Below are 57671 nucleotides of genomic sequence, written 5' to 3' on the forward strand. Positions count from 1 at the left end.
GGGGTACGCCGTCATCCGGGTCGTGGCAACCGAATTTTTCCATTGGTATCAGACATTTGTCGGCGGCTACGAAGAACCGCAGCCCGTCGTGACAGAAACAGGAGAGAAGCCACATGAAGAAGATTGATCAAGCGGCGACATTTTTAGCCGCGCACACCCAGCTCTTTCGCTGCCCGGTGTGTTTAGAACCTTACGCGACCGTTGAAGGCCACAGTCTGATTTGCCCCAACGGCCATAACGTTGACCTGTCCAAGAAGGGGACGCTGTACTTTATGCAGCGCGCCGTGGCCAGTGAATATGACAACGACATGTTAGCCGCTCGGCGGCGCATGCTCCAGGCCGGCCTGTTTGCGGGCATCACGGACGCCTTTGCGGCCAAATTACCCGCCGGTCCCCAGACGATTTTGGATGTCGGTTGTGGTGAGGGAACGCCGCTCGATGACGTGCTGAAACACCGGAACAGCCAGGATGCCGCGGTCGGCTTTGATTTATCCAAGCCCGGCATCAACCTCGCCACGCAACTGGACAATGACGCCTTCTTCTGTGTGGCCGACCTGGCCCAGATGCCGTTCGCAGATCACCAGTTTACGGCGATTTTGGACCTGTTTTCGCCATCGGCCTACAACGAGTTCAACCGGGTACTAGCGCCTGGTGGCAAATTGCTAAAGGTGATTCCTAATCCGGATTACCTGATTGAACTGCGCCAGGCCATCTTCCCAGCCGGCAGTGCGCACGCCAGCTACGACAACAGCAACGTGCTGGATCTGTTCCAGAAACACTATCCTACCGCGACCGTAGAACGGATTCGCTACCAAGTCCCCGTTCCAACCGAACTTTTCGCCGACTTGATGCTGATGACACCGATGCACTGGGGTGCCGATGAGGCCCGCTTGGCTGAGGTCAAGGCCAATCCGTTCCCAGCCATCACCGTCGACGTGACCCTGTTAACCGCTGAGGGCGTGAAGTAAAACGTTTAAAGAAAGCGATAAAAAATGCTTGTGAACCTGACAGGACAGTGTTATATTTATCGATGAGAAATCGTTTGGCAGTTGACATCAGTGAAAGCTGTTGGTGGCTGACAAGTAGCACTTCACTAAAGTAGTCCCTCGCCGTGCCCACACCGAGGAGCTGCTTTTTCTTTTGTCCTAAAATAACTCGCAAATGCCCCGAAGACGGTTGCCTTCGGGGCATTTGTAGTATGACATGGGTTTGGTAAGATTAAGGCTGGTCAGTTGACGTTATCGACGCTTACAATTTCGTAGACTGAGGGCCCCACCGGTCAAACTAGCTAACAAGAGGGTGAGTCCGGCGACGAGGATGCCAGTGGATTTGCGATCACTCGTCTGTGGTAAGGTCGTGGATGGATAGGTCGCTGCGACATGACCGGTAGTGGGGGGCGTGGTTGGCGATTGTCCTGTTGCGTGGTGATCGATGGCTGCGGAATGGTCAGAGCTGGGACTGCCATGGCCAGGGGTGATGGCTACGGTTTGAGTCCCCCCGGTTGGTTTAAAGATTGGCTTGCCAGGCTTGTTAAACGTCGGCTTCGTTGGTTTGCCGGGGACGGTCACACCAGGGTAGCCGGGGTCGTTGGGCGTAATAACGGGCGTTTCGGGCTCTGGAACGATTGGCTCAGGTTTAACGGGTGGGTAGGTGACGCCAGGCGTGGAAGTTCCAGGGATTTCGCCGCCAGGCTTTTCAGTCCCAGGTCCTTCAACGCCGGGTGCTTCAGGCCCGCCAGGTTCTTCAACGCCAGGAACTTCAGGTCCGGGTTCCTCAGGGCCTGGTTCACCGGTTCCGGGTTCTTCGGGGTTGGTCGGTGGGACAACTTCCTCAGGCTGGCCAGCGCCATAGACTTCAACGGAAATGTAACCACTCTTAAGGTAATCGTGCATCGCAAAGAAATTGGTGAAGGTACAGACGCCAACGTGACTGCCAATGGTAACGTCCCATTTGCCAATGATGGCCTTGCCGTCGTAACTGCTCATGTCAAAGGAGCGGGTCCGGGTAATGTTGACGTTCTTAGGAATATAGAAATACATGGTATCACCGGCATTGACCTTCTCGGCCTGGCTGATGGACCAACTGTACTTAACGTTGTAAACATTGTCTACGGGTAAGACCTCGGTGTGTGACATGACTTTTCCACCGGGGACACTGACAATTTTAGCGTCAGGCTCGCTAGTTCCCTTAGCTGGAATGACACGCGCGTAGGCTTGGGTAGGTGAGCCAAATAAAAAGATGAGTGCTAGGCTGGAGGTAACCAGTAGCGCAAGTTTTGTTCTTCGTCGCATGTTTTCTCCTCCTATCAGACTGAAATATTGCTCCTCTCCGATACCCATAAGTTAACACGTTTATACGCTAAACATTAGTATCTTGATTGGTTCGTTAAGTGACTCTTAGTTGTCCAATTGTTGTTTTGACGGGGGTTATGTAGGGCGGTGGAGAAGTGCAATCATGGTTTAGTTGACAAATATATTTCTGTGGTGAAACTATTATGCATCTGGTGAAATGGGTGTAAGTGGCCTGTTTCTAGGCACCAACGACGTGCAAAACAGGTGAAACAGTTTGGCCGATAATATATCGGTTGAGTTAGCTGGCTGAGACTAGCGAATAAGTCTGACAAAAGCCCCGAAGACGGATGCCTTCGGGGCTTTTGTGTTGTGACATGGGTTTGGTAAGGTCAAGGCCAATCAGCTGAGCGAGCTAATGGTCGGCTGATTGACCTTAACGTTAGGGGGGAGTGGGGGTCATTAGTGCTTACGATCTCGTAAGCTGAGGAACCCACCGGTCAAGCTAGTTAATAAGAGGGCGAGCCCAGCGACGATGATGCCAGCAGATTGGTGATCACCAGTCTGTGGTAAGGTCGTGGATGGATAGGTCGCTGCGGCGTGACTAGCAGCGGGGGTCGTCGTGGTTGGCGATTGTCCCGTTGCGTGGTTGTTAATGGCCGCACTGGTTGTAGGATGACTGGCCGTGCCGCTGCCTTGGCCGCTAGGGGTGATGGCCGCGGTTTGACCACCGGATTGCGTCGACGTCGTTGGTTTGTGAACAGGCTTCCCGGGCTTGTTGAACGTTGGCTTCGTTGGCTTGCCGGGAACGGTCACACTAGGATAGCCGGGATCATTGGGTGTAATGACGGGTGTTTCGGGTTCTGGAACCACTGGCCCAGGCGTAACGGGTGGGTAGGTGACACCAGGTGTGGTGGTTCCGGGAATCTCGCCAGCTGGATTTTCACCGCCAGGCTTTTCAGGATTGGGTTCTTCGATACCAGGTCCCTCAATACCGGGTGCTTCAGGACCACCAGGTTCCTCGGGTCCAGGCGTTTCGGTTCCAGGTACTTCAGGCCCAGGTTCCTCGACGCCAGGTGCTTCGGGGCCACCGGGTTCCTCAGGTCCGGGTGTTTCAGTTCCAGGGATTTCTGGTCCGGGTTCCTCAACTCCAGGAACTTCTGGTCCAGGTTCTCCGGGATTGGGTTCCTCGGTGCCAGGCTCTTCTGGGTTGGTCACTGGTGGTGTCACTTCTTCGGGTTCACCCGCGCCACGGACTTCAAAGGAAATATAACCTTCCTTACGGTACTTGTGCGTGGCAAAGAAATTGTTGAAGGTGCAGACGCCAACGTGACTGCCAATGGTGACGGTCGTTTTGCCAACGCTGGCCTTGCCATCGTAACTGGCCATGTTAAAGGACCGGGTCCGGGTAACGTTGACGTTCTTAGGAATATAGAAATTCATGGTGTCGCCGGCGTTGACCTTGACGGTGTTACCGATGGACCAGAAATACTTGACGTCATAGACGCCTTCCTCAGGTAAGACCGCGGTATGCGACATCTCTTCCTGACCAGGGTCGGTGAGAATAGTCGCATCAGGTTCATTGGTTCCACTAGATGGGATAACGCGCGCGTAGGCTTTAGTAGGTGATTCAAATAAAAAGATGAGTGCCAGGCTGGAGGTAACCAGTAGCGCAAATTTTGTTCTTCTTCGCATGTTTTTTCCTCCTATCAGGCTGAAATATTGCCCCCTCCGACACCCATAAGTTAACACGTTTATACGCTCAACATTAGTATTTTAATTTGTTCGTTAAGTGACCCTTGGTTGCGTAATTGTTGATTTGATAGGGATTACGTAGAATGACGGAGAAGGGCCGTGATGTTTTGGTTGACAAACATGTTTCTGGAGTAAAACTATTAGGTACGTGTTTAAATGGCTGTAAGTGGCCTGATTCTAGCTGTAGACGACGTGTGAAACGGGTGGAATAAGTTAGGGGGTAATATGCTGGTTTAGGGCAGTAGCTGGTTAAAATTATCTGGACGTCGATGGTGGTACAGAGAATAAGTCTGATAAGGGGGGGGATGTGGTAATCGTAAAATTCAAGATCGATGTGAGTGACCAGAGGCGGATCAAGGTGACCAGCTGTGTCGATGGTCTTAGCTGAGTGATTTTCTCAGGTTAGACCATGGGACAACCTTTGAGACCGCTCTTTGGCTCAAAGTTGAGGTGGAAGCCAGCTCCTCAGGCTGGAACCGGCCCCATAGCAGGGCCCCTTGAATCCGCCGCCGGGAACGGAAAATCAATCGCGCAATTTTTACGGTTACCAAGCGTTCAGCCCTTGTCAAAGACCCTGGGGAATGGCTATAATAATGGGACAGAACGAATGTTTGACAACAGAACGGAGAAGAGAATTTATGAGTAATCACATCGCGTTATTTGAACCCCTGTTTCCCGCCAACACCGGGAACATCGCCCGGACCTGTGCTGGGACCGACACCGTCTTAGATTTGATCAAGCCCCTCGGTTTTTCCGTTGACGACGCCCACTTAAAACGGGCTGGCCTGGACTACTGGGACAAAGTCGACGTTCGCTACCATGAGAATTTGCCAGCGTTTTTAGAAACGATTCCAGACCCCACCCAACTGTACTTGGTTTCCAAATTTGCGGACCAAGACTACACGGAACCCGATTACAGCGTCAACGAGAATGATCATTACTTCTTATTTGGCAAGGAAACGACGGGCCTGCCTGAACCCTTCATGCGCAAGCACGCTGAAAAATGCATCCGGATTCCCCAAGACGACACCCATATTCGGGCCCTGAACCTCTCAAACAGTGCGGCCATCGTGATCTACGAAGTCCTGCGCCAACAGGCCTTTCCTAACCTGGAACGGGTCCACACGTATCCGCACGACAAATTAAAGTAAGCGAAAGGAGGCAGTCGGTTGGCTACCAAACGAAAAACGACCCGGCGTCGCCCAACCACTAAGCGCAAGCCGGCTCGCCGCAAATCAACAAAGCAACAACCGTTTCCCTATACCGCAAACGTTATTGGCCTGGTCCTGATTGCTTTAGCGGGACTGGGTCTCTTTAACCTCGGGCTCCTCGGCACGCTGGCCGCCAATCTGGTACGGCTGGTGGTGGGGGATACCTACGAATTTGGCCTGATTCTGGTGGCCGCGGTGGGGGTCGCACTGACCATCACCGGCACGCTACCCCGGATTGCCCGCCACTATTTAGTTGGTGGGGGCTTGATCTATAGCGGCTGGCTGCTCTGGATGAGCGCCAACCACTTTATTGCCGTCGACATTCACAGTCAGTTTTTACCCACGATTTGGCACGCCGGCCTGGCGGACCTGGTCACGGGTGGCCTGACGTCTCAGCTTGGCGGTGGCCTGGTCGGTACGCTACTCCTGAGCGTGATTGCGTGGCTGATTGCGTTGGTCGGGTCGCAGATTGCGGCCTGGCTGATCATGCTGGGTGGGGTCATCGTCTTCTTCCAGATTCCCCTGGCCAGCATCGAACACTGGCTCCAGACGGTCTGGTCTACGCTCCGGCATGGGCTACAGGCCAGTGGCACGGCCCTGAAAAATGGGGGCGAACGCGTCAAGGAGCGGCAGGCCAAACGCAGTGAACAAAAGCCGACGGTTACCGTTACAACGCCTATGGATCCGGACAAGAAGGATTTGCCCGAACCGAAGCCACAGCCAACGCCTAAGCCGGAACCAGAACCGAGCTACCACATCACGGTGGCTGCGGATGCGACCAGCAAGAAGCCTGCCAAATCAACGACCGACGCGCCAGAGGATACGGCCGTGGCCGATGCCTTGGCTAGCAGTACGCCGGTCGACCCGAACTATCAGTTACCAACGGCGGACCTGTTGAAGCAGGTGCCACCGGCTGATCAGACCGAAGAAGTTAACGCCATCGATGCCAATACCAAAATTTTAAAGCAAACGCTCGACAGTTTTGGCGTCGATGCCGAAGTGAAAAACGTGAGCCTGGGGCCGTCCGTGACCGAGTATGAATTGCACCCGGCCATCGGGGTCAAGGTTTCACGTATCGTGAATTTAGCCGACGACCTGGCCTTAGCCCTGGCCGCCAAAGGGATTCGGATTCAAGCGCCGATCCCCGGCAAATCCTTGATTGGGATTGAAGTTCCCAACAAGGAAGTCTCCACCGTGGCCTTTCGTGACGTGGTCGAGGCTCAGCCGCCGCACCCCAACAAGCCGTTGGAGGTGCCGCTGGGTCGGAACGTGACCGGGGAAGTCGTGACCATGGACCTCACCAAGATGCCGCACCTGCTGATTGCGGGGGCGACGGGGAGTGGGAAGTCCGTGGCCATCAACGGCATTATTACCAGTATGTTGATGAATGCCCGGCCCGACCAGCTGAAATTGATGCTGATTGACCCGAAGAAAGTGGAACTCAGCGTATACAATGGGATTCCCCATTTGCTAACGCCCGTGGTTTCCGAACCCAAGAAGGCTGCGCGAGCGCTGCACAAGGTCGTGGCTGAAATGGAACGCCGCTACGAACTGTTCTCACAGTTTGGGCAACGAAAAATTTCCGGCTACAACGCCTTCGTGCAAAAGGCCAACGCCGAGGACGACCAAGCGCGGCCAATGTTGCCGTACATCGTGGTCGTCGTCGATGAATTGGCTGACTTGATGATGACGGTCTCCAGCGAAGTTGAAGACGCCATCATCCGGTTAGCACAAATGGGCCGGGCCGCCGGGGTCCACATGATTTTGGCCACGCAACGGCCATCCGTTGACGTCATTACCGGTCTGATCAAGGCCAACGTGCCATCGCGGATTGCCTTTGCCGTGTCCAGTGGGATTGACTCCCGGACGATTTTGGATACAAATGGGGCCGAAAAGCTGTTGGGTCGCGGGGATATGCTGTATCAACCCGTCGACGCCAACTCGCCGGTCCGAGTCCAGGGGGCCTTTATCCCGGATGAAGATGTGTCCAGCGTGGTTGAATTCATCAAGCAACAACAGTCTGCGGACTACGATGAGGACATGATGGTCAGCGATGAGGAAATCCAACAGGAAGAGGCTGGCGACAGCGATGATGAGCTGTTCGATGAAGCATTGAGCTTTGTGGTCGATCAACAAAAGGCCAGCACCTCGCTGCTACAACGACGCTTCCGGATTGGCTATAACCGCGCCGCCCGCATCATGGATGATTTGGAACAACGTGGTTACATTGGACCGCAGGAGGGGAGCAAGCCCCGCCAAGTCTACAAGCAACCAGACAACCCGGACCAACCCAACGACCAGTAGGTTTTACGCCATTGATTCGCCTTGCCGGGCGGTACCAATGAACCGGAACGCTGTGGGCGGACGTCCGAAGCCAAAAAGCGGTCTTCGAACTTACTTTGAACCTCAAAGGTCGAGTTTCAAAGATACCAATTCTCTAAGCGGCAAGAATCGCCACTGAGAGAATTCCCACGGCTGAGTTCATTGGTACCGCCCTATCGGCTGAAATTGGTTTAAACCGATTGGTCGTTGCTGGTCAGGGTGGTTGACGCGGTTATGATAATTTCTAAGTTGTTTAATTAAAATAGGGTTTCAAGTCTGTTTTTTCAGATTTGAAACCCTATTTGTCTACTTTGGCAACCAAACTATTGATATTTTTTGAGTCCTTTTAAGTGGGAAAACAGTGGTTGCAATCAGTTTGTTTTTCCCACGGTTAATGGCAAGTCCATGCTACTTAACGATTTGAATATGAATGTCATCGTTAGATTGGCGTGAATAATATTCGCACCTAATTTTAATACGCCTGGTAAAATATTTAGTATCATATTAAAGGTGTAAGCGCTATACTAAAAGTGGGAGATGGTTTACAATGAAAAACAAATTGATTAAGCACGCTATTATCGGTTTAGGGGTAATGGCCGTAACATTAAGTCTAGGGATGTTTGTAGGAAATACAACCTCAGCATTCGCTGATGATTCGGATACCACTACAACTGCGAATGAAGATAATCAACCTGTTCTCTTTAACTTGCTCTTTCAACCCACCAATGGTGATGCAATAGAAATTACCGGGTCGTCTATGATGTTTGACATTAACCAGTCAGGAATAGTGAAGATGAATGATTTTTTGAAAAAGAGTTTTGATGGTAGATTTATTAAGGGAAAATCAGCTTACGATGAATTGGACATTGTTTTTCGGTATGCAGACAAGCCATCGGAAAAAGAGCAAGGGATTTCTGAGCTAAAGAAGATTTGGGATTCTGAAGGTTTGGATGATACCGCATTTGATGAGTCAGCTTCTGAAGAATTTAATGCAGCATGTTCTATGATTACTAACGATCATCTTCAAGATATGACCGTTGATTTTGCCAAGACACGAGATGAGGCAACAAAAAACAAAGTTGTCTTCTCTAAACTGGATATTCCCGATTCTGATACAGGTGCAACGTATAAAGCTCAAAATTTTTATGTTTATTTGAAGCCCAAAGTGATTAGTAGTCCTGTTGTCGACCGGTCCAGTTTGACTGCTGATTCACAGGCAAGCATAACTGTGGGACAAACGGTTGATGCTGATACGTTTAACGCGAAGGCTACCAACAGTGCAGGTGACAGCATTCCAGTCACGGTTGACACAAGCAAGGCTGACCTCAAGAAGCCAGGCACCTATTCGGTCATCCTTACTGCGGCGAACGGTGAAACTAAAACGGTGACTTTGACCGTTCAGCCTGCCTCAAGTCCTGTAGTTCCTCAGAAAAAGGCAGTTTACGCGTTAAAAAAGATTTACTTGTATCAGAAGCCAACGTTTAACCAACACCAGCGACTAGCAACTTACGTTAAGACGAACCGGACCAAGCGGCCGATGTTTGTGGTTGTGGGCTATGCGCGTTCCAATTCTGGTTTGCTGCGTTACCAGGTGAAGGATGCCGCGGGCAAGACTGGTTATATTACGGCTAAATCTGCTTTTATCGCACCCGTCTATTATCAAAAGTCCGTTAAGCAAATCAAAGTTTTAAACAAGAAAGGTATTAACAGCTATCAAGATTTGAAGTTAACCGAGGCTGGGAAACACGTGAAAATGGGTGCTACACTGAAAGTTATTGGTTTAAAGCATTATCACTTAACAACCCGTTTTGAATTAAGTAACGGGCAATATGTGAGTGCCAATAAAAAGTTAGTTATCGCGGTTAAATAAGTTCTAATACTAATGTGATGGACCATCACCCATCAGTAAATAATTCAAATAACTTAACTGAGTCTCTCCCGAATCACCTAAATCGTTGGTGATACTGGCCACCAGGGGTATCCTGTGGGTCAGACGGGGGAGGCTTTTTCTATGGAATTAGGGACTTGGTCCGACTGGTTTGAAGCGGTCGGCGAACTATTGGCGGTTGTGGTGGCACTGTTTCTGCCAGTCTATCAGGAACGCAAGCAGCAACGGTTGACGCGCCAACGGGTCAGTCGTAACGTGCAACGACTGACGGTGTCGTTACTGGGAACGACCCGGAACAGCGCGACTTGGGAAGCGGATTTTCACACGCTGAAGACCATCCTACAACTATACAGGGCCTTACTGACCGACGACCGGGGCGCCTCCATCGTTGCGTTGGGGGAACAACTCGTGATTGCTGTGGCGGAGCCGGTCCCAGATCAACCGACCATCTCAAAACTGTTAGCGCAATTAGAGGCGTGCAAGTAAAAAGGGAACCGCCAACCGAATTGCGTTGACGCGTCCCATTTTTATTTGTGAACAAACTAATAAGTTAAGTTTCTGACCCAACTGGGGCCGAAAAAATACCGGAGTCAAGGGAAACACAGAACGATTGAAAAATTAATTAATATTCGTTGCGGGTAGCGATACTTGATTCTAAAAGAGGTTACCAGCGCAGAAAAAAAGCCGCCAACATTCGACTGAATGTGACGACGACCCATGCTAGCCCATTAATCCTAATGAAGAAATGGCACCGAAGACCAGAGATCCAATGGTTGCGATGATCATGATCCAAACGAAAACGTTCGTGATTTTTTGAAATGTTGATTTTTTCTTTTTTTCCATGCGGAAGTAGCCACCTCTTTGCGTCTAGATTACTCAATTAGTTTACCGTGGCAACGTCAGAATTGCAACCGCCACGCAAAAGTTGTCGCGAAAACGTAAAACCGGGCCGTCACGACGGGGAGTACGACCTGTTTTCACAGTAACTCGTTGCGAGATGCTGAGATACCTCTGCAGAGAATTAGCGTCGGAAAATAAAACGGTTGCTGGCGAACGGCAGAGGGGTGTCTAGTGAACAAAGTTTAAGAAGCGTTAACGTTCTGTCCAGTGATTGCAACGTTCGCTAGAAATCCTTATAATTAAACGGAAGTATTCAAGAACGGCGCGACCGGTTTCATGTTGGCACGTTCCCGGGATGGTGAAAATGAACCGGTAAGTGATTGCCGTTCCCGGCGGCGGATCCAAGACGCCTCTGGTCGCTCAGACTTGCGAATCATTTTTCATGGTGGTTGTTCCACCAATCTTTTACTGAAACGTGTCATGTCTTCAGGACAATAGTAGTGGCATGTGACCTAGCCGTTACCGGAATAAAACTGTCGTGGACACGGGGGTGTGATGGTTTAACCGTGTGTCAGCCGGAAGGTCGGTGAAAATAGGCTTAGCCGTGGGAATTTTAGCAGCGGCGTCACCGCTGTTAAATTAGGTGACTTTAAGACGCGACCCTTGCGGCTTAAAGCAAGGTGGGAGACCGTTCTTTGGCTCCCGCCGTCCGCCCACCGCGTTCCGGCCTATTTTCACCGACCTGGAGGCGCGAACCACCGCACAAGTTAAAACAAGCAAACAAAAAATAAGGGGGAAGTCGCATGACGTTTTGGACCTCGCCGGCGGGCACGCTGGCCATCCTAGTCATCGGCTGGCTGTTGATTCGGGGCGTTAAGCGCCTGCTGAAGAAACACTGGCCAGCACAATTGAACACGTGGGACCTGATGGCGCCGATCTTTATCGGCACGTCACTCCTTTTGATTCCAGCAGGAGCGGGGCAGATTTTACCGTGGCTGATCATCGGGTGGATGGCCATTGGTATCGTTGTGACACTTTTGCAAGCGATTCACAACAAAGAGTTACTTTACTCGACCTTTTTCCGAACATTCTGGCGGCTGACGGACCTGTATTGGGTCGTTGGATTTGCCGCGTGTTTTTTAGTGGTTATTGGCTAAATTAATGCATAAATATTAATTTTTTTGGTTATCGACTCATTTTTAGTAAGCGTTGTAAAACGCGCTAGGCCACGGTGAACACTTGTTCGCTGTGGCCTTTTTAAGTTTTGTGGGGAAATTTATAAAAATTCGGAAACGTTGTGGTAGAAAGTGGGGGGGTGTGGTAAACTTGGTGATAGTTACAAATGGGAGTGATTGGCTATGTTTATGGGGGAGTTTGAACATTCTATCGACACCAAAGGCCGGCTGATCATTCCCGCCAAGTTTCGGGAACAATTGGGCGACCAATTTGTTGTCACTCGGGGCATGGATGGCTGTTTATTCGGTTATCCCATGCCAGAGTGGGGAGCACTGCAAGAGAAATTGAAAGCCTTGCCAGTCAATCGCAAGGATGCCCGGGCCTTTGTCCGGTTTTTCTACTCAGCAGCAACGGAATGCGAGCTCGATAAACAGGGCCGCATCAACCTCCCCAAATCACTCCGCGACCACGCAGCGTTAACCAAACAGTGTGTGATTGTCGGGGTTGCAAATCGCTTTGAAATTTGGAGTGCCGACCGGTGGCAGGACTTTTCCACCACGGCAGAAGAAGACTTCGACGATATTGCTGAAAATCTCATTGATTTTGGCATGTAACGTTTAAGAAAGGAGAGTGTTTATGGAAGACTTTCATCACGTAACGGTATTACTTAAAGAAGCGGTGGCTGGGTTAGCCATTAAGCCAACTGGCACCTATGTTGACTGCACTCTCGGTGGCGGCGGCCATAGCCAGCGCATCCTTGAGCAGTTGACGACCGGTCATCTGTACGCCTTTGACCAAGATCAAACGGCGATTACCTACAACGAAGAACACTTAAAAAAATACATCGATGAGGGCAAATTAACCTTTATCAAGAGCAATTTCCGGGACATCCAAGCCCAACTCAATCAGCGGGGAATCACCGCGGTTGACGGCATCTTGTATGACCTGGGAGTTTCCTCCCCCCAATTTGACGAGGCGGACCGTGGCTTTAGTTATCAACATGACGCACCGTTAGATATGCGGATGGATCAGAGCCAGAAACTCACGGCCTGGATTGTGGTCAACGAATGGGAATTTAACGATCTCATGCGAATCTTCCACCGGTATGGCGAAGAAAAGTTTGCCAAGCCGATTGCCAGAGCCATTGAACGGCACCGGGCAACCGCGCCGATCGATACAACTGGTCAGCTGGTTGAAATCATCAAGGAAGGGATTCCTGCTGCGGCACGTCGTCACGGCGGCCATCCTGCCAAGAAGGTGTTCCAAGCCATCCGCATCGCCGTTAACGACGAACTGGGGGCCCTGGAAGACTCCTTGGAACAAGCTGTTTCACTCATGGACTTGAACGGCCGTATCAGTGTTATTACCTTCCAGTCCTTGGAAGACCGACTGGTCAAGACCATGTTCCGGGAAAAATCCTCGTTGCCTGATTTACCCCAAGGCTTACCTGTGATTCCGGACAACTTACAACCTGATTTCAAACTAGTCAATCGCAAACCTATTTTGCCGTCTGAGGAAGAATTAGCGGCGAACCACCGCGCACATAGCGCAAAGCTCAGAATTTTAGAAAAAATTAAGTAGTCTTACCAAATCTATTAATTCGACATAGGAAGATGATTATTTATGGCGCAGAATAATTTAGCTGAAGCGGTTCCCCTCGAAGCGGAACCCCAACAACGCCCAAACATAGAACAGCCGCAACGTCAGGCTCAGCCCCGGGTCGCCCCACAAGGCAATCCGAGCAGCCAAAAGTTGCCGATTTCTAAATTCGAAAAATGCCTGTTAACCGCCTGCGGCTTAGTTTTAGCCGTCCTGATGGTTTGTGTTGTGTCATCCAAAATTACTATGACCAACGCGCAGCACAACCTGCAGAGCATCAATAACCGCATCACGACCGTGCAGAACCACAACACGAACGCGCAACAACAGATCAATGAGTTGCAGAGTCGTAGTCGGCTTGATAAAATTGCTAAGAAGCAAGGCTTGATTTTAGAAAATGCCAGAATAAGGAATGTAAACAAATAATGAAAGATTCCCACGAGCGTCAAACGACAAATCAGCAACCCGGCAGAAACCGCAAGCATTTTGGGCAGTTTCTGTTTTACGCTATCTGCGTGTTGTTTATTTTTGTTGTTTGCCGCTTTTCGTATATCGCAATCGGTAAGAATGTCCAGAACGTCAATCTGAGTTCCCAGGCGCAAAAGCTCTACACTGCCAACGAAACACTGAAAGCCAAGCGGGGCACTATTTATGATGCCAACGGCCAGGCTATTGCCGAAGACACCAGTGTCTACTCACTCTATGTGGTGCTGGACAAGCGGCAAAAGGGTGTGGACGGGCAGAAGCTTTACGCCACGAATAAGCCTAAGATTGCGCGCGTTTTGGCAAAGTACTTGCCCATCAGCGAGAAGAAGGCCCTAAAGGCGTTGAACCCCAGCAATCGCAACACGTTCCAAGTTGAATTTGGGACGGCGGGGCAAAACATTTCGTTGACCACTAAGCAGAAAATTCAAAAGGCCCATCTTAACGGGGTCAATTTTATTCAACAGGAAGCCCGGCTGTATCCTAATGGGATTTTCGCTTCCCATCTAGTGGGACTGGCCGAGTCGAAGACCAACAAGGCGGGGGAGACCACGCTGACCGGGACCATGGGGCTCGAGCAGGCGTTTAACAAAGAACTGACCGGGACCAATGGCTCGCAAAAAATCAAGAAGGATATGTACGGTTACCAGTTACCGGGGACCAAGCAGAAATCCAAGAAGGCCAAGAACGGCGATAACGTCTACACGACGCTCGATACGCGACTCCAGACCTTGTTGGAAACGGAAATGAGCAGCGTCCAAGACCAGGTCAAGGCCAACTCGATGAACGCGGTCCTGATGAACGCCAAGACCGGTGCGATTCTCGCCGCCACGCAGCGACCAACCTTTAATGCGTCTACCAAGGCGGGCCTCAGCCAAATTTGGCGGGATACCTTGGTTCAGGATGCCTACGAACCCGGTTCAACCATGAAGGTCTTCACCATGGCGGCCTCCATTGACAGCGGCAATTACAACGGGAACGCGACCTATCAATCCGGGAAATATGCCATCGGTAATCAAATTGTCCCTGACTGGAATACGTCTGGTTGGGGAACCATTACCTACGACAAAGGGTTTGCCCTGTCTAGTAACGTGGCCATGGCGCACCTGGAACAACAGATGGGCGCCAAGACCTGGAAGAAGTACATTGACCGTTTCCGGTTCCTGAAGAGCACCCATTCCGGCTTGCCGGGTGAGTTGTCCGGGAGCATTGCCTTCCAGCGGCCGATTGAACAGGCCGACACGTCCTTTGGCCAAGGGATTCAGGTCACCTTCTTCCAGATGTTACAGGGGCTGACAGCCGTCAGCAACAACGGGAAGATGATGAAACCTTACGTCATCAGTAAGGTCACCGACCCGAACACCAACAAGACCGTCGCCAAGTACTCGCCGAAGACCGTGGGTAACCCCATTTCAGCCAAAACGGCTAAAGCGGTTCGGAAACACATGGAAGATGTCGTCTATAAGAGTTATGGTATTGGGGGCGACTATAAAATGAGTGGCGAACGGGTCGCTGTCAAGACCGGTACCGCTCAGGTCAGTAACGGGAGCGGGTACTTGTCGGGTGACGACAGCTACCTGTACTCCGTCGCCGCCATGGTGCCCGCTAGCAATCCCAAGTACGTGATGTACATCACCATGAAACAGCCGCACTTGGGCAGTAAGACCGCCACGCAGCTGTTGGCTTCGATCATGAAGCCGGTCATGGCGCGGGCCCTCCAAGAGGATGCCCAAACGACCAAATCAGCTAGCGCCAAGATGCCCGCCGTGACAGGGAAGTCGACCACCAGTGCCTCAAGCGCACTGACCAAGGCCGGCGCCACGGTGACCATCCTGGGAACGGGGAGTAAAGTGCTGAGCCAATCGGTCAAGACGGGGACCACGCTCTATAATGGGCAACGGGTCTTCCTGAAGACCGGTGGCGCCGTCGCACTGCCAAGTTTAACCGGCTGGTCCAAGGGTGATGTGGTAAAATTAGCACAGATAGAAGGATTGAAACTGACCGTGTCCGGTGACGGGTACGTGACGAAACAAAGCGTGAAGGCTGGCACCAGTGTCGGCTCCGGCGCGGGGCTCACGGTCACGTTGAAACAAAACAAATAAAAGAGAATGAGGATTGAGTCGAACAATGATGAATGTGATTTTACCCCTGTTGGGTGGATTTGTTATAACGGCGGCGTTTATGCCGTCATTGATCCGGTACTTCCGGGCGCGGCACGAAGGCCAAATGATTCGTGAAGAGGGTCCCACGTGGCACGAAAAGAAATCAGGAACTCCAACCATGGGGGGCCTGTTATTCATTGTTGCCATTGCGGTGATGACACTCGCGACGAGCTGGATCGTTGGCCCACACCATGTGTTGTCGACCACGTGGATCTTACTGTTCATCCTGGTCTTATACGGCGCCTTAGGGGCGTGGGATGACAGCATCAAGCTGTTTCACCGGCAAAATGAAGGCTTAAAGGCCTGGCAAAAACTACTGGGACAAATCGTTGGGGCACTGATCTTATTCTGGGTCTACACCCACGAACAACTCCCAATGGCTCTGCACGTTCCGGGGATGGGCAACTGGCACATGAGTGGCTGGTATGCCGTCTTCGTCATTATTTGGTTAGTTGGCTTCAGTAATGCGGTTAACCTGTCCGATGGCCTCGATGGCCTGGTGAGTGGGTTGGCCAGCATTGCCTTTGCGGCTTACGGAATCGTTGCCTGGGACCAGCACCAACTCAACATCGCTATTTTCTGTTTTGCCGTAGTCGGCAGTCTTCTCGGTTTTCTCATCTTTAATCACAAACCAGCCAAAATCTTCATGGGTGACACTGGGTCATTGGCCTTAGGTGGTGCCTTAGCAGCCGTGTCAATTCTGTTGCATCATGAATTGTCCTTGCTGTGGATTGGCCTGGTCTTTGTGATTGAGACGGCGAGTGTTATTTTGCAAGTTGCCTCATTTAAGCTAACGGGTAAGCGAATTTTCCTGATGAGTCCGATTCACCATCACTTCGAAATGAAGGGGTGGAGTGAATGGAAGATTGATTTGACTTTCTGGGGAATTGGGTTGATTACCGCGGTTACTGGCTTGTGGGTCATCTTACCAAGGTAGAGCTGCGACTGTGGTGGGGCTAACCCGCGCGCCGCAGGTTAGCCCCTTTTTTAGGTTCTCTGGGCGGGCTTGTTACCGCTGCGCTGGCCAGGTGCTCTCACCCTATGGGGACCGGGCCAAGCCGAAAGGCGGTCTTGGCCCTCGCTTTGAGCCATCGAAAACCACAATGTCTCAAAGTCGTCCCAGTCTGTAAGGTCGGCAGAAAACGCCGACCAACAGCCTCGACACAGGGTTTCGCACCTGTCCAGCTCCGCTGAAATAGCGGCGGCCAGAGAACCTAAAAAGAGACTGCCTGCTTGTTTGGTGTTGTGGGTGTTGGTTGGATTGGCTTAGGGCTGGGATTAGGTTGACTGCGCTGGCCAGGTGCTCTCACCCTATGGGGACCGGGCCAAGCCAAAGGGCGGTCTTGGCCCTCGCTTTGAGCCATTGAAAATCACAATGTCTCAAAGTCGTCCCAGTCTGTAAGGCCGGCAGAAAACGCCGACCAACAGCCTCGACACAGGGTTTCGCACCTGTCCAGCTCCGCTGAAATGGCGGCGGCCAGAGGACCTAAAAAATGGGCTGGCTGCTTGTTTGGCGTTGTGGGTGGCTGGTTAGATTGGTTTAGGGCTGGGATTGAGTTGACTGTGCTGGACAGGTGCTCTCACCCTATGGGGACCGGGCCAAGCCGAAGGGCGGTCTTGGCCCTCGCTTTGAGCCATTGGAAACCACAATGTCTCAAAGTCGTCCCAGTCTGTAAGGCCGGCAAGTATCGCCGACCAACAGCCTCGACACAGGTTTTCGCAACTGTCCAGCTCCGCTGAAATGGCGGCGGCCAGAGAACCTAAAACGGACTGTCTGCTTGTTTGGTGTGGTGGGTGTTGGTGAGATTGGCTTAGCCCGTAGAACCAAAAAAATTGGACTGGATAATTTTTTTGCCCCTCTTAGGAGCTGGCTGATCATTTTGGTTTAGTCCGTAAAATCTACCACATACAGATTATTCCGGCTGATTATATGGTTGGACAGTTTGCCATCAGAATTGGTTCGCTGCGCCGTATCATTTGCTGGTTAACCCATTTATAGCGGGTAACCAGTCGGGCGTTCATTAGAGAATTGCTGGCATTGATTGGGCTGAACGATTAATTTGGTCAACGCACAATCAAGAGCCGGAGGAGGACAGGACGGAGACGGCTGTGTCGAGGGTGTTAGGCGGCGTTTCTTGCCGGCTTACAGCCTGGGACAACCTTTGAGACGTGGGTGTTTCACGGCTCAAAGTTGAGGTGGGAGCCCGTTTCTCAGGCGGAAACCGGCCCCACAGCAGGCGTAGTCCTGGCAGCCGCAGGCGGCAAATTCACCGCAATCCGGTCCGAAACAAATCTGGTTTAACACAATTAAACAAATTTAAAAACATAAGCATAAGAATGGAGAGCGAACGGTTATTATGAAACAAATCACGACGTATCAAAATAAAAAAGTGTTGGTCCTGGGACTAGCCAAGAGTGGGGTCAATGCGGCGCGCCTATTGAAGCGGCTAGGTGCGCAGGTCACCGTCAGTGATGTCAAACCGTTGGCTGAGAATCAGGATGCGCAGGATCTCCAAGCGGATGGGTTTACCGTGATCACGGGTGAACAAACCGCTGACCTGTTGGATCCGGGTTACGATTACATTGTTAAGAACCCCGGAATCTTCTACGACGTTCCCGTTGTGCAACGGGCGTTGGCCGAAAAGATTCCCGTAATTGGGGAAATGGAATTGGTTGGCGAAGTTGCCGACGCTGAATTGGTGGCCGTGACCGGGAGCAACGGGAAGACTACGACGACCACGATGATTCAAAAGATGTTGGACCGTGACCGGAAGACGGGCAAGGCCGTTTACGCCGGGAACATTGGGATTCCTGCCAGCAAGGTCGTCCAAGAAGTCACGCCGGACGATACGTTGGTCCTGGAAGTTTCTAGTTTCATGTTAGCCGAAACGACTGAATTTCATCCCCACATCGCCGTGCTGACCAACATCTTCTCCAACCATTTGGACTACCACAAAACGCGGGCCAATTACGTGGCTGCCAAGATGAAGATCACCGCAAACCAAACGGAGAAGGATTACTTCGTCGTGAACTTTGACAACACAGAGTGGCGTGACCTGAGCCGCAACACCAAGGCACAAGTTGTGCCGTTCTCCCGGACCAACCAATCCGAGGATGGCGCTTACGAAAAGGATGGCGTGCTGTACTTTAAGGAAGAAGCCATCATGCCCGCCAGTGAAATCAAGGTTCCTGGGGACCACAACGTGGAAAATGCGTTGGCGGCCATTGCTGTGGCCAAAATCAAGGGCGTCAGCACCAGTGCCATTGTGGCCGTGCTGCGGACCTTTGGGGGCGTGCGTCACCGGACCCAGTACGTGTTAGAAGCCGAGGGTCGTCAATACTACAACGATTCCAAGGCAACCGACATGGAAGCCACTGAGATGGCCTTAAAGGGCTTCAGCGCGCCCGTTGTCTTACTGGCAGGGGGCTTGGACCGCGGCTACACCTTTGAAAAGATGCTGCCAGCCTTCAAGGCCCACGTCAAAGCCATCGTCTTGTTTGGCCAAACGGCTGATTTGTTAGCTGAAACGGCTAAGCAAGCGGGAATTTCCACCATTAAAATGACTGAAAACGTTGAAACGGCGGTTCCCGTGGCGTACGATTTAAGTGAACCCGGCGACATCATCCTCTTGTCGCCCGCCAATGCCAGTTGGGATCAATACCCGAACTTTGAGGTCAGAGGTGACCGGTTTATCAAGGCCGTTGAGCAATTAACGGGCAAACAGGAGGAAAAATAATGCGATTAATGGTATCGGGTGGCGGTACCGGGGGCCACATTTACCCGGCGCTGGCGCTTATCAAAGCGTTAAAGAAACGCGAACCAGATTCAGAGGTCATGTACGTGGGTTCTGAACGGGGCTTGGAAAGCACGATTGTGCCGGCCAAGGGCATCCCGTTTCAGGCCACGCGCATCCAAGGTTTCAAGCGTTCGCTGTCCCTAGAAAATTTCAAAACAATCTACTTATTCTTAAAGAGTGTGCACGCCGCTAAGAAAATGATTCGGCAATTCAAGCCGGACGTGGTGGTCGGCACGGGGGGCTATGTCTCCGGTGCTGTGGTTTACGCCGCCGCGCGGTTGCACGTGCCCACGATGATTCACGAACAAAACAGTGTCGTGGGGATTACCAACCGGTTTTTGAGCCGCTACGTGGACCGTATCGCCTACGTGTTTGACGCCGCCCTCGACCAGTTACCCGCTAGCAAAATGGTGAAGACCGGGAATCCCCGGGCCCAGGAAGCTGCGGAGGTGGTCAGCCACTTTAGTTGGTCCGAGTACAAGTTGCAAGACGACGTGCCGACGCTATTGATCTTCGGGGGTTCCCAAGGGGCCCTCAAGATCAACGCTGCCACGGTCGCTGCGATTCCAACGTTTAACCAACGCAAGTACCAAGTGGTCTTCGTGACCGGGCAAAAGCGTTACGACGGCGTCATGGAACAGCTAAAGAACGTTGACGTGGCCGCTAACGTGGTCGTCAAGCCGTACATCAGCAACATGCCAGAGGTCTTGCCCAAGGTCGCCGCAATCGTCGGCCGAGCCGGCGCAACCAGCCTGGCAGAAATCACGGCTGACGGGATACCGTCAATCCTGATTCCTAGTCCGTACGTCACGGCGAACCACCAAACCAAGAACGCGCAATCACTGGCGTCCGTGGGAGCAGCGGAGATCATCACCGAAGAAAACTTAACCGGCGAGACCTTAATTAAAAAGGCCGACCAGTTAATGACCGATGATGGTCTACGCCAAGACATGGCCGCAGCGTCCAAGCAATTAGGCGTCCCAGACGCCGCCGACCGGGTGTTGGACGTTGTTGAAACCCTAAAGCAGGGCTAAACAGCGTGAAACTAGAAAATGAGTGGTCGCATGTCGTTCCTGGCGGTGGGCGCAAGCAGGCCCGCTATGGGGAACGGCGCCAGCCAAAGGGCGGTCTGCCGCCTCGACTTGAGGCCTGAAAAAACGTCAGTCTTCAAGCACGTCCCGTGTTCTAAACTGGGAAAAGCACTCAGCCAAGAACACCGACACAGCGGGCCAGCTTGGCCCACCTCTGGTCACTAAGACGGACGACAATATTTTCTAGTAATAGCGTGTTAGCCTGAAATAAGTCTTCAGGCTGTCTGCATCGGTGTTCGACTGTCGTCAGTCTGATGACTGTTAGGAAAATAACTAGAAGGACTAACGACACAACGGGCTAGTCCAGCACGACATGGACTAAGCAACTGCGGGTTAACCTCGTGTCAGCTGCAGGGATGGTGCGTGAAAACTGAGTGGCAAGTCTGAGTGACCAGAGGCGGATCAAGACACACAGCTGTGTCGATGGTCTTAGCTGAGTGATTTTCTCAGCTTAGAGCATGGGACGACCTTTGAGACCGGTTTTCAGGCTCAAAGTCGAGGTGGAAGCCCGCTTCTTAGGCTGGAACCGGCCCCACAGCAGGGGGTCTTGAATCCGCCGCCGGGAACGGCAGTCACTTGCCGGCTCAGTTTTCACCATCCCGGAGGCGATGACAAAAACAAGTTTAACCCACAAGTAAGGACGGGAGGTGGACGGCCGTGAAGTTTCGGCTGAACCGCAACGAGTCAAAACAACAGCGGGCCATGACGCCATGGGAAGAGTACCAAGCCCAGGCGGAGGCCAAGCGCAAGCAAGCCAACACCCCCAAGTGGGTGCACAAGGCCAAGCGCATCGGGGACAAGTTGCCCCGGCTCAAGCATCAACGCAACCGAAAACTGATTCGGCGGCTGAGCATTCTACTGACGAGCTTTACCGTGGTGATCCTGGCGATGGTGTATCTGCTCTCGCCACTGAGCCATTTTCAAACGGTGCGGGTCACCGGGGCGTCAGCACTCTCGGCCAAACAGGTTCAGCAAGCGACCCGGGTGCGTCCGGGCGATTCAATCTTTCAGGTTGTCGGGCACGAACACCGCCTGCAGCAAAAAGCAGTGGCGCGTAATTCACGACTTAAGGCCGTTGACATTACCTTCCGTCAGCCCAACCGGGTCACGGTTCACGTCACTGAGTTTGCCACGGCGGGCTACGTCATGAAGCAAAATCGTTACTATGAGGTCTTAGAAAATGGTATTGTTAGTCAACAATCGGTTGATCAACCCAAGAGTGGCACGCCGGTCTACGGCCATTTCAAAAAGGCCAAGGCACTTCACCAAATGATCTTGCAATATGCCAAGCTCGATAGTGAAATCAAACGCAGCATCAGTGAGATTCAAGCATCACCGACCAAGGATAACCCCGACCGTGTTCATTTGTTCATGAATGACGGCAACGAGGTGTATGCTAGCATCCCTAGTTTCGCCAAGAAAATGGCCTATTATCCAGGCATTGCGGCCAAGCTGAAACAAAAGGGTGTGGTCAATTTGGAAGTCGGGGCGTACTCGTACCCGTTCAAAAAATAATTTCATTTTGATTGCATTGTATAAAAAGCGTCAATAAGGCTTTTTCAACCCCTAGTAAATGTGGTAAACTGAAAAATAATTAGGAGAAAAAGCGAATTCATGCAGTGTTGATCGATAATTAACTTAGGAGGTTCCTTTTTCTATGGATAATTCAGGGATGTACGTTGGTCTCGATATAGGAACCACCTCAATAAAAGTCATTGTTGCTGAGAATGTTAAAGGGCAAATGAACGTTATTGGTGTGGGAAACGAACGTTCGAATGGGGTCAGCCGCGGTGTCATCGTGGATATTGACAAAGCAGCTGAAGCCATTCAGCGCGCCGTTCGACAAGCCGAAGAGAAGGCCAGCATCGAGATTCATGATGTGATTGTGGGGATTCCCGCAAACTTATTAAAAATTGAACCATGTAGTGGCATGATCGCCATTGACGACCAGTCACGTGAAATCACGGGTCGTGACGTCCGGAGTGTCTCCGCCGCTGCGCTGATCCAGAGCCTACCGCCAGAACGAGAAGTCGTCGACATTTTAGCCGATGAATTCGTCGTTGACGGGTTTGATGGTATCAAGGATCCCCGCGGAATGGTCGGGGTACGCCTCGAACTTCATGGGACCATCTTTACTGGCCCCAAGACCATTATGCACAATACCCGTAAAGCCGTTGAACAAGCCGGCTTGAACCTGCGGGGAACGGTCATCAATCCGATGGCCCAAGGCATGATGGTCATGAACGATGGTGAACAAGACTTTGGGACCATCTTGATCGATTTGGGGGGTGGCCAAGCCACTGCTGCGGTCATTCATGATCACCAATTGAAGTACATCGACGTGGACCAAGAGGGTGGCCAATTCATTACCAAGGATATTTCCGTGGTTCTGAACACCTCCCTGGACAGTGCGGAGAAGTTGAAGCGCGACTACGGTTACGCTGATTCAACGCAGGCCAGCGACGAAGACGAATTTCCCGTTGACGTGGTCGGCCAAAGCCAACCCACGCCAATTTCAGAAAAATACTTAGCGGAGATCATTGAGGCCCGGTTGGACCAGATCTTCAAGCGCCTCCGCGGTAATTTGGATAAGGTGCAAGCCCTTGAATTACCCGGTGGTATCGTGTTAACCGGTGGGGTTGCGGCCTTACCAGGCATTACGGATCTGGCCACGGACGAATTTAACACTAACGTTCGGGTTTACGTGCCAGATCAAATGGGACTGCGTCATCCTTCCTTTACGTTGGCGCTGGCTCTTGTGAAATACTTTGGGGGGCTGAGTGAGATTGATCTGCTCATCAAGAGTGCTTTGACGGGCTCCACCCAACTAGCCGATGAAACCGACGAGATTCGTCAACGTGAACAGGATGCTGAGAACCAACAACAGCAATCTGCTGCGCCACAATCAACTCAGGGTAAGCAAGCGAAACCGAAAAAGAAGAAAAATCGCTCTGAAGGCATTCGAAAGTTCTTCAGCGACTTCTTCGACTAACGCGAGATGGAGGAATACACAAATGGAATACTCACTAGATTCAGCACAAAATAATGGGGCCATCATTAAGGTGATTGGTGTCGGCGGTGGTGGTAACAACGCCGTTAACCGGATGATTGCCGAAGACGTTAAGGGTGTCGAATTTATCGTGGCCAACACGGATGTGCAGGCCCTCGAAGCCTCAAAGGCCGAAACAAAAATTCAACTCGGGCCGAAACTCACCAAGGGTCTTGGTGCCGGGGCTAACCCAGAAGTTGGGGCCAAAGCTGCCGAAGAAAGCGAAGAACAGATCACCGAAGCCTTACAAGGGGCCGACATGGTCTTCGTCACTGCCGGAATGGGCGGGGGTACCGGTAACGGTGCTGCGCCTATCGTGGCTAAAATCGCCAAAGAGGGCGGTGCACTGACGGTTGGGGTTGTTACCCGGCCATTCAGTTTTGAAGGCCCACGGCGGGGTCGTTTCGCCGCTGAAGGGGTTGCCGCAATGAAGGAGAACGTGGACACGTTGATCGTCATTGCCAACAACCGCTTGTTAGAAATCGTTGACAAGAAGACGCCAATGATGGAAGCCTTCCAAGAAGCCGATAACGTCTTACGTCAAGGGGTTCAAGGCATCTCTGACTTGATCACGAGCCCTGGCTACGTTAACTTGGACTTTGCTGATGTGAAGACGGTTATGAAGGACCAAGGGGCAGCCCTGATGGGTATCGGCTCCGCTAACGGTGAAAACCGCACGGAAGACGCAACCAAGAAGGCTATCTCTTCACCACTGCTGGAAGTTTCTATCGATGGGGCCGAACAAGTTCTGTTGAACATCACTGGTGGTCCGGACCTGTCCTTGTTTGAAGCCCAAGCCGCTTCACAAATCGTGTCCGATGCCGCTACTAGCGACGTCAACATCATCTTCGGGACGTCCATTGACGAAGACCTCGGCGATGAAGTTCGGGTCACGGTTATCGCAACGGGGATCGACAAGAAGAAGGAAGAACGCGAAGCTGCACAACACAGCCGCGTTGCCCGTCGTGCCGAAAACCAACAACCTCGGAACACGGATTCTCGTAACGATGCCCCTAGCCAGGAGACTGAAAAGGATCCATTTGGCAACTGGGACATCCGCGAACCCGCGCACCGTCCAGAACCTAAGAGCAGTAACAACACTAGCAGTTCCAACAGTGAATTTGCTGGGGTTGACAAGCCTGATTTCAACATCTTTAACCCGAGTGAAAATGACACCTCGGCAGCAGATGACAACAAGGGCGAAGACACGCCACCATTCTTCAAGCGGCGGCGGAAGTAACGTCTATCAGATAGAATTCGTGTTGAGAGGAGTGGCGCACCATGGCGGAGAAGTTTAGTCTCAGCAAATTTTTTGGCATGAACGATGAATATGACGAAGACTACGAGGACGACCCAACAACGGCTCCGGTAGCCCAGTCGAAGCCAAAGCCAACTACCCCCAGTCGACCGGCCGACAGTCGAAAGGTGGTTGCCATGCGATCTGCAAATACTAGTCACATCGCGATCTGCGAACCGCGAATCTATTCCGATGCGAAGTCGATTGCGAAACAGATTACTGGTGGGGATGCGGTCATCGTTAATTTTGCCCGGGTGGATGAATCCCAAGCCCAACGCATCGTGGATTTCTTAAATGGAACCGCGTTTGCCGTGGGTGGCGAAATCAAACGGATCGGTGAACAGATTTTTCTGTGCACGCCCCACAACTTCGAGGTCAGCGGCGATGTTGCCGCCAACCTCGGGACTCAAGTCACACAATAAAGGAGCAACGCCGTGATACAATTTGTCCTTTTGCTATTTAAAGTCTTGAACTGGGCCGTTAGCGCGTACATCCTGTTGATTGTGGTGTATGCCTTGCTCAGTTGGCTCCCTGGTGGCTATCAGTCAAAATTTGGTCAAATCATTGGCCGACTCGTCGAACCGTTCCTCCACTACTTTGATTTTGTATCGGTGGGACCACTCGGGTTCGGGCCAGTGGTGGCCATCATCGTCCTCACGTTGGTCCAATACGGACTGTCAGGACTAGAGTCGATGATTCTTAGATTATTATTTACATGAAAATAGGAGGCGAAGAAGTTGGATGAGAATGTGCTACAGCATTTTCGGCCGGACGAAGCCCCGCTGATTGACGCAATTGGCGGCTGGATTCAACAAGTCCAAGACGAATATCGCCCCGTTCTCACGCACTTCTTGAACCCCCGGCAAGTGTACATTGCGTCCACCTTGGCCCGTCGAGCAGACATGCACGTCCGGTTCAGTGGGGGCCACGAACACGCTGAAATGCAGCGGGCGCTGTTTTACCCGGATTACTACGAACCAGAACCGAAGGACTTTGAGCTGACGGTCCTGCGTGTCGACTATCCCGTAAAATTTGCCACGCTTCATCACAGTCAGATTCTAGGCACGTTGCTGGGTTCAGGCATTGAGCGTGAAATCCTCGGGGATATTCTCACCGATGGCCTGAACTGGCAGGTAATCACGGAAAGTAGCATGGCGGATTACCTGTTAGGCCAGGTCGATCACATCGGCCGGGTCAAGGCACGGTTGCAGGAAGAGTCTTGGAACAACTTACTGGTTCCCATGAATGAGTGGGAGACCGAGGGGGCGACGCTGTCGTCACTGCGGTTAGATAACATCGTGGGAACGGGCTTTCATTTGTCCCGGCACCGCGCCAAGGAACTGATCGAAGGGGGCAAGGTCCGGTTGAACTGGGCCGAGACTCTGAAACCAGATTTCGAACTAGACGTGGCGGACATCGTGTCCGTGCGCGGCTTTGGCCGGATTCGGCTGGATGAAGTCGGTGGTCGAACGAAGAAGGAAAAAATTCGGGTCACCCTAGCGGTGCTGCAGAAATAGATGCGGAGGGAACAGTGCAATGGTATTAAGTCCATTAGATATTCACAATAAAGAGTTTGGCACAAAGATGCGCGGTTACAACGTTGATGAGGTCAATGATTTCTTGGATCAAGTCATCAAGGATTACCAAATTACGTTGAACCACAACAAAGAATTAGAGGAACAACTGGATGCTGCGAACGAGAAGCTCAAGTACTTTAACGACTTGAAGGATTCCCTGAACCAATCCATCTTGGTTGCGCAAGAGGCCGCCGATAAGGTCAAGGCCAACTCCCAAAAGGAATCTGAGATTATCATTCGCGAAGCCCAGAAGCAAAGCTCCGACATCGTTTCTGAAGCCACGAACAAGGGTAACCAGATCATGAATGAAGCTTCCAAGCGCGCCAAGAAGCTGGCCGTCGAAACCGACGACTTGAAGAAGAGCACGCGGGTCTTCCGGCAACGGCTGCAAGTCATGCTGGAAAGCCAGTTGGAAGTGGTCAAGTCTAACGACTGGGACAGCCTGTTAAAGGAAGGGTCCATGTCCAGCTACGAAGAAATCAAGAAGGTCGTTGGTGACCGGCTTGACAACGAAGGGCCTCAGGGCGTACACTCAGAAGCATCCCAACCGGTTGAAGAGACGCCGGTAACGGAAGCCCCTGTGACCGATAGTGGGGACGACAATGGTGAAACCGTTGTGATTTTCCCAGACAACGACCAACCACAGTTTGACAAAGATAATAATTAAGCACTGAGAAAAGAACCCCTCAAAAAGAAGGTACTAGCGAGTTAGCGATGGTGGAAGGCTAACGCCCGCTCTTTTTGTCCGGTATCATTCCCAAAGCTCCACGGCTGAACTTGTAGTAAGCGGTGGCGTTCACGACACGTTACGTTGTTTGAGGGTGGGGTGCGTTTGCCGTTTTGGCTGCGCGGCCTGCTAAATTTGGGTGGTACCACGAAAACGACTTCGTCCCTAGCGGCAAGTCGTTTTTTGTTTGCTCTTTTCTGTTGGTCGTTGGTTTGCGCTCCCGGCGGTGGTCCTTTGCTCCCCACGCTGTGGGGCCCGCTTCCAGCCTGAGGGGCGGTCTTCCAGCTCGCTTTGAAGCCACGAAAATCACGTGTCTTCAAAGTCGTCCCATGCTCTAACTCGGGTGGGAAACCCCGAGTAAGACCATCGACACAGCGTGGTCCGCAAAACCACCTCTGGTCGCTCACAACGGCCAACCGAAAGGCAAACAAGCACTTGGTTTTGTATGGTGTTGACTGTCGCTCCCGGCGGTAATCTTTACTCCCCACGCTGTGGGGCCCGCTTCCAGCCTGAGAGGCGGTCTTCCAGCTCGCTTTGGAGCCACGAAAAGCACGTGTCTTCAAAGTCGGCCCATGCTCTAACTCGGGTGAGAGACCCCGAGTAAGACCATCGACACAGCGTGGTCCGCAAAGTTACCTCTGGTCGCTTAGGTTAGTGGTGTCAGTGTTAATTTGTTTTGCTGGCCAATCACTATTTTCTGTAGTGAATGCAGCTTCACTGCTTTACTTGACCGGTAATACTGGGTTTACAGTCACAACTCGTCTTAGCCGAGAGGGGCGTGAAAATGGACTCAGCCGGTGGATTTCCTGAGGTTTCCTCAGGAAATGGCGACTTTGAAACTCGGTTCTCAGAGGTTCAAAGCGAGCTTGAAGACCGTTCTATGGCTTCAAGCGTCCTGCCACCAGCGTTCCGGTCCATTTTCACGCCCCGGCAGGCGGAAGGCAAAGACTAGTCAAAGGTCTGAACGCAGTGAATTCAATGTCATTGGTCAAGCTGACCGGTAACGCTGGGTTAATCGCAATCGTCCATGTAGCCGATAGTGGAGCCGGCATTGGGAGCCTAGCCGTGTCGTTATGCTTGGCGGTTTACCGCTTAGCATAAGGGTGCTTCTGGAGACCGCTTCTCAGGCTTCAGAACGCCCCATGGCTAGAGCTCCCGGGGCTGGCGCAACGGTAGGCGGAAGGCAAAGACCAGTCGAAGGTTTTAACGCAATGATAATTAACGGTCGGGTTGACCGGTGAGCTGAGGTCGGGGGACGGCTTGAGCTCACCGGTTCACCAACCGAGGAACAAATTTTAAGGAGGAAATACGGTATGCGAGTGAAAGACACGCTGAACTTGGGTAAGACCAAGTTTAAGATGCGCGGTAATTTACCAGTCAAAGAAGTTGACCGGCAAAAAGCCTGGGCAGACAACAAGATTTACGAAGCCCGTCAAAAGTTAAACGAAGGGAAGCCATCATTTATTTTACATGATGGACCGCCATACGCGAACGGCCCAATCCACATGGGTCATGCGATGAACAAGATTTCTAAGGATATCATTGTTCGTTACAAGTCCATGAATGGGTTCCGTGCCCCTTACGTTCCCGGCTGGGATACGCATGGTCTGCCAATTGAACAACAGTTGACGAAGGCCGGTTACGATCGCAAGAAGATGTCCACCGCTGAGTTCCGTGACCTCTGTCGCGACTACGCGTTGAAGCAAGTTGACTTACAACGCGATGGTTTCAAACGGCTGGGTGTTGCTGCCGAATGGGACAATCCTTACCTGACCTTGAAACCAGAATTCGAGGCCGCTGAAGTCCGCGTCTTTGGTGAATTTGCCAAGCGTGGGTTGATCTACAAGGGTAAGAAGCCCGTTTACTGGTCATGGTCATCCGAATCTGCTATGGCTGAAGCCGAAGTGGAATACCACGATGTAACGTCACCATCCGCTTTCTACGGCGAAAAGGTCGTTGACGGCAAGGGTGTCTTAGACGATGACACTTACCTGGTTGTCTGGACCACGACGCCTTGGACGATTCCTGGTTCTGAAGGGATCACCATCGATGCCGGTATCGAATACGCCGTTGTTCAACCCGCTGGGGAAGACCGGAAATTCGTTTTGGCTAGCGACTTAGTGGCTGAAAATGCCGAACGTTTCGGTTGGGAAGACGTTAAAGTCTTGAAGACCGTTATGGGTCAAGACATGGACAACATCATTGCCCAACACCCATTCATCGCTGACCGCAAGCTGGTTGTGATGTTAGGTGACTTCGTGACGACTGAAACGGGGACTGGTCTGGTTCATACCGCACCAGGTTTAGGGGAAGACGACTTTAACGTCGGCAAGCTCTACAACCTGCCCGTGTTAGTGCCCGTTAACGACCAAGGATACATGACCGCCGAAGCCGGCGAAGACTTTGAGGGTGTCTTCTACGAGGATGCCAACAAGATTGCCTTGGATAAGTTAAAGGCCAACAACGCCTTACTGAACTACATGCCATATGAACATAGTTACCCATTTGACTGGCGGACCAAGAAGCCCGTTATCTTCCGGGCAACGCCACAATGGTTTGCATCCGTGGACAAGATCCGTGACGAAATCTTGGCTTCCTTACAAGACGTTAAGTTCCAACCGGATTGGGGCAAGCGTCGTTTGGAAAATATGATCAAGGACCGTGGCGACTGGGTCATCTCCCGTCAACGGGTCTGGGGTGTGCCACTGCCAATCTTCTATGGTGAAGACGGCGAGGCTATCATCACGCCAGAAACGGTCGACCACGTGGCTGACTTATTTGGTAAGTACGGGTCCAACATCTGGTTCAAGCGTGAAGCCAAGGACCTCTTGCCCGAAGGCTTTACCAGCGAACACTCACCAAATGGCGAATTCACGAAGGAAAACGACATCATGGATGTTTGGTTTGACTCCGGTTCGTCTCACCAGGGTGTGCTGGCCGAACGCGACTACCTGGATTTCCCAGCTGACCTTTACCTGGAAGGTTCCGACCAATACCGTGGCTGGTTCAACTCTAGTTTGATCACCAGTGTTGCCGCTACTGGTAAGGCGCCTTACAAGCAGGTCGTCTCACAAGGGTTCACGTTGGACAAAGATGGGCACAAGATGTCCAAGTCCATCGGGAACACGATTGCGCCTAGTGAAATCATCCAGAAGATGGGTGCCGACATCGTGCGTCTCTGGGTAACCTCCGTGGATACCTCAGCCGACGTCCGGGTCTCAACGGAATCCTTCGTGAAGATTTCCGACAGCTACAAGAAGCTGCGGAACACGATGCGTTACCTGTTGGCCAACACCAGCGACTTTGATCCTGAAAAGGATGCGGTTGCCTTTGATCAGCTGACTGCCGTTGACCGGCACATGCTGTACCAACTGAATGAATTCACCAAGAGCGTCAAGGCCCACTACAACAACTTTGACTTCCTGAATATCTACAAGGAACTCATCAACTTTGTTGTCAGCGACCTGTCTGCGTTCTACCTCGACTTTGCCAAGGATGTCCTGTACATCGAGGCCGAAGACAGTGCTGCGCGTCGTTCGATGCAGACCGTCTTCTACCAAATTGCCGTGACCTTGACCAAGTTGATCACGCCAATCCTGCCACACACCGCCGAAGAAATCTGGGACTTCCTGAAAGAACCAGAAGACTTCGTGCAATTGGCTGAAATGCCTGCTGTGATGGACATGGATGACGCCGTTGAAGTCGAAGACGACGAACACAAATCCGCTTGGGACCACTTTATGGACCTGCGGAGCCACGTGTTGAAGGCTTTGGAAGAAGCGCGTGACGCCAAGTTGATCGGGAAGGCCGCTGAAGCCCACCTGGACTTGTACGTGGATGACGCCACTCAAAACCTCTTGGACAAGCTGAACGTGAACGTTCAACAAATCCTCTTGGTTTCCGGTTTAGACGTTGCGAAGTTGGACCAAGCCCCAGCTGACGCCTTGAGCTTTGGCGACATGGCCGTTAAGGTCTCCGCCGCTGCCGGTGAGGTCTGTGACCGTTGTCGGTTGACCAAGGAAGACGTTGGTAGCGATGCTGACTACCCACACTTCTGTGCCCGTTGTGCTGCTATCGTTCGGGCCAACTACCCTGAAACGGCAACTGAAGGTTTTGAAGAAAAATAAGCTTAACCGCTAATTTTAAAAGTCCCATCACTGGCATGCCGTCGGTGGTGGGGCTTTTTTAGGTAAAATTTGGTGAACCGAGTGCCGGACCGTACCGCCTAAGAACCATTGTTTGCGGTCGACCGTTCAAGCGAGTATAATTTGCACTATGTATGGGAGGGAACACGATGTTAACTGGAAAAGTAAAGAGTTACAATGAACAACGCGGTTTTGGCTTCATCACCACGCCCGCAGACGGCGACATCTTCGTGTACTACACGGCCATCGTCGGGGAAGGGTTCAAAAAGTTAGAAGCTGGTCAGACCGTGCAATTTGTGATTGTTCAAGGCATGCGTGGCCTCCAAGCGGCAAAGGTAACGCCCGTTGTGACGGGTAGTACTGAGGAGGCTTAGGCATGGACTTAGAAGAGCACGTTGAATCGACCGAGGAACTGTATGACGGTGTGATCGTGAAGCTGGAACGTCAGCGGGTCCGCCTACCAAATGGGGATACGGCTTCGAGAGAAATTGTGCGTCACGCGGGTGCCGTGGGCATTTTAGCGTTGACGGATGATCATAAAATGATTTTGGAACGGCAATGGCGCGCGCCCATCGCAGCGGCCACGTTGGAAATTCCAGCTGGTAAATTAGACAGCCGGGACGCTGATAACGTGGAACATGCAGTGATGCGCGAGCTCAACGAAGAAATTCGTTACCAACCGGGCCAGTTAAAACGGATTACCGGATTTTATTCTAGCGTCGGTTTTTCTGATGAATACATGACGCTCTTTTTGGCGACTGATTTGAAACCCGTCACGACCGAATTACCCCGGGACCAAGGAGAAAACTTGGAACTGTTGACGGTGACCAAGGAAGAAGCCCAGGCCATGATTGACCGCGGCGAAATCAGCGACGCGAAGACAATTACGGCCATCTATTACTGGTTATTACAGAAGTAGGTGACAGCAATGCGTTCAGACGATGAACAAGATAGTCCGAAGACCCGCGCCGATTACCGACGGGAGCAGGAGCGTGCTGAGCAAGAATTCCAGGAACGCGACCGCAAACGGGTGCAAGTCGAAAAGGAATATGCCCGCACGCACGGTGGCGAAACGCCCAGTGACGACGAGCCCACTGAACAACGGGTCAATCCCGTGGACAGCAAACAGCAACGGCTAGGACGACGGCTCAATTGGGCGATCTTCTGGCTGGTGCTTTTGATTATTGCGGTTTACCTCATCCTCTTCTTCCTCGACTAAGCTTTAACTTGCTTTGCCGCCGACAGCTGGCAAGCCCGCCACCCTGTGGGGCAACCCCTGAAGCCTGAGAAGCGGTCTTCAGAGGCGCTTTGAACCTCGAAAGTCACGAGTTTCAAAGTCGTCCCGTGCTGTAAGGCCGGGAAAATCACCCGACCAAACAGCACCGACACAGGGTTCTGGGCTTACCAGCTTTACGGCTAAGACAGGTTAAAGCCACCGGTTTCTGGTGGTTGGTTTGTAGGAGTGAGTTAAGGTGTGAGTGAGGCTAGGCTAACAGGGATGAGGCTGTGTATTTATATGGAATATACCATCTCACCTTTTAAAATTAATGGATAGTAGTGACTCGCAATCACTGGTGTCGGGTTAAACCGGTGTGAGCCGTGAGGGCAGTGAAAATGGGCTCAGCCGGGGGATTTTCCAAGGGTTTTACTTGGAAAATGGCGACTTTGAAACGCGTTTTTGGCGGTTCAAAGCGAGTCTGAAGACCGCTTTTTGGCTTCAGGCGTCCTGCCCCCAGCGTTCCGGCCCATTTTCACTGCCCGGTAAGGCGCCATCACCCGTAGTTTAACCCGTAAAACAATGTAAGACAAAACGAATAGGAGTGGACACACAATATGACATTTGGTATTCTCTGCGCCATGGAAGAAGAAATTAAAGAACTGCACGAAGCTCTGGAAAACGCTCAAACCACGAGCATTCACGGCTTGGAATTTTATCAAGGCACGATTCATGGGCAATCCGTTGTCCTGGTTCGTTCCGGTATTGGTAAAGTTGAAGCCGGCTTGACCACGGCACTGTTGATCACCCAATTTGACGTCGATATCGTTATCAACTCGGGTTCAGCCGGTGCCTTGGCACCTGACCTGAACATCGGTGACGTGGTCGTTTCCACCGAAACGGCTTACCATGATGCCGACGCCCGGGCCTTTGGCTACGAATACGGCCAATTGCCCCAACAGCCAGCGCGGTTTGAAGCGTCCAAAGAATGGGGCGAAAAGATCGTGGCGGCCGCTGCGGATACCGGTTTGAAGACAAAATTAGGCCTGATTGTTTCCGGTGACCAATTCTTGAATAGTCCTGAAACCATTAAGGACATTATGGGTCACTTCCCAGATGCTTTGTCTGGTGAAATGGAAGGGGCCGCTGTTGGTCAAGTGGCGCATCAATTTGACGTGCCATACGTGGTCGTTCGGGCCATGTCCGACAACGCCGACAACGATTCCGGCGTAAACTTTGACGACTTTATTATTGACGCGGGGCACCGCTCTGCACAAATGTTATTAGCCTTGTTAGCAGCACAGAACTAACTCGGCTCTTCAGGAGGTTTTTAGGGTGCAAGAGATTCACATTGATAACAGTAATGCCGTCCGGGAAATCTACCTGGACAACGCCGCCACCACACCGATGGCGCCAGAGGTTTTAAATGAAATGGTCGACAAGATGGCTAACGTGTACGGCAACGCCTCAACCCTGTATGGTTTGGGTCGGCAAGCACACACGGTCATGGAAAACAGTCGCCAGGTGATCGCCAAAAGCATCAATGCGGCTCACGATGAAGAAATCATCTTCACCAGTGGTGGGAGTGAAAGTGACAACACGGCCATTACCCAAACCGCGTTGACGCGTCAATCCTTAGGCAAACACATCATTACCACCGAGATTGAACACGAAGCCGTGCTCCGGCCGTTACATGCGTTGGAGGAACAAGGCTTTGACGTGACCTATTTGCCAGTCGACGAACAGGGACGCATCAGCCTGGACGACTTCAAGGCAGCCTTGCGTGATGACACGATTCTGGTGACCATCATGATGGGGAACAACGAAGTCGGCAGTCGCATGCCGATTCACGAAATTGGGGAGATTTTAAAGGACCATCAAGCGTGGTTCCACACCGATGCCGTGCAGGCTTACGGGTCACTCGACATCGACGTGCAACGCGACCACATCGACATGCTCTCGACGTCCGCGCACAAGATCAACGGACCCAAGATGATTGGCTTCCTGTACAAACGTGAAGGCGTGAACTTCCCCAGCTTGATCAAGGGTGGCGACCAGGAAGAGAAGCGGCGTGCGGGGACGGAAAATGTGCCCGCCATCGCTGGGATGGCCGTGGCCGCTAAGCTGTTGACGCCGGAAGTGAAGGCTGAAAAGCGGGCCCGGTTCCACGGTTTCAAGCAACAGGTCGTTGACGGTCTGACCAAAAATGGCGTGGACTTTGCCATCAACGGCTCACTGGAAGGCGAGAACCTGGAGCACGTCTTAAACATCTGGATCAAGGGAATCTCAACCTACGTGATGCAAACCAACCTGGACTTGGCGGGCATCGCCGTTTCTGGGGGATCTGCCTGCACGGCCGGGTCAATCGAACCATCACATGTGTTGACCGCCATGTTTGGCGCCGACAGTCCCCGCATTGCGGAGTCGATTCGGTTATCCTTTGGTTCACAAACGACGAGCGACGACATTGACGCGTTCATTAAGAACGTTAGTGCCATCGTGAAGCGACTTTCAAAGAACGAGGTGAAGTAACATGTTATTTGAAAAAGAAATGAAAATCACGGGTGACACGGATACTTACGAATTGCACCCAAATATTAAGGCTTACGCGTTGAAGGACGTGGGTTTCCAAGTCTCCAACGCCGGTAACTACACGCTGGAACGGTCAGTTGACCCAACGTCCCCTTATAACAAGAACCAAATGTTAAAGGTCGTCGTGGCCAAGGACCTCAGCGGGTTCAAGATGTCCACGACCAACGCCTCCGGTAACGCCCGCGTCAACATTTTCAAGGGCACCCACGCCGAGGGTAACGTGGAACAGTATCATTTCATTCTGCAAAACCTGATTGACCGGGAAATTTTACAGAAGAAGTAAAGCATCTAACGTGGTTCTCTCCGGAGAGCCACTTTTTTTTCGAAAAAAATTAAGTTGGTGGGAAAGGGTTGTTCCCGGCGGCGAATTCAAGATGCCCTGCTGTGGGGCACGACTCCGGCCTGAGAAGCGGTCCTACGTCTCGTCTTGAAGCCTCGCAAAGCCCACGAGTTTCCAAGGTCGTCCCATGCTCTAGGCTGAGTGAAGGAACCTCAGCCAAGACCATCGACACAGCAGGTCACCTTGATTCGCCTCTGGTCACTCATGGTAGTTGTTGAATTTTAGCGAGGTGAACGTAGATTTGCATGTGGGTGTAGTTTGGTTGGGTGACTTAAATTCTTTATGTAGTAAGTAAGGGATAGTGAGTTGGCGGAGCGTCAATTCTCGGTCAATCCAAACGCCTCAATTCTGTCCGATAATAAACATACATGCTAAACTGTTGATTATAAGAACGAGGTTCGCTATCATGACAGTAATGGCAGTCAAATTGTTGATACTTAGCTGGTCTCAAACGTGCAATCAATCAGATGGTTGAGGGCAGACACGATTACAGGCAGGATTATTATTGTCTAAGGAACAGTCAACTGAGGGCTACCATGTCAGTAACCAGAGGTAGATCAAGATGAACAGCTGTGTCGATGGTCTAAGCTGAGTGATTTACTCTCAGCTTAGAGCATGGGGGCGACCTTTGAGACCGCACTGTGGCTCAAAGTCGAGGTGGAAGCCCGTTTCTCAGGCTGGAACCGACCCCACAGCAGGGCATCTTGAATCTGCCGTCGGGAACGGGAATAACATACTAGCCACCTCAGTAAACCATCCGTGAACGCGTAGATTTGGGGGAATGTATTGTGAATGAAATTGCGGGCGTCACCTTTTTCCAACGAGACCTGACCTATCCTACGAACCGTAATCGGCTACGGCTCCTGTACTCTAAACCGGTGAATGCGTTATTCCGGGAGCACCGCGTCTATAGCGAGATTCACTCGCAGGACAGTCGATTTAAAATTGATCAGGACAAAATTTTCTTTGGCAATCAGGCCGTGATCGAACCCTACACGGCGTTTGGTCGGGGCGCGGCCTTTCATTCGATGGGGGCGTTCAGTTATTCCTGGAGCGTGCTGCCGGTCAACACGGTGGTCGGGCGCTACTCGTCGATTGCGGCGGGGTCGAGCGTGATGAACGTGGACCACGCGCTGCACCACTTCACGACCTCGAGCCTGACGTTTGACCACTACCATCAGCCGTTCAACGACTACTTGGCGGACCATCCTGCCTCTAAATTTGATAGCATCGGCCAGGATGGCATGTATCAGATTAAGCCGGTGGTGATTGGCAACGACGTGTGGATCGGCAAGGGGTGTGTGTTTGGCAACAAGGGCATCGTGGTCAACGACGGGGCAGTTATCGCCGCGGGGTCGCTGGTAACCAAGGACGTGCCGCCGTATGCGGTCGTTGGCGGGTGGCCGGCCAAGGTCATCAAGTTCCGCTTTGACTTTGCGACGATTCATGAGCTGATGGCGTTGAAATGGTGGCAGTATGATTTCGGCCAATTCGGCGACATTGAGGTCCAAGAGGACATTGGTCAGTTTATCGAGAAGATTCGGGCAGCGGAGGCGGCTGGCACGCTGGTTCCTTACGCGCCAGCCCCCTTGACGCTGGCGGACGTTCAGGCAGCGACGGAACGGGAGGAAGCCTAAATGATAACGGTGATCAAACACAATACTTTCTTTCAGCGAGACGTGCAGTTGACCGACAAGCCGCGGGCCATCACGGTTCCCGTTCAGCCAGCCGTCGATGATTATTTGCAGGCACATCACATCTATACCCGCTTTAATTCGGCGGCTTCCCGGTTCAAGGTGGGGACCGACCAGATTCGCTGGGGCGTGACCGCTAGCATTGAGCCTTACACCACGTTTGGGCGTGGCACGGCCTTTTACACGATGGGCGCGTTCAGCTATTCCTGGAGTCAACTGCCGGTGAACACGGTGGTTGGCCGCTACACCTCGATTGGGAGTCGGGTCCGTCAGCTCGGGCACAACCATCCCCTGGACCGCTTCACCACCTCGAGTGTCAGCTTCGACGGTAAACTGGCGGCGTATCAGGACTATTTGCAAACAAGCGGGCAGACCTACCGTCCCATCGCCAATCCAGCCGCGGCGGTCCAGCCCATCGTCATCGGCAATGACGTTTTAATTGGCGACGACGTGGTCTTTGGCAATCATGGCGTGGTGGTCAGTGACGGCGCGGTGGTCGCCGCTGGGAGTTTGGTAACGCACGATGTGCCACCATACGCGGTCGTGGCGGGATGGCCGGCCCGAATCATCAAGTACCGCTTTGATTTCCCCACGATTGACCGCTTGCTGGACCTGCGCTGGTGGCAGTATGATTTCGGTCGCTTCGGTGAAATCGCCGCGGATGCGCGGATTGAGCCCTTCATTGCTCAGCTGGAAAATCTGGTGGCCACACAAGGGTTACAGCCGTTTGAACCAGAACCGGTCACGGCTACTGCGGTGCAATCGTTAGTCAGTGATCTATAGAAAAACAGGCTAGCCGTTGGGTGGGTAAACCCGGGGCTGGCCTGTTTATGTTGTGAGCGAAGTTGACGTGACCGTTGGTTAAACAACGGTTGCGTGTGACAGCAGAATAAACTTGAGAACCGCAATAAGGAGTAGGAGAATCTGCAGGGCGAGGTCGGCCTCGTTTAGAAAATGGTGGTCCTTGGTCGTGGTGAAGAAATCAAAGTGGCCCGTCAGCGTGACCAGGGCGAGAAAACTAATGACGGCGAGGACGATGGGCTGGGTCGTCAGGGCGGCCAGAATCAGTAACAGCAACGTGACGCCAAACAGGCCTTCCTGCAGTTTAGAATTTTGTTGGACAACGTGCATAATGATCCCTCCAGTGAGCCCGGTAGATGACACTGGGTTCGTTTGATACCGCCATTATGCCGGATTCTAGCGAAATGACCAGTTGCCGCAACTATTTTAGCAGAGATGGGTTAGCAAACTATCGTATTACCTGAAAATGCTGCTCCCCGAGAAGAGGCGCAGCATTTTTTGAAGCCTAATTAGCCGAAACGTACTTGAGCAGACCTCGTTGCCATTCAATGTAAGAAATGACCAGCAACACCCCGGTGACCAAGGCCGTCCACAGCAGCAGCCAGGTGGGCTGGTTATGGCCGAACTGGGCCGGGACGTTGGTGATGGCCAGTGAGGGGATGACCCACAGGAAGAGCTGTTGGATCACCCGCGGATAAATTTTAGCCGGGCGCGCGGACGCGTCCATCAGGTCTTCTGGCAGGCCGTTGAGTGCGGACAGGCCGTCGACCCAAAAGGCCAGCGTGACCATGATCTGGTTGAGGGCAAAGACAAAGCCGATGCCGACAAGCACCGCGACCAGATAGAGGAAGAGGTTCAGCGGTGTCGGGTGCAGTTTGCTTAGAATTACACCCTCGATGCCGCCGGTCAGCAGCAACGTGACCAACGAGGGAAAGTCCACCCGGTAGCACGCATGAAACCAGTACGAGTTGACCGGTCGCAACAAAGAGTAGTCCAGGTTGCCGTCTAAGATTTGATCGACCAGGTCCTCGTGTCCCGCGACGAATAAGAATTGGTAGGCGTAGCTGATGAGGTTGGCCGTGGTGATGAGGTTCAGGTAGTCGAGAAAATTCCAGCCGTAAATCGTCGGCGTAAACGAGAAATACACACCCCCAGTGATCAGCTCAATGGCGTAGAACAGGACACCGAAGAGGGCGGTCAGCACGGTCGTCACCCGGTAGGTCATGGTCTCCGCTAGGCTTTGCGTGACCAGCACGCGATAAATTTTCAGCATTAGCTTCCCACCCCCTCATAGGAACGAATCCCCCGGGGCCAAACAATCTTCAGAATACCCAGGGCGACGACGGCCCAACCCAGCGCCCAACCACCCGCCAGCAAGATCTGGTTGAGCGAGAGTTTGCCTAGGAGTAGCAGCGTCAGTTGGTTACCGGCCAGGGAAAAGGGATTATAGATTAGCCAGGCAAATGTCGGTGGCAACACCTGAAGTGGAAACGCCTGCCCACCTAGCAACAGGAAGAGCGCGCTCAGCACGGGCCGCAGCGGCCAGACCTGCACCAGCCAGAAGCTACATAGGCTGATGGCGGTGATCATCAGGAAAAACATCCCATAGGTCAACCCCATCAGGAGTAGGCTGGCCAGCGCGTACAGTAGGCCGCGGCGAAAGACGGGACTGATAAAGCCCGTCGCCAGGCCGTAAATGACCAGAAAAGGCAGGCCTCGTCCCAGGTAATCCCAGAAACTCTGAATAAAATAATTGATGGGGCGCATGAGGACGACGGAGAGGTTGCCACTGCGGACCAGTCCGCTGAATTTGAAAATGGGTTCCGCGGAAAAAATAAGGGCTAAAACGTTGACCACAATCAGGTAGATGACCATCTGGTTGGGCTGGATGCCGGCAATGTCACTTCGACCGCTAAAGTTGTAGACGGCCAGCCACATGAAGATGGTGACCATGACATTGACGGCGGTCGTCAGTAGGTTTAAAACCAGGTTGCCCCGGTAGGCCAGCGTGGCCATCAGGGCGTTTTGACAAGTCAGCCAATATTTCATTGGGTCGGCGCCTCCTCGGAAAACAGTTGGGTGAGGATGGCGTCCAGGCTGCCGTTGTGCCGGTTGACGCTTAAAATGCGGCGTGGGTCGATCGGCAATTCGGTTAGCGCAGTCGCGTCAATCTCATAATGGGTCGCATCCACTTGGCGCACGTGGGTGGGCAGCGGGTCCAGCGGCGTGTCGGTCACAATTTCCAGGAGCGGCACGGTGGCGTAACGACTGATCAGGCCGGTCACGGTGCCGTCGAAAATCTTGTGACCGTGGTTGATGACCGCAACGCGTTGGGCCAGCGCCTCGATATCCTTGGTGTTGTGGCTGGTCAGGATGATGGTCATCTGAGTGTCGCGGTTCAGCTGCTTGAGGAACCGGTAAATGTTGGCCTGACTACTGACGTCGATGCCAATCGTGGGTTCGTCCAGGAAGAGAATCTCGGGCTTATGGATCAGCGCACAGATGAGTTCGAACTTGATGCGTTGGCCCAGTGAGAGCTTCCGGACGGGCACGTGGAGTTGGGGGGTCACGGCCAGCTCCTTGGTGAGAAACGCCAGCCAGGTGGTGAAGGCGTCATGGGGGATGTAGTAGATCTCCCGCAGGAGTACCAGGGTGTCCAGTGGTGGCAGGTCCCAGGCCAGCTGACTCTTCTGGCTCAGCATGACGCCGATACGCTGAAGGAAGGCCGGCCGCTTGCGAAAGGGAACCTGGTCGGTGAACAGGCGGACGTCACCGGTATTAATCGGCAGGATGCCCGTCATCAGTTTGATCAGGGTCGTTTTACCCGCCCCGTTGGCGCCCAGGAGGCCGAGAACCTCGCCCCGGTTGACGTGCAGTGAAACGTCTTGAACGGCCGCGACGGTGCTTTTTTGGCGGTGAAAGAGGTCGTGCCAGGCCCCGCTGAAGCCGGCTTGCTTGGTGAAGGTCACGTAGCTAAAATTCGCGTGGTCGACCGAAATAATGGGTGAAGGCATAGATGTCACTTCCTAACAATGATGGATTCTAATTATTTTCTCATCATTTTATCATTATACACGTCCAGGGCGGTTTGACCAGTCACACCACTGGAAACGGGGCAGTTAGGTGAAAGGAAACGCCAGGCTTGCAAAACCGTTTGAAAATGGGTAAACTAGGAAATACTGGATTTATGCGACCTTCAAATCGTAGATTCTCCAGAATCTGAGAGAAATGATGGTGATATCATGCAGGACAACAGCCATACACGGGTTGTCGTTGGTATGAGTGGCGGGGTCGATTCCTCCGTTGTCGCTTTGCGCTTAAAGCAGCAGGGCTACGACGTGATCGGCGTCTTCATGAAGAATTGGGACGATACGGACGAGAACGGGGTTTGTACCGCCACTGAAGACTATAAAGATGTAGCAAAGGTTGCCTCACAAATTGGCATTCCTTACTACTCCGTCAACTTTGAAAAGGAATACTGGGACCGCGTGTTCACGTACTTCTTGGACGAGTACAAAAAGGGTCGGACGCCGAACCCCGATGTGATCTGCAACAAGGAGATCAAGTTCAAGGCTTTCTTGGACTACGCATTGGAATTAGGTGCCGACTACATCGCGACGGGTCATTATGCCCAGTTGACGCGTGACGAGAACGGCGACGCACACTTAATGCGGGCCGTGGATCAGAACAAGGACCAGACTTACTTCTTGAGTCAGCTCTCAACGGAGCAGCTGGACCGCGTGATGTTCCCAATCGGTGACCTGGTTAAGCCCCAGGTCCGTGAAATTGCGAAGGAAGCCGGTTTGGCCACCGCTGATAAGAAGGACTCCATGGGAATCTGCTTTATCGGTGAAAAGGGTCACTTCAAGGACTTCTTGAACACGTATCTGCCAGCTAAGCCCGGCAAGATGATGACGGTCGACGGTGAGGTCAAGGGTGACCACGCCGGATTGATGTACTACACGATCGGTCAGCGTCGCGGGTTAGGTATCGGTGGTGACGGTGAGGATAACGAGCCTTGGTTCGTGATCGGTAAGGACTTGACCAAGAACATTTTGTACGTGGGCAAGGGTTACCACAACTCTCATCTGTACGCAACGCACCTGTCTGCTTCGGACATTCACTGGGTCAACACGATTGACCGCGGTAGTGACTTCCACTGCACGGCGAAGTTCCGTTACCGGCAAAAGGATACTGGCGTGACCGTTCACTTGAGCGAGGACGGTCAGCAGGTCACAGTTGAATTTGACGACCCAGCCCGGGCTATCACGCCTGGTCAGGCCGTTGTGTTCTACAACGGTGACGAGTGCTTGGGGAGTGCCATCATCGACGCTGCCTACAACAAGGACCGCGAGTTACAGTTAATCTAATCTTTCAGCTCCTCATTGAACCGGCCTCGCTGGTTCAATGAGGAGCTTTTTGGTTTTTACTGGTCGTTGTCAGGGCCTCCGGGATGGTGAAAATAGGTCGGAACGCGGTGGGCAGGACGGCCAGAGCCAAAGGGCGGTCTCTGACCTTGTTTCTGAGCCGAAACCCGCGTCTCAAAAACACCACTTGTCATGAGAACGTTCCGCCCTCACGACAAGTCCCACGGCTGAACCTATTTTCACCATCCCTGCGGCGGAGACAGCGATGACTGGCAGCTGATGTGGTGGCGAGGCCGATTCAATGGAGAACTGGTAATGATTTGACTACTGGTAACTGACAGTCGGAGTTGTGGGGATGTCCTAGGCAACGTAACTTTGATTGAGCGTTATTAGCTAACATAAAGTGGTGAACACGATAGCGGTGGATATAATACCAGCGACCTAAGTGAAAGAAACAACCGTAAAATTTAAATCAGTCTGTTCTTGGGCTGCCGGAGCGGAGGTGAATAGGGACAAGCCCCTGTGTCGGTGGTGTTAGCTAGGGTTCTTTCCTAGCTTACAGCACGGGACGACCTTGGAGACTCGTGGCCTTCGAGGCTTCAAGGCGAGTCGGAGGACCGCTTCTCAGGCCGCAGGCGGTCCCCACAGGGGAGCAGTCCCTATTTCACCGCAGCGGAGGCAGACCAAGAACCACAGCAATTTGAATTTTCTAACGGATGTTTCTTTGAAAACTTAGGAAAAACTGGCATAATATAGACTATGTGACTTTACGGAAAGGACGGCAACAATTTTGAAATTATACTTTATTCGCCACGGCAAGACCGAATGGAACCTGGAAGGCCGGTTCCAAGGCGCCGGGGGCGATTCCCCACTGTTAACCGAGAGCTACGACCAGATGGTGCAGGTCGGCCGTTTTTTGAAGGACACGCCGTTCACCCACGCGTACGCCAGTCCCATCAAACGGGCCCGGGTGACGGCCCAACACGTGGTCAAAGAATTACACCAACAGGTGCCGCTGACGCTGGTTAGCCGCCTGGAGGAATTTCATTTGGGCAAGATGGAAGGTATGGCGTTTACCGCGGTGCGCGACCAATTCCCAGCCGAACTCGATGCCTTTCGCAATCATCCGGACCGCTATGATGCGGCAAAGATTGGTGGGGAGACGTTTACCCAGGTGATCGACCGGATGACGCCCGCCATTCAGAAAATCGTGGCGGCTAATCCCAAGCCGACCGACAATGTTCTCATCGTTAGCCATGGTGCGGCCCTGAACGCGGAAATCAACGCGTTACTGGGGACCCCACTGGCCGACCTGCGGAAACGTGGGGGCCTGCGAAACACCAGTGTGACGGTTCTGGAGACCGTGGACGGGCACCACTACGACCTGGTCGACTGGAACGATACCAGCTTCTTGACGGCAGCTGCAACGCCAACCGATACAATTTAGGTGATAAAATGACTGAAGAAAAAATGACCCGCGATGCGGATAAAGAAAAATCAGAACAAATGGTCCATCAATTAGTTCAACGAATCGACACCCATCCCGGTGATGCGGAAGCGTATTACGAGTTGGCCACGGTGCTGGTCGACCTGAACTCCTACGCCCAAGCCGAGGAACTCCTGATGAAGGCCCTCGGGCTCTTTGCGACCCAACCAGCCGTGGTGGAAAAACTCCGCTACGGACTAGGCAACGTGTACTACGCTGCGGAAGATTATACTAAGGCCATCCAGCAATTTGATCAGCTGGGGGCGCAGTGGAAGGGCGCCGGCTACCTGATGATGGCTCAGAGCTATATGGCCAACGGCGACCACAAGCGGGCACTGGCCTTTGCCTTAACGGCGCTGACTAGCCAGCCAAATGACGAGGCGACCCTCCAGGTCATGGCCGAAAACCTATTGGCTCTGGGGAACATGGACCAGGCGGCCGAATACTATGACCGCGTGCTCCAGCTGGATGCCAAGAACGGCCGGGCCCACTTTGACCGCGGCCTGGTGGCCATGGTTTTAGGCCAACCCTACCAGGACCATTTCGCCCAGGCCAAGCAACTGGACCCCACGTACTATGAGAAGGGCCAGCAACGGCTAGCCGACATTGAACGCTTCGTGCAAACGCAACGGGGCAAGACTGACGACCAAAAGTAAGGGAGGCGCACAGATGGCAACCGAATCGCTCGATTTATTTGAAGAAAGTGGCGCGCCCCAGGCCGATTACGTGGTCGGCACCGTCAGTGCGGTCTTTTTTGCCAGCAACGATAGCTTCTACAAGGTCATGCTGGTCAAGGTATCCGAGACCAGCATGGACTGGCACGAGGACGAAATCGTCGTCACCGGGAACTTTGCCGATATCAAGGACGACGTGACCTACCGCTTCACGGGTAAGCGCGTGGAACACCCCAAGTATGGGGTCCAGTTTCAGGCGGATAACTATCAAAATGAAACGCCAACCACCCGCAACGGCGTGGTCGGCTATTTAAGCGGTGACGACTTTCCTGGGCTGGGCAAGAAGACAGCCGAGAAAATTGTGGATGCTTTGGGCACCAACGCCATTGAAGAAATTTTAAACGATCCGGCGGTGCTTCAGCCACTTGGCTTGTCGCCCAAGGTGTCGGCGACCCTGATCAGTCAACTCCAGACCAATAACGGGATGGAGCAGATCATCATCGGCCTCAACGGTTACGGCTTCGGGAGCACGTTGGCCGCAGCCATTTATAACCGGTACCAGGAAAAAACGCTGGACGTGATTCACGAGAATCCGTACCAATTGGCCGAAGACATCAACGGGGTCAGCTTCCGGCGGGCAGACCAAATCGCCACCCAGCTGGGTTACGAGGCGGATAAGCCCGAACGGTTGCGGGCCGGCCTGTTACAGACGCTCAACGACCTGTCGGTGGCTAACGGGGATACCTATACCACGGCTAAACCGTTACTGGCCAACGCGTTGAGCCTGTTGGAAAATTCACGCAACGTTCGCCTGGACCCAGCCAAACTAGCGGATGAACTGCTGGAACTGGCTAAGGAACAGAAGGTCGTGGGCGACGACCAACGCATTTATTTGAAGACGCTCTACGACGCCGAATGGCAGATTGCGGAGAACCTGCAGCGACTGTTAAAGGCAGATGATTCGCCGGCTAAGTTCAATGATGACGCCATCCGTAAGCAACTCCGTATCGTGGAGAAGCAGGGCGACATCGTGTACGATGAGTCCCAAACGGCGGCGTTGACCGCGGCTATCCAGGCCAAGGTCATGCTGCTGACCGGGGGACCCGGGACCGGGAAGACCACGATTATTCGTGGCCTCGTCAATTTGTACGCTCGCATGCACGAGGTCTCACTCGACATCAACGAATACAAGGAAAAGCCGTTTCCAATCCTCCTAGCCGCGCCAACCGGTCGGGCGGCCAAGCGGATGAGCGAGTCGACTGGCTTACCGGCCGGCACGATTCACCGCTTGCTGGGCCTGACCGGCCGGGAAGATAACCTGGATGAGGCGGCCACCAACGACTTAGAGGGCGGGCTATTGATCATCGATGAAACGTCGATGGTCGACGTTTACCTGATGAAGACACTCTTGCGGGCCGTGCCCGTGGGGATGCAGGTCGTGCTGGTCGGCGATAAGGACCAACTGCCATCCGTCGGCCCCGGTCAGGTCTTTCACGACCTGTTGGCCAGTGACCAGCTGCAAAAGATTCAGCTCGATACGATTTATCGGCAGGAGGATGGCTCGTCCATCATCCCGCTGGCCCACGCTATCAAATCGGGGAAACTACCGGCTGACTTCACCAAGAACCAAAAGGACCGGTCGTTTATCGCCTGCCACGCCAATCAGGTGGAGAGTGTGATTGACCAAATCGTTCAGAAGGCCCACGCCAAGGGCTTTTCCGCCAGTGATATTCAGGTGCTGGCGCCCATGTACCGGGGCTCGGCCGGGATTGACCGGCTAAACGTGGTATTACAGGATATCTTGAACCCGAAAAAGTCTGAACGGACCAAGGAAGTTGAGTTCCGTAACCAGAAATTTCGGATTGGCGACAAGGTCTTGCATCTGGTCAACAGCCCCGAAAACAACGTGTTTAACGGGGATATCGGGGTGATTACCGGGATCGATTTGGCCAGCGATAAGCACAGCGAGGTCAAGAGTGATCAGCTGACGATTGCCTTTGAACAGACCGAGGTCACGTATGCCCGGAACGACTGGAATCGGCTAACGCTGGCTTACTGTATGTCGATTCACAAGTCACAGGGGTCCGAATTTAAAATGGTGATCCTGCCCATGGTCGGCCAGTACAACCGGATGCTCCAACGAAACCTGCTGTATACGGCGGTCACGCGGGCGGCGGACATGCTGATCCTTCTGGGTGAGCCGCGGGCCTTCGAGGCCTGTGTCACCAGCCTGGGCGTCAACCGAAACACTACGCTGACAACGCGGATTCAAACGGTGCTGGACCCAGATGGGACGCCCGCGGAGCCTGACGAGCCGGTAGAAACGACGTCGACTGTTGAGACCGAGACGCCGGCACCGGCTGCGGCACCAACCACGGCTGCGGTGGAAACGCCCGAGCCAGCCACGGCAGATGGCACGTCAACTGACACGCCAGAACCCACGACGCCAACGGATTACCGTTTGACGCCGGAACTGGTTTTGAGCCGAAAGATTGATCCCATGATCGGGATGCAGGGTGTGTCACCCAAACAATTTATGCCATCCGTATAAAATAGCGGTTGCAAGCGTTGCGTTTCCGGTCAAAGATTGCGATAATAAAGACAGAAAAAAGCGCGCTACTGGGCGTCAGTTGGTCTGATGAAAATGACCAGTGCCCGGTAGTCCGTAAAATATACGAATTTGTGGAAAACCCACAGGGAGGCTGTTATGGCAGAACACGTCGAAGCTGGCAGAATGAAAGTCTTTGCTTTGAACTCGAACCGACCACTCGCCGAAAAGATTGCGAAGGCGGCAGGTGTCGAATTAGGGAAGGCAACAATCAAGCACTTTAGTGACGGTGAGATTCAGATCAGTATTGACGAAAGTATTCGGGGGGATGAATTGTTCCTGATTCAATCCGTTTCGGATCCGGTTAACACGAACCTGATGGAATTATTGATCATGGTGGATGCTGCACGGCGGGCCAGCGCTGAGAAGATCAACGTGGTCATTCCGTACTACGGTTACTCACGGGCCGACCGTAAAGCCCGTTCCCGCGAACCCATTACGGCCAAGTTGATTGCGTCATTGCTACAAATGGACGGCGTCAACCGGGTCATTGCCTTAGACCTGCATGCGGCTCAGCTGCAAGGATTCTTTGACATTCCCGTTGACCACCTCCAGAGTGACCGGTTACTGACCAGCTACTTTGAAAACAGCACGACCTTGGCCGACGAGGATATCGTCGTGGTTGCGCCTGACCATGCTGGTGTCAGTCGGGCCCGGCGGTTAGCTGAACTCTTAGGCGCCCCGATTGCCATTATCGACAACCGTTCCGATACGGAGAACGCGGCTCATCCTGAAGCCGTCATTGGGGATGTGAAGGGGAAGCACGCCATCCTGGTGGATGATATCATTGATACCGCCATCCGGATCACCGTTTCCGCCGACGCCTTAAAGAAGGCCGGTGCGGCGGATGTTTACGCGGCAGCGACCCACGCGGTTCTGTCCGGTGACGCGACCCAACGCATTAACGATTCCGTGTTGAAGAAGGTCGTCATTACCGACTCCATTCAATTGCCAGAGGACAAGCAAAGCGACAAGTTTGTCGTGATGTCCGTGGGCGAAATGTTTGGGAAGGCCATCGACCTGATTTACCATGAAGAACCCGTCGATTCCCTGTTCCACAAGGCACTTAAGCGCCAAGAACAGTAAAAATTGAACTGAAAAAAGTGGTTTTGGATTTTTTCCAAGACCACTTTTTTGTTTGAAAATAAGTTCATTTTCGAATTTTAAAAAACAGTGACTAACAGTCAAAATGCATGTTGGGGATGCCTTGCGTGTTTTGGGTTAACGTGTCTGCTAGCAAGAATCCTAGTCGATAATTTAGTGACCTTTCAGGAGTTTGAAAGTCCTCATGAATCAGGGCTTTAATTTTATCAATACGATAGATAAGTGTATTGGGGTGTACGTTTAAGTGTTTTGCGGCTAGGGAAGCATTTTGGTTACAGTACAAATATGTTCGCAGTGTTGTGTAGTAAGGGATCTCCTGCTGGGTCTCTAATTCTTTTAAATACATAATTTCCGGCTGAATGTAAGACGACAACTCAAATTTTTCTTTAGCCTGGCTCAAGAATTCATGGGTGGCGATGTCCTGAAAGGCGACGGTTGTTGTTTTTAAGCGGGAATCGGTCGCGTAATTTAGCGCAATACGAGATTGCTGAAAGGCGTGTTTAATACTATGTTCTTCTTCGAAAGGCATACTGATACCGGTGAACATTTGGCGGTCATCTGTTAGCTCTTTTATTCGTTGAATGATCGTGGGTGTCGTTGTTAGAAGCTGAGAGAAGCCCAATAACAAAATCAATTCACCATTATCATACATATAATAGCCATGTTGGGATAATAAGGAAAGTTGCTGAAGAAGGTCCTGCTTGAAGATGTTGTTAGCAGAAGAATTAAATTTAAAACTGAAGATGTACTGGTAAGGCTGTAAGGTTTGAAAAATCTGTTTAGACTTGGAAGCTGCTATTGGGCTCCCATGAAACAAGTTCTCAAGGTCAGATGAATAAAGAATATTGGCAGTTTTAATCGGTTGATAGTTTGAGAGACTAGGAATTAGTTCTTGGTTAAGGTCTTTGAGCTTGGCAACTAATAGGCATGAAAGAAGCAAATCTAGCTGATTATCATTGGATAGAAAAGCATATATATTTCCGTACCAGTGATCATCAAGCCAGAAACTAGCGACAATTCGTTGGTTCTCGCTACCTCGTTGCTCAATAAATGGAAAGCTATGAGTCGGTAAAATTTTCTCCTTAGTCAAGAGTGAGTTAATTTGGGAGTCACTCGTTGAATTTGAACTGCGGGCAATGATTCTTTTGGAACTATCTACAATAACGATAGGAGCTGATATTGTTTGAGCCGTGAGGTTAAAGACGCGTTGCAAATCTTGTTTACCACCATAATCTGCTTGAATTTTTGAAAAAAGTTGTAGGGCAAGATAATCCGTTGAGAGAATATGGTTGATTTGCGCAATAAGTGTCGCATCTATGGCAATTGGAAGCGATAAGTTTACCCTGTTTTTAACAATTCTAAGCGATAATCGGGGACCTTGCTCTAAGAATATTTTAGGATACTGGGCTGAATATAGTGCCAAATAGGTCGGACGATGTGTTGCGCAAATCTGCACAACCTCTGACCGCCAGACGGCACTTGTTTTTAAACTTTTTGGGGAAAAGCCCAAGGAACGGATTAGCCAATCTAACCGCAAAAGAGCTAGATACCTCCTTTTATAATGCCACCAGGAACAAAATAATCAGTCTATTTTGGGGAATATCCTAATGATTAATGTAGACGCTTTCATTATACTCAATTGTGAAGTCGAATTCAAAATATATTGAGGAGCGATGACTATGTTAAAAGGCAAAGTAGCATTAGTAACGGGGAGTAAATCTGGTATCGGTTTAGCAACAGCAAAAATTTTCGCAAGAGAGGGCGCTAAGGTTGCTATGGCCGATGTTGATATGGCGGGCTTGGCATCAGCAGCTAAAGAAGTTTCCCAGTATGGTGGTGAGGTGTTGACCATCAAAATGGATATCAGTCAGGAAAAAGAAGTTGAAGATGGCTTACAGCAAATTTTGAATAAATTTGGGCGCTTAGATTATGCGGTCAATAATGCGGGTATTTCTGGTACATTTCGGCCGTTTGCTGAATTGACAAATGAAGAGTTTGATCAAACAATTAATATTGATTTGCGCGGCACGTTTTTGACAATGCGTGCTGAACTAAAGCATTTCGTTTCGGTGGGTAAGGGATCAATTGTGAACACTTCTTCCTTAGGAAGTGTTGTGGCAAATCCGACGATGGGGCCATACATTGCGGCAAAGTCAGGTGTCATCGGAATGACTAAATCAGCTGCGGTTGATTATGCAGACAAAAATATTAGAGTCAATGCGGTTGCTCCTGGAGTTACCTATACAGGAATGACTAAGAGCGTTTTGGACGGCGAAAATGAGCTTGGCAATCTAGCCATGAGCCTAATACCGATGAAACGATATGCTAAGCCAGAGGAGATTGCCGAGGTTATTGTTTTCTTAGCATCAGAAAAGGCAAGCTTTGTGACGGGACAAACAGTTGTTATTGATGGTGGTTCCTCTGAAGGTAGTAAGTAAGCTAGGCTGAGTGCAAAAACTTTGTCTGCCTAATTTGGCAGTAACTGATTATTAGCAAATCAGTTTGTTTTAGAAAAAAGTGAGGCTGATTTTGACAAGCACCAGTGAAATTAATGCCAAGTGGTGAGGTCTTACTGGGTAGAAGCCTTTAGTTAACAACAGAGATTAGCAAGGTGGTTGCAAAAATAATTGCAACCACTTTTTTCGTCGTAACAGCTAATATACACAGATTTGGTAAAGTTAGTGTACAGGCTTGGTAAAGGGAATTTACAACCTTTTGTGCGTTAGCTATAATGAACGAATCGGGGTGATTGTGAAAATTTGGGGGAGGTCAGAATGATGTCTAATTGGAAAACTTTTGGGATCGATGCGCCACTCGTTCCCACGCTGTATCTGTTGGCGGCGGTCCTTTTGTTTGTGCAGGGCTATGTGTTGCGACCAGCGGCACCCATCGTCCTAGAGGTGATTGCGGCGGTCATCGTGTTCGTCGAGGGGGGACTCTTCTTACATACCACGGTTCGGGGAAAGTATCGGTTGTTTGATCAGCTGATTCCGCGACTGGGCGTGAAGGCGACCGACCAGATTCTGGATCTCGGCTGTGGCCGGGGGGCACTGTTAACCCGGTTGGCCGGGCAATTAGAAAAGTCGGGACAAGCCGTGGGACTGGACTTGTGGCATTCACGCGACCAGTCGCATAACGCCGCGGCAGTCACTCAGCGAAACGTGACGGCATTAGGGCTCACCGACCGAGTCAAATTAGTGACCGGCGACATGGTGGCGTTGCCCTTTTCGGACGACCAATTTGACGTCATCACCACCAGTTTTGCGTTGCATAATATTCATGGTATCCAGCAACGACAACGGGCGCTACAAGAGGCGGTTCGGGTGTTGAAACCAGGTGGCCAGTTGGTCATCATTGACACTGGCCATCACGCCGCTGAGTATCGTCAGATTCTCAATGCGGCGCATATGGATGTTCGAGAAGCCCATTCGCTGGGTATCAACGGGTGGTGGTCTGGCCCTTGGATGAACAGCTACTTGGTGCGCGGGGTTAAGGTGTAAATCGTAAGAGTTTTTATCTTCAGTTAAGCGTACTAGAACAAAATAAGGTCCGAAACCAATTAACGGTTTCGGACCTTATTTGTAAAATATTAAATCATTTTCATATGAATTGATTTCCGGTCATAATCTAAATACCGCTCGAGCCAGTTCTGCCCAGCCGTTAAGACCACGCAACAGAGCCAATAAAGAATGGCAATCGTGATGTAGATCGTCATGTAGTCCTGATTGGCCCCGGCCACAATTTTTGCGTCCATAAACATTTCGGTCACGGTGATCATGGCGGCCAGCGAGGTGCCCTTGAACATGTCCAGCAGAATGTTGCCGAGGGCTGGAATGCTGATGCGAAAGGCCTGCGGAATGATAATCAGGCGCATGACCTTGCGATAGGGCAACCCAATCGAGTAGGCGGCTTCGTACTGACCGTGGTCGATCCCCAGAAATGAGGACCGGAAGACCTCGGACACGAACGCCGCGGCACCAATCGTAAACGATATGATGGCGGCGGGGATGGCAGTCAGGCCAAAGCCAAAGTAGACGATGAACAGGACGACCAGCATGGGCACGCCGCGCATAAAGGAAATATAGGCGCGGGCAATCCAGTGCAGTACCCGAATGTGGCTGAGTTGCGCCAGCGTCAGGAACATTCCCAGAATTGTGGCCAACACGAAGGCCATTAAAGTTAGGTAGATGGTCATCGGCAGTCCCGCCAGGATCTGGGGGATGGATGACCAAGCCAACTTGGCGTTAAAAAATCCCGGAATCGAGAAATATTTTAGCACAGTGGCGCCACCTGACTTTCTATTGACCCGTGTACTTAGACTTAATGGTGAAGTTCTTAGAAATCTTCACGTTCGGCTTCTTCGTGACATCGGCGCCATAGTACTTTTCAGAAATCTTCTTGATGGTACCGTTCTTTAATAATTTTTGAACTTCTTTGTCGACTTCGGCCTTCAGCTTGGTGTTGCTCTTCTTCATCAAGATCCCCACACCCTGACCATCATCGCTGGTGGTAAAGTACATGTTCTTGACTAAATGCAGGCCATTGTTTGGAATCGCCTTCAACGCTAGCTTTTGCAGGTAGTAGTCGTTCATGATCATATCAGTCTTGCCATTTTTAACGTCCTTCAAATAAACATCATTCGAAACGTTGTCATAGTTGACCAATTTGGCACCAAGTTGTTGGGCCAGCCGTTGATAGCCCGTTCCGGCTTCACCAGCAGACTTCTTCCCCTTGATGTCTGACCAATTGTGGATGCCGGAGTCATTACTGTTCCGGACCATGATACTGTTGAAGGAGTGCTTGTACACCGTGGACAGCGCATACTGCTTCTTCCGGGCAGGGGACAACCCAAAGTCGTTGGCTGCCATATCGGCCTTACCCGTGTTGACCGCCGTTAATTGACCGTCAACGCTGAGTTCCTTGAACTCAACCTTCTTGTGCAGACCCTTGGCGACGGCACGAACAACTTCAATGTCATACCCCGTCAGCTTACTATTCTTGGAGGTGTGGAACGACGTGGGGTATAAAGTCCCAGACGTTGCCACAATCAAGGTCTTCTTGTTAGCAACCTTGGTGTTTGTTGACTCCGACGACGATGAGCTCTTCCCGCAACCAACGAGACCGACGCCCATCACTAAGCTTAAACCTAAACCTAAAACCAACCATTTCTTCGTCTTATTCATCAATTTTTCATTCCTTTCAATTTGTGACCTAAGACTTTTTAAGTATAACTATTTGAAAACGCTTTTACAACCGTCGCGTTTGCAAATGTCTTGGCAAAATAGGGTCGTTCCCGGCGGCGAATTCAAAGTTCCCTGCTGTGGGGAACGCTTCCAGCCAAAGGGCGGTCTTCCAGCTCGCCTTGAAACCTCGCTGAAATTCGCGAGTTTACAAGGTCGTCCCGTGCTCTAGGCTGAATGAAAAACTTCAGCCAAGACCGCCGACACAGCAGGAAACTTTGATTCGCCTCTGGTCACTTAGATTTGCCACAGCATTTACGTCGGATGGTTGTGGCTTCTTAGTGTATGTCGGTATGATTGAATGATGTGTGGGATTCACAAAAAGCCTATTTTGTTGCGGGTTTTGACAAAGGATGCAAGTAAACGAAGCCCAACAAAACAAAAAATTCGTTTCTACTATGAAAAGTCGGTAAATTGCGGGGCACTGTACAACAAAATTTAATTGGAAAGCGGTATAGTTACAGTTGGTCCTAGTTTTTAGTAAGTGAATTTTTAGAGCGAGTGGCTTAATCGTGTAGTCAAAGGACCTGTTGCCGGACTATTCAAATTGAATTGATATCGTTCACAAATGTATGGATCGGTTGCTCGCTAGTAGGTGTTGGAATCGTAAAATATTGCGTCAATATCAGTGACCAGAGGCGAATCAAGGTGACCTGCTGTGTCGGTGTTGTTGGCTGGGGTTCTTTCCCAGCCTAGAACACGGGACGACCTTGGAAACTCGCGAACCTTAGCGAGGTTTCAAGGCGAGGTGGAAGACTGCTTTTCAGTCTGGAACCGTTCCCCACAGCTGGGCACCTTGAATTCGCCGTCGGGAACGAAGCTGATGTGCCAATTTTTATGGTTCCAGAACGACGTACATAAAATTTGTAGGAGGCGTTTGATTTGGCAATTACGGATTGGATCGGTACACCAGCATTAACGTGGGCACAACGGGTGCGCAGCAGTGAAGTGACCAGCCAAGAGCTGATTGAACGAGCATTTGCCGAGATTGAAAAACAGAACCCGCAGTTAAATGCGGTGATTACGACTAGAAAAGAGAAAGCCTTAAAGGAAGCCGCGGCCCAAACCGATACCGGCCAGCCATTTCTGGGCGTGCCCTTACTTTTGAAGGGCCTGGGCCAACAGCTGAAGGGCGAATCGAGCACGAGTGGTTCGCGCCTGTTGAAGGACAACGTCGCCACCCAGACGAATTTTTTTGTCGAAGCACTGCAACGGGCCGGGTTCATTGTGATTGGTCAAACCAATTTCCCTGAATTTGGGTTTAAAAATATCACGGACGCCGACATCTATGGCGACGCCCATAACCCGTGGAACCTGGATTACCAACCCGGGGGCTCCTCTGGTGGTGCTGGGGCTGCGGTGGCCGCAGGGATTGTGCCCCTAGCTGCCGGCAGTGATGGCGGCGGGTCGATTCGGATTCCGTCATCGTGGTCCGGAACCATTGGTCTGAAGCCAACGCGGGGTCGCGTCCCCGTGGGCCCTGGCGATTGGCGTTCCTGGCAAGGGGCAGCCATTGACTTCGGTCTGACCCGCTCCGTGCGAGATACCGCAGCCTTGCTGGACAGTTTACAAACGATTCAACCGGCGGCCGTTTTCCAGCAACCGTTGGAACAACCGGGTTTCTTAGCGCAGTTGGATCAGCCCGTTCAGCCCGGGGTTATCGGCTATACGACCGAATCCCCCGTTGGCACGCCGGTCAGTCCGGACGCGGTCAAGGCGGTCGAAGAGGCTGTGGCCTTTTTAACCAGTGAAGGATTTGACGTCGAAGAGGTTCACAATCCCATCGATGGTGTGGCCTTAATGGAAAGCTACTACACCATGAACGCTGGGGAAACGGCGGCCTTCATGGGCGAGATGCAGGACGGTATGGGCCGGCCATTGACGCGTGACGACATGGAGCTCCTGACGTGGGCGCTGTATCAGACCGGGCTGAATACCAGCGCGGCCGAGTACAGCCAATCTCTTGGTAAATGGGACCAGGCGGCCTGGCAAATGGCCCAGTTACACGCCAAGTACCCGGTCATCCTGACGCCAACGACCGCCTGGCCAGCACCCAAGGTCGGTGATACGTTGGTTTCTGCAGAAAATGCCGCGAAGATGGCCGACATCACGAGTTTGAAGCCAGCCGCACAAAAGCAACTGATCTACGACCAATGGTTGTCCGCACTGACCCGCTCGCCATTTACGCAACAGGCCAACCTCACCGGGGAACCGGCCATCAGTTTACCAACGGCCGTGACCGCCGATGGATTACCGCTGGGGATTCAATTTAATGCGGCCAAGGGTCAGGAAGCGGTTTTATTAAAGCTCGGGGCTTTATTCGAACGTGCAGGTAAGCTAAAATTGTTACACCAGACTATTTTAGATTAGAGGAGCGAAAGTTTTGAAGGGAAAGCAAGTTAGTATTTTAATTGGGGTCGCGTTGTTGGTTGCGGGCGGATTAGCCGCTTGTGGCAAGTCAACGTCCAGCACCAACAAGTCCGGCCAGTTGGCGACGAATCAGTCCGTCAAGTTGTCGGCAAAATCTGAGGTCACCACGCTAGACGTGTCCAAGGCCGCAGATTCCACGAGTTTAACCATGCTGTACCATACGCAAGAAGGGTTGTATCGGTTAGGCAAGAATGAAAAATTGATCAACGCCATGGCCACCAAGACGACGGTGTCTAACGGCGGGAAGACGTATGTGTTTAAATTGCGGCAGAACAACCACTGGAACGATGGTAAGGCCGTAACGGCCAACGACTTCGTTTACTCTTGGCGACGGACGGTCAATCCCAAGACGGCATCCGAGTATGCTTACTTGATGGCCGGCCTGAAGAATTATAATGCCATTCAAAAGGGCAACCTCGGACCAGACCAATTAGGCGTTCAGGCCGTGAACAAAAACACCCTGAAGGTTACCTTGAGCAAGCCAGTCGCTTACTTCAAACTGTTGTTGGCCTTCCCAACCTTCTTCCCACAGGAACAAAGTGTCGTGGAGAAGAATGGGAGCGACAACGGTCATTCAAGCAGCCAGACGGCGTACGATGGGCCATTTACCATGACCAAGTGGCAAGGGACCAACCAGAGTTGGGTCTTGAAGAAGAACACCAAGTTCTGGGACAAGAAGGCTATCACGCTGGACAAGATGAACTTCCAAGTGGTCGCTGATCCTTCGACCGGGTTGAGTTTATACCAGAAGCATGAACTGGACGCCACGACCCTGGATGGGACGCAGGTCGCCAACCTGAAGAACAATCAGGACATGAAGACCTTTGTCGGCGGGACCACCTACTACATGCAGATGAATCAGAAGAAGGTCAAGGCCTTACGGAATTTGAAGGTGCGTCAAGCCTTATCCATGGCCATCGATAAGCAACAATTGGGCAAGAGCGTTTTGCGTGATGGGTCCAAGGCACCAATGGGCTTCGTTTCCCAAAACCTGTCCCGTAATCCAAAGACGAAGACTGATTTTGCTAAGGACGCCTACGTTAAGGATGGGGTCACTTACGATTTGAAGCAGGCCAAGACCTTGATGAAGGCTGGCTTAAAGGCTTCCGGTCAAAAGAGCCTGAAGTTAACGTTGCTGGCAGATGATACGAGTGTGACCAAGACGGTGGCACAGTACATCCAAGCCGAGCTGCAAAAGATGCCAAACGTTAAGGTCACCATCAACACGTTACCTTACAAGACGCGGTTGAGTCGGTCAAATGCCGGGAACTTCGAGCTGGTTCTGTCCAGTTGGGGCGCCGACTTCGCCGATCCAATCAACTTCTTATCCCTGATGAGCACCGGTAACACCAACAATAACGGTGACTTCTCGGATGCCAAGTATGACGGCTATGTGAAGGATTCAGAAAATAAGGACGCCAACAATCCAACGGCTCGTTACCAAGACCTGGTCAACGCCGAAAAGCGCTTGATGACGCAACAAGGGGTCGTGCCATTGTATCAACCCGCTACCGTTGAAATGTGGAACTCCAAGGTTTCTGGGTATGTTTGGAATCCGGCGGGGATGAGTCGCGGCTACCAATGGATGAAGGTCGAAAAGTAACGGTCACTGGTTAATTTAGTGTCTTACAGCGCCTTACCGGGCGGGAAAAATAACCTGGAACGCGGTGGGGAGGACGTCCCGAGCCGAAGGGCGGTCTCGGGACTTGCTT

49 protein-coding genes and 1 pseudogene (1 of these 50 only partly in view) are annotated in these 57671 nt (G+C 52.0%); 40 read left to right on the forward strand and 10 right to left on the reverse strand.

All coding sequences use genetic code 11. From position 1 onward, the window contains the following. On the forward strand, window positions 1–127 hold the 3' portion of the coding sequence (locus tag JUF22_RS09600) for an AI-2E family transporter (RefSeq protein WP_203646011.1). It extends 1058 nt beyond the left edge of the window; the window shows 127 of its 1185 coding nt (coding positions 1059–1185); the start codon falls outside the window, past its left edge; the stop codon is at window positions 125–127. Beyond that, window positions 114–968, forward strand: coding sequence for a methyltransferase domain-containing protein (locus tag JUF22_RS09605; RefSeq protein ID WP_203646013.1), 855 nt, complete (start codon window positions 114–116; stop codon window positions 966–968). The genes JUF22_RS09600 and JUF22_RS09605 overlap by 14 nt, the downstream gene beginning before the upstream one ends. Window positions 969–1238: 270 nt before the next feature. Here the strand turns inward: JUF22_RS09605 and JUF22_RS09610 are convergent, their stop codons facing one another. After that, the gene (locus JUF22_RS09610; RefSeq protein ID WP_203646015.1) at window positions 1239–2291 is read right to left on the reverse strand and encodes an Ig-like domain-containing protein; all 1053 of its coding nucleotides are present in this window, start codon (window positions 2289–2291) and stop codon (window positions 1239–1241) included. A gap of 459 nt (window positions 2292–2750) precedes the next feature. After that, window positions 2751–3983 (reverse strand): Ig-like domain-containing protein, encoded by a 1233-nt coding sequence (locus JUF22_RS09615; RefSeq protein WP_203646017.1) that lies wholly within the window; start codon window positions 3981–3983, stop codon window positions 2751–2753. A 698-nt stretch (window positions 3984–4681) separates the two neighbouring features. Here JUF22_RS09615 and JUF22_RS09620 point away from each other — a divergent pair. The 4 genes from JUF22_RS09620 (at window position 4682) to JUF22_RS09635 (ending at window position 9950) form a co-directional block, all read left to right on the forward strand. Next, window positions 4682–5194 carry a tRNA (cytidine(34)-2'-O)-methyltransferase gene (locus JUF22_RS09620; RefSeq protein ID WP_125763106.1) on the forward strand — a complete coding sequence of 171 codons (513 nt, stop codon included), beginning with the start codon at window positions 4682–4684 and terminating at the stop codon, window positions 5192–5194. A gap of 18 nt (window positions 5195–5212) precedes the next feature. Further along, window positions 5213–7558, forward strand: coding sequence for a DNA translocase FtsK (locus JUF22_RS09625; RefSeq protein ID WP_203646019.1), 2346 nt, complete (start codon window positions 5213–5215; stop codon window positions 7556–7558). Window positions 7559–8123: 565 nt separating this feature from the next. Beyond that, window positions 8124–9446 carry a DUF5776 domain-containing protein gene (locus tag JUF22_RS09630; RefSeq protein ID WP_203646020.1) on the forward strand — a complete coding sequence of 441 codons (1323 nt, stop codon included), beginning with the start codon at window positions 8124–8126 and terminating at the stop codon, window positions 9444–9446. Window positions 9447–9587: 141 nt separating this feature from the next. Continuing rightward, window positions 9588–9950 carry a hypothetical protein gene (locus tag JUF22_RS09635; RefSeq protein ID WP_203646021.1) on the forward strand — a complete coding sequence of 121 codons (363 nt, stop codon included), beginning with the start codon at window positions 9588–9590 and terminating at the stop codon, window positions 9948–9950. Between the two features lie 234 nt (window positions 9951–10184). Here the strand turns inward: JUF22_RS09635 and JUF22_RS09640 are convergent, their stop codons facing one another. Beyond that, window positions 10185–10307, reverse strand: coding sequence for a DUF4044 domain-containing protein (locus tag JUF22_RS09640; protein ID WP_125577081.1), 123 nt, complete (start codon window positions 10305–10307; stop codon window positions 10185–10187). An 800-nt stretch (window positions 10308–11107) separates the two neighbouring features. Here JUF22_RS09640 and JUF22_RS09645 point away from each other — a divergent pair. From JUF22_RS09645 to JUF22_RS09760, 25 genes and pseudogenes are all read left to right on the forward strand, one after another. Then, entirely contained in the window at window positions 11108–11461 is a 354-nt protein-coding gene (locus tag JUF22_RS09645) for a DUF3397 family protein (RefSeq protein WP_203646022.1), read from the forward strand. A gap of 201 nt (window positions 11462–11662) precedes the next feature. Next, window positions 11663–12094 (forward strand): division/cell wall cluster transcriptional repressor MraZ, encoded by a 432-nt coding sequence (gene mraZ / locus JUF22_RS09650; RefSeq protein WP_125763100.1) that lies wholly within the window; start codon window positions 11663–11665, stop codon window positions 12092–12094. Window positions 12095–12116: 22 nt separating this feature from the next. Beyond that, window positions 12117–13061 carry a 16S rRNA (cytosine(1402)-N(4))-methyltransferase RsmH gene (gene rsmH, locus JUF22_RS09655; protein ID WP_203646023.1) on the forward strand — a complete coding sequence of 315 codons (945 nt, stop codon included), beginning with the start codon at window positions 12117–12119 and terminating at the stop codon, window positions 13059–13061. A 42-nt stretch (window positions 13062–13103) separates the two neighbouring features. Beyond that, complete coding sequence (gene ftsL, locus JUF22_RS09660) at window positions 13104–13505, forward strand: cell division protein FtsL (protein ID WP_203646024.1); 402 nt, start codon at window positions 13104–13106, stop codon at window positions 13503–13505. Further along, entirely contained in the window at window positions 13505–15664 is a 2160-nt protein-coding gene (locus tag JUF22_RS09665; protein ID WP_203646025.1) for a penicillin-binding transpeptidase domain-containing protein, read from the forward strand. The genes ftsL and JUF22_RS09665 overlap by 1 nt, the downstream gene beginning before the upstream one ends. Before the next feature lie 25 nt (window positions 15665–15689). Further along, entirely contained in the window at window positions 15690–16661 is a 972-nt protein-coding gene (gene mraY, locus JUF22_RS09670) for a phospho-N-acetylmuramoyl-pentapeptide-transferase (RefSeq protein WP_373306112.1), read from the forward strand. Window positions 16662–18066: 1405 nt separating this feature from the next. Then, a pseudogene (gene murD, locus JUF22_RS09675) lies at window positions 18067–19461 on the forward strand (UDP-N-acetylmuramoyl-L-alanine--D-glutamate ligase); the annotation flags it as partial. Further along, window positions 19461–20555: an undecaprenyldiphospho-muramoylpentapeptide beta-N-acetylglucosaminyltransferase gene (gene murG, locus JUF22_RS09680; RefSeq protein WP_125763090.1), complete on the forward strand. Its 1095-nt coding sequence runs from the start codon at window positions 19461–19463 to the stop codon at window positions 20553–20555. The pseudogene murD and the gene murG, both read left to right, overlap by 1 nt. Before the next feature lie 714 nt (window positions 20556–21269). Continuing rightward, entirely contained in the window at window positions 21270–22127 is an 858-nt protein-coding gene (locus JUF22_RS09685; RefSeq protein WP_203646027.1) for a cell division protein FtsQ/DivIB, read from the forward strand. A gap of 142 nt (window positions 22128–22269) precedes the next feature. Next, complete coding sequence (ftsA, locus tag JUF22_RS09690; protein WP_125763086.1) at window positions 22270–23604, forward strand: cell division protein FtsA; 1335 nt, start codon at window positions 22270–22272, stop codon at window positions 23602–23604. A 22-nt stretch (window positions 23605–23626) separates the two neighbouring features. Beyond that, complete coding sequence (ftsZ, locus tag JUF22_RS09695) at window positions 23627–24901, forward strand: cell division protein FtsZ (protein ID WP_203646028.1); 1275 nt, start codon at window positions 23627–23629, stop codon at window positions 24899–24901. 41 nt (window positions 24902–24942) lie between these two features. After that, complete coding sequence (locus tag JUF22_RS09700; protein ID WP_203646029.1) at window positions 24943–25380, forward strand: cell division protein SepF; 438 nt, start codon at window positions 24943–24945, stop codon at window positions 25378–25380. 12 nt (window positions 25381–25392) lie between these two features. After that, window positions 25393–25677 carry a YggT family protein gene (locus JUF22_RS09705; RefSeq protein WP_125763080.1) on the forward strand — a complete coding sequence of 95 codons (285 nt, stop codon included), beginning with the start codon at window positions 25393–25395 and terminating at the stop codon, window positions 25675–25677. Between the two features lie 18 nt (window positions 25678–25695). Beyond that, complete coding sequence (locus JUF22_RS09710; RefSeq protein WP_203646030.1) at window positions 25696–26475, forward strand: YlmH family RNA-binding protein; 780 nt, start codon at window positions 25696–25698, stop codon at window positions 26473–26475. 19 nt (window positions 26476–26494) lie between these two features. Then, the gene (locus tag JUF22_RS09715; RefSeq protein WP_203637263.1) at window positions 26495–27202 is read left to right on the forward strand and encodes a DivIVA domain-containing protein; all 708 of its coding nucleotides are present in this window, start codon (window positions 26495–26497) and stop codon (window positions 27200–27202) included. Between the two features lie 1029 nt (window positions 27203–28231). Continuing rightward, entirely contained in the window at window positions 28232–28363 is a 132-nt protein-coding gene (locus tag JUF22_RS13855) for a hypothetical protein (RefSeq protein ID WP_268890140.1), read from the forward strand. Between the two features lie 212 nt (window positions 28364–28575). Continuing rightward, the gene (gene ileS / locus JUF22_RS09720; protein ID WP_203646031.1) at window positions 28576–31389 is read left to right on the forward strand and encodes an isoleucine--tRNA ligase; all 2814 of its coding nucleotides are present in this window, start codon (window positions 28576–28578) and stop codon (window positions 31387–31389) included. A gap of 167 nt (window positions 31390–31556) precedes the next feature. Continuing rightward, the gene (locus JUF22_RS09725; RefSeq protein WP_203646032.1) at window positions 31557–31781 is read left to right on the forward strand and encodes a cold-shock protein; all 225 of its coding nucleotides are present in this window, start codon (window positions 31557–31559) and stop codon (window positions 31779–31781) included. Between the two features lie 2 nt (window positions 31782–31783). Continuing rightward, window positions 31784–32326: an NUDIX hydrolase gene (locus JUF22_RS09730; RefSeq protein WP_203646033.1), complete on the forward strand. Its 543-nt coding sequence runs from the start codon at window positions 31784–31786 to the stop codon at window positions 32324–32326. A gap of 9 nt (window positions 32327–32335) precedes the next feature. Then, entirely contained in the window at window positions 32336–32626 is a 291-nt protein-coding gene (locus JUF22_RS09735; RefSeq protein WP_203646034.1) for a hypothetical protein, read from the forward strand. 614 nt (window positions 32627–33240) lie between these two features. Beyond that, the gene (locus JUF22_RS09740) at window positions 33241–33933 is read left to right on the forward strand and encodes a 5'-methylthioadenosine/adenosylhomocysteine nucleosidase (protein ID WP_203637267.1); all 693 of its coding nucleotides are present in this window, start codon (window positions 33241–33243) and stop codon (window positions 33931–33933) included. Window positions 33934–34030: 97 nt separating this feature from the next. Next, window positions 34031–35155: a cysteine desulfurase family protein gene (locus tag JUF22_RS09745; protein ID WP_236000759.1), complete on the forward strand. Its 1125-nt coding sequence runs from the start codon at window positions 34031–34033 to the stop codon at window positions 35153–35155. 1 nt (window position 35156) lies between these two features. After that, window positions 35157–35498, forward strand: coding sequence for a DUF1831 domain-containing protein (locus JUF22_RS09750; protein ID WP_203646036.1), 342 nt, complete (start codon window positions 35157–35159; stop codon window positions 35496–35498). 845 nt (window positions 35499–36343) lie between these two features. Beyond that, window positions 36344–37192 carry a CatB-related O-acetyltransferase gene (locus JUF22_RS13875; RefSeq protein WP_308439807.1) on the forward strand — a complete coding sequence of 283 codons (849 nt, stop codon included), beginning with the start codon at window positions 36344–36346 and terminating at the stop codon, window positions 37190–37192. Beyond that, window positions 37193–38032 carry a CatB-related O-acetyltransferase gene (locus JUF22_RS09760; protein ID WP_203646037.1) on the forward strand — a complete coding sequence of 280 codons (840 nt, stop codon included), beginning with the start codon at window positions 37193–37195 and terminating at the stop codon, window positions 38030–38032. Window positions 38033–38110: 78 nt separating this feature from the next. Here the strand turns inward: JUF22_RS09760 and JUF22_RS09765 are convergent, their stop codons facing one another. The 4 genes from JUF22_RS09765 to JUF22_RS09780 all read right to left on the reverse strand — a co-directional run bounded on the left by JUF22_RS09765 (window position 38111) and on the right by JUF22_RS09780 (window position 41064). Further along, window positions 38111–38380, reverse strand: a complete 270-nt coding sequence (locus JUF22_RS09765) for a hypothetical protein (protein ID WP_203646038.1) — start codon at window positions 38378–38380, stop codon at window positions 38111–38113. Window positions 38381–38555: 175 nt separating this feature from the next. Continuing rightward, window positions 38556–39323, reverse strand: a complete 768-nt coding sequence (locus tag JUF22_RS09770; protein WP_203646039.1) for an ABC transporter permease — start codon at window positions 39321–39323, stop codon at window positions 38556–38558. Then, a complete protein-coding gene (locus tag JUF22_RS09775; RefSeq protein WP_203646040.1) occupies window positions 39323–40099 on the reverse strand; it encodes an ABC-2 family transporter protein in 777 nt (258 codons plus the stop codon). Before JUF22_RS09775 ends, JUF22_RS09770 begins: the two co-directional genes overlap by 1 nt. Then, window positions 40096–41064, reverse strand: a complete 969-nt coding sequence (locus JUF22_RS09780; protein WP_203646041.1) for an ABC transporter ATP-binding protein — start codon at window positions 41062–41064, stop codon at window positions 40096–40098. Before JUF22_RS09780 ends, JUF22_RS09775 begins: the two co-directional genes overlap by 4 nt. A gap of 228 nt (window positions 41065–41292) precedes the next feature. Here JUF22_RS09780 and mnmA point away from each other — a divergent pair, with 228 nt between their 5' ends. The 5 genes from mnmA to JUF22_RS09805 all read left to right on the forward strand — a co-directional run bounded on the left by mnmA (window position 41293) and on the right by JUF22_RS09805 (window position 48271). Continuing rightward, on the forward strand, window positions 41293–42420 hold the full coding sequence (gene mnmA, locus JUF22_RS09785) for a tRNA 2-thiouridine(34) synthase MnmA (RefSeq protein WP_125763044.1): 1128 nt from the start codon (window positions 41293–41295) through the stop codon (window positions 42418–42420). A gap of 784 nt (window positions 42421–43204) precedes the next feature. Further along, on the forward strand, window positions 43205–43864 hold the full coding sequence (locus tag JUF22_RS09790) for a histidine phosphatase family protein (RefSeq protein ID WP_203646069.1): 660 nt from the start codon (window positions 43205–43207) through the stop codon (window positions 43862–43864). Between the two features lie 8 nt (window positions 43865–43872). Beyond that, window positions 43873–44559, forward strand: coding sequence for a tetratricopeptide repeat protein (locus tag JUF22_RS09795; RefSeq protein WP_203646042.1), 687 nt, complete (start codon window positions 43873–43875; stop codon window positions 44557–44559). 13 nt (window positions 44560–44572) lie between these two features. Then, window positions 44573–47128: an SF1B family DNA helicase RecD2 gene (recD2, locus tag JUF22_RS09800; protein WP_203646043.1), complete on the forward strand. Its 2556-nt coding sequence runs from the start codon at window positions 44573–44575 to the stop codon at window positions 47126–47128. 156 nt (window positions 47129–47284) lie between these two features. Further along, window positions 47285–48271: a ribose-phosphate diphosphokinase gene (locus JUF22_RS09805; RefSeq protein WP_203646044.1), complete on the forward strand. Its 987-nt coding sequence runs from the start codon at window positions 47285–47287 to the stop codon at window positions 48269–48271. A gap of 91 nt (window positions 48272–48362) precedes the next feature. Here JUF22_RS09805 and JUF22_RS09810 read toward each other — a convergent pair whose 3' ends face one another. Then, complete coding sequence (locus JUF22_RS09810) at window positions 48363–49826, reverse strand: PucR family transcriptional regulator (RefSeq protein ID WP_203646045.1); 1464 nt, start codon at window positions 49824–49826, stop codon at window positions 48363–48365. Between the two features lie 142 nt (window positions 49827–49968). On the opposite strand from JUF22_RS09810, the gene JUF22_RS09815 reads away from it, so the two are divergent. Both JUF22_RS09815 and JUF22_RS09820 read left to right on the forward strand, forming a co-directional pair. Then, window positions 49969–50727 (forward strand): SDR family NAD(P)-dependent oxidoreductase, encoded by a 759-nt coding sequence (locus JUF22_RS09815; protein WP_203646046.1) that lies wholly within the window; start codon window positions 49969–49971, stop codon window positions 50725–50727. Between the two features lie 339 nt (window positions 50728–51066). Next, window positions 51067–51789 (forward strand): class I SAM-dependent methyltransferase, encoded by a 723-nt coding sequence (locus JUF22_RS09820; protein ID WP_203646047.1) that lies wholly within the window; start codon window positions 51067–51069, stop codon window positions 51787–51789. An 89-nt stretch (window positions 51790–51878) separates the two neighbouring features. Here the strand turns inward: JUF22_RS09820 and JUF22_RS09825 are convergent, their stop codons facing one another. After that, entirely contained in the window at window positions 51879–52568 is a 690-nt protein-coding gene (locus JUF22_RS09825; protein ID WP_125763032.1) for an amino acid ABC transporter permease, read from the reverse strand. 19 nt (window positions 52569–52587) lie between these two features. Continuing rightward, a complete protein-coding gene (locus JUF22_RS09830) occupies window positions 52588–53472 on the reverse strand; it encodes a transporter substrate-binding domain-containing protein (protein ID WP_203646048.1) in 885 nt (294 codons plus the stop codon). A gap of 939 nt (window positions 53473–54411) precedes the next feature. Here JUF22_RS09830 and JUF22_RS09835 point away from each other — a divergent pair. Together JUF22_RS09835 and JUF22_RS09840 are read left to right on the forward strand one after the other, a co-directional pair. Further along, window positions 54412–55899 carry an amidase gene (locus JUF22_RS09835; protein WP_203646049.1) on the forward strand — a complete coding sequence of 496 codons (1488 nt, stop codon included), beginning with the start codon at window positions 54412–54414 and terminating at the stop codon, window positions 55897–55899. 13 nt (window positions 55900–55912) lie between these two features. Next, entirely contained in the window at window positions 55913–57562 is a 1650-nt protein-coding gene (locus tag JUF22_RS09840; RefSeq protein WP_203646050.1) for a peptide ABC transporter substrate-binding protein, read from the forward strand. Window positions 57563–57671: the final 109 nt, after the last annotated feature.

It is taken from the genome of Levilactobacillus lanxiensis (assembly GCF_016861655.1).
GTDB lineage: Bacteria > Bacillota > Bacilli > Lactobacillales > Lactobacillaceae > Levilactobacillus > Levilactobacillus lanxiensis.

Coding starts and splice junctions, on each gene's coding strand:
- rsmH (WP_203646023.1), top strand. CDS start 12,117: ATGGAAGACTTTCATCACGTAACGGTATTACTTAAAGAAGCGGTGGCT.
- JUF22_RS09725 (WP_203646032.1), top strand. CDS start 31,557: ATGTTAACTGGAAAAGTAAAGAGTTACAATGAACAACGCGGTTTTGGC.
- JUF22_RS09780 (WP_203646041.1), bottom strand. CDS start 41,064: ATGCCTTCACCCATTATTTCGGTCGACCACGCGAATTTTAGCTACGTG.
- JUF22_RS09620 (WP_125763106.1), top strand. CDS start 4,682: ATGAGTAATCACATCGCGTTATTTGAACCCCTGTTTCCCGCCAACACC.
- ftsL (WP_203646024.1), top strand. CDS start 13,104: ATGGCGCAGAATAATTTAGCTGAAGCGGTTCCCCTCGAAGCGGAACCC.
- JUF22_RS09740 (WP_203637267.1), top strand. CDS start 33,241: ATGACATTTGGTATTCTCTGCGCCATGGAAGAAGAAATTAAAGAACTG.
- JUF22_RS09630 (WP_203646020.1), top strand. CDS start 8,124: ATGAAAAACAAATTGATTAAGCACGCTATTATCGGTTTAGGGGTAATG.
- JUF22_RS09645 (WP_203646022.1), top strand. CDS start 11,108: ATGACGTTTTGGACCTCGCCGGCGGGCACGCTGGCCATCCTAGTCATC.
- JUF22_RS09830 (WP_203646048.1), bottom strand. CDS start 53,472: ATGAATAAGACGAAGAAATGGTTGGTTTTAGGTTTAGGTTTAAGCTTA.
- JUF22_RS09735 (WP_203646034.1), top strand. CDS start 32,336: ATGCGTTCAGACGATGAACAAGATAGTCCGAAGACCCGCGCCGATTAC.
- JUF22_RS09820 (WP_203646047.1), top strand. CDS start 51,067: ATGTCTAATTGGAAAACTTTTGGGATCGATGCGCCACTCGTTCCCACG.
- JUF22_RS09615 (WP_203646017.1), bottom strand. CDS start 3,983: ATGCGAAGAAGAACAAAATTTGCGCTACTGGTTACCTCCAGCCTGGCA.
- recD2 (WP_203646043.1), top strand. CDS start 44,573: ATGGCAACCGAATCGCTCGATTTATTTGAAGAAAGTGGCGCGCCCCAG.
- murG (WP_125763090.1), top strand. CDS start 19,461: ATGCGATTAATGGTATCGGGTGGCGGTACCGGGGGCCACATTTACCCG.
- JUF22_RS09605 (WP_203646013.1), top strand. CDS start 114: ATGAAGAAGATTGATCAAGCGGCGACATTTTTAGCCGCGCACACCCAG.
- JUF22_RS09730 (WP_203646033.1), top strand. CDS start 31,784: ATGGACTTAGAAGAGCACGTTGAATCGACCGAGGAACTGTATGACGGT.
- JUF22_RS09635 (WP_203646021.1), top strand. CDS start 9,588: ATGGAATTAGGGACTTGGTCCGACTGGTTTGAAGCGGTCGGCGAACTA.
- mnmA (WP_125763044.1), top strand. CDS start 41,293: ATGCAGGACAACAGCCATACACGGGTTGTCGTTGGTATGAGTGGCGGG.
- JUF22_RS09765 (WP_203646038.1), bottom strand. CDS start 38,380: ATGCACGTTGTCCAACAAAATTCTAAACTGCAGGAAGGCCTGTTTGGC.
- JUF22_RS09665 (WP_203646025.1), top strand. CDS start 13,505: ATGAAAGATTCCCACGAGCGTCAAACGACAAATCAGCAACCCGGCAGA.
- mraY (WP_373306112.1), top strand. CDS start 15,690: ATGATGAATGTGATTTTACCCCTGTTGGGTGGATTTGTTATAACGGCG.
- ftsZ (WP_203646028.1), top strand. CDS start 23,627: ATGGAATACTCACTAGATTCAGCACAAAATAATGGGGCCATCATTAAG.
- JUF22_RS09760 (WP_203646037.1), top strand. CDS start 37,193: ATGATAACGGTGATCAAACACAATACTTTCTTTCAGCGAGACGTGCAG.
- ftsA (WP_125763086.1), top strand. CDS start 22,270: ATGGATAATTCAGGGATGTACGTTGGTCTCGATATAGGAACCACCTCA.
- JUF22_RS09745 (WP_236000759.1), top strand. CDS start 34,031: ATGGCGCCAGAGGTTTTAAATGAAATGGTCGACAAGATGGCTAACGTG.
- JUF22_RS09610 (WP_203646015.1), bottom strand. CDS start 2,291: ATGCGACGAAGAACAAAACTTGCGCTACTGGTTACCTCCAGCCTAGCA.
- JUF22_RS09775 (WP_203646040.1), bottom strand. CDS start 40,099: ATGAAATATTGGCTGACTTGTCAAAACGCCCTGATGGCCACGCTGGCC.
- JUF22_RS09795 (WP_203646042.1), top strand. CDS start 43,873: ATGACTGAAGAAAAAATGACCCGCGATGCGGATAAAGAAAAATCAGAA.
- JUF22_RS09640 (WP_125577081.1), bottom strand. CDS start 10,307: ATGGAAAAAAAGAAAAAATCAACATTTCAAAAAATCACGAACGTTTTC.
- JUF22_RS09700 (WP_203646029.1), top strand. CDS start 24,943: ATGGCGGAGAAGTTTAGTCTCAGCAAATTTTTTGGCATGAACGATGAA.
- JUF22_RS09770 (WP_203646039.1), bottom strand. CDS start 39,323: ATGCTGAAAATTTATCGCGTGCTGGTCACGCAAAGCCTAGCGGAGACC.
- ileS (WP_203646031.1), top strand. CDS start 28,576: ATGCGAGTGAAAGACACGCTGAACTTGGGTAAGACCAAGTTTAAGATG.
- mraZ (WP_125763100.1), top strand. CDS start 11,663: ATGTTTATGGGGGAGTTTGAACATTCTATCGACACCAAAGGCCGGCTG.
- JUF22_RS09815 (WP_203646046.1), top strand. CDS start 49,969: ATGTTAAAAGGCAAAGTAGCATTAGTAACGGGGAGTAAATCTGGTATC.
- JUF22_RS09805 (WP_203646044.1), top strand. CDS start 47,285: ATGGCAGAACACGTCGAAGCTGGCAGAATGAAAGTCTTTGCTTTGAAC.
- JUF22_RS09715 (WP_203637263.1), top strand. CDS start 26,495: ATGGTATTAAGTCCATTAGATATTCACAATAAAGAGTTTGGCACAAAG.
- JUF22_RS09750 (WP_203646036.1), top strand. CDS start 35,157: ATGTTATTTGAAAAAGAAATGAAAATCACGGGTGACACGGATACTTAC.